General features: G+C 62.3%; 46 protein-coding genes and 1 pseudogene. 36 read left to right on the forward strand and 11 right to left on the reverse strand.

Features of this window, described 5'->3' with window-relative positions; translation table 11 throughout:
- The 4 genes from Q0K17_RS01975 to Q0K17_RS01990 all read left to right on the forward strand — a co-directional run.
- Window positions 1–2,373, forward strand: a 2,373-nt coding sequence (locus Q0K17_RS01975; protein WP_294539315.1) for an LCP family protein, incomplete at its 5' end; no start/stop codon positions are given.
- Window positions 2,374–2,855: 482 nt separating this feature from the next.
- Window positions 2,856–3,878 carry an ABC transporter substrate-binding protein gene (locus Q0K17_RS01980; protein WP_294539318.1) on the forward strand — a complete coding sequence of 341 codons (1,023 nt, stop codon included), beginning with the start codon at window positions 2,856–2,858 and terminating at the stop codon, window positions 3,876–3,878.
- Between the two features lie 92 nt (window positions 3,879–3,970).
- A complete protein-coding gene (locus tag Q0K17_RS01985; protein ID WP_294539321.1) occupies window positions 3,971–4,891 on the forward strand; it encodes an ABC transporter permease in 921 nt (306 codons plus the stop codon).
- Window positions 4,884–5,693, forward strand: coding sequence for an ATP-binding cassette domain-containing protein (locus Q0K17_RS01990; RefSeq protein WP_294539323.1), 810 nt, complete (start codon window positions 4,884–4,886; stop codon window positions 5,691–5,693). Before Q0K17_RS01985 ends, Q0K17_RS01990 begins: the two co-directional genes overlap by 8 nt.
- A gap of 89 nt (window positions 5,694–5,782) precedes the next feature.
- On the opposite strand, the gene murC is transcribed toward Q0K17_RS01990, so the two are convergent.
- Window positions 5,783–7,156 (reverse strand): UDP-N-acetylmuramate--L-alanine ligase, encoded by a 1,374-nt coding sequence (gene murC, locus Q0K17_RS01995; protein ID WP_294539326.1) that lies wholly within the window; start codon window positions 7,154–7,156, stop codon window positions 5,783–5,785.
- Between the two features lie 196 nt (window positions 7,157–7,352).
- Between murC and Q0K17_RS02000 the strand changes: the two genes are divergently transcribed.
- Together Q0K17_RS02000 and Q0K17_RS02005 are read left to right on the forward strand one after the other, a co-directional pair.
- The gene (locus tag Q0K17_RS02000) at window positions 7,353–7,586 is read left to right on the forward strand and encodes a hypothetical protein (RefSeq protein ID WP_294539329.1); all 234 of its coding nucleotides are present in this window, start codon (window positions 7,353–7,355) and stop codon (window positions 7,584–7,586) included.
- A 121-nt stretch (window positions 7,587–7,707) separates the two neighbouring features.
- A complete protein-coding gene (locus Q0K17_RS02005) occupies window positions 7,708–9,129 on the forward strand; it encodes a glycine--tRNA ligase (protein WP_294539331.1) in 1,422 nt (473 codons plus the stop codon).
- 70 nt (window positions 9,130–9,199) lie between these two features.
- On the opposite strand, the gene Q0K17_RS02010 is transcribed toward Q0K17_RS02005, so the two are convergent.
- The gene (locus Q0K17_RS02010) at window positions 9,200–9,706 is read right to left on the reverse strand and encodes a hypothetical protein (RefSeq protein ID WP_294539333.1); all 507 of its coding nucleotides are present in this window, start codon (window positions 9,704–9,706) and stop codon (window positions 9,200–9,202) included.
- A gap of 201 nt (window positions 9,707–9,907) precedes the next feature.
- On the opposite strand from Q0K17_RS02010, the gene Q0K17_RS02015 reads away from it, so the two are divergent.
- From Q0K17_RS02015 to Q0K17_RS02110, 20 genes are all read left to right on the forward strand, one after another.
- Window positions 9,908–11,143 carry an aminopeptidase gene (locus Q0K17_RS02015; RefSeq protein WP_294539335.1) on the forward strand — a complete coding sequence of 412 codons (1,236 nt, stop codon included), beginning with the start codon at window positions 9,908–9,910 and terminating at the stop codon, window positions 11,141–11,143.
- Between the two features lie 133 nt (window positions 11,144–11,276).
- Entirely contained in the window at window positions 11,277–12,683 is a 1,407-nt protein-coding gene (locus tag Q0K17_RS02020) for an MBOAT family O-acyltransferase (protein ID WP_294539336.1), read from the forward strand.
- Window positions 12,684–12,699: 16 nt separating this feature from the next.
- On the forward strand, window positions 12,700–13,761 hold the full coding sequence (locus tag Q0K17_RS02025; RefSeq protein ID WP_294539338.1) for a hypothetical protein: 1,062 nt from the start codon (window positions 12,700–12,702) through the stop codon (window positions 13,759–13,761).
- A 157-nt stretch (window positions 13,762–13,918) separates the two neighbouring features.
- Entirely contained in the window at window positions 13,919–14,413 is a 495-nt protein-coding gene (rimP, locus tag Q0K17_RS02030) for a ribosome maturation factor RimP (RefSeq protein ID WP_294539340.1), read from the forward strand.
- Between the two features lie 60 nt (window positions 14,414–14,473).
- Window positions 14,474–15,550, forward strand: a complete 1,077-nt coding sequence (gene nusA / locus Q0K17_RS02035) for a transcription termination factor NusA (protein WP_294539342.1) — start codon at window positions 14,474–14,476, stop codon at window positions 15,548–15,550.
- Window positions 15,551–15,589: 39 nt separating this feature from the next.
- Window positions 15,590–15,901 carry a YlxR family protein gene (locus Q0K17_RS02040; RefSeq protein WP_294539345.1) on the forward strand — a complete coding sequence of 104 codons (312 nt, stop codon included), beginning with the start codon at window positions 15,590–15,592 and terminating at the stop codon, window positions 15,899–15,901.
- A complete protein-coding gene (locus tag Q0K17_RS02045; protein ID WP_294539347.1) occupies window positions 15,891–16,199 on the forward strand; it encodes a ribosomal L7Ae/L30e/S12e/Gadd45 family protein in 309 nt (102 codons plus the stop codon). Before Q0K17_RS02040 ends, Q0K17_RS02045 begins: the two co-directional genes overlap by 11 nt.
- A gap of 13 nt (window positions 16,200–16,212) precedes the next feature.
- The gene (gene infB / locus Q0K17_RS02050) at window positions 16,213–18,630 is read left to right on the forward strand and encodes a translation initiation factor IF-2 (protein WP_294539349.1); all 2,418 of its coding nucleotides are present in this window, start codon (window positions 16,213–16,215) and stop codon (window positions 18,628–18,630) included.
- 20 nt (window positions 18,631–18,650) lie between these two features.
- The gene (gene rbfA / locus Q0K17_RS02055) at window positions 18,651–19,031 is read left to right on the forward strand and encodes a 30S ribosome-binding factor RbfA (RefSeq protein ID WP_294539352.1); all 381 of its coding nucleotides are present in this window, start codon (window positions 18,651–18,653) and stop codon (window positions 19,029–19,031) included.
- A 68-nt stretch (window positions 19,032–19,099) separates the two neighbouring features.
- Window positions 19,100–20,098, forward strand: a complete 999-nt coding sequence (locus tag Q0K17_RS02060; RefSeq protein WP_294539355.1) for a bifunctional oligoribonuclease/PAP phosphatase NrnA — start codon at window positions 19,100–19,102, stop codon at window positions 20,096–20,098.
- A gap of 83 nt (window positions 20,099–20,181) precedes the next feature.
- Complete coding sequence (gene truB, locus Q0K17_RS02065; RefSeq protein WP_294539357.1) at window positions 20,182–21,078, forward strand: tRNA pseudouridine(55) synthase TruB; 897 nt, start codon at window positions 20,182–20,184, stop codon at window positions 21,076–21,078.
- A gap of 4 nt (window positions 21,079–21,082) precedes the next feature.
- Window positions 21,083–22,033, forward strand: a complete 951-nt coding sequence (locus Q0K17_RS02070; protein WP_294539359.1) for a bifunctional riboflavin kinase/FMN adenylyltransferase — start codon at window positions 21,083–21,085, stop codon at window positions 22,031–22,033.
- A gap of 74 nt (window positions 22,034–22,107) precedes the next feature.
- Window positions 22,108–23,388, forward strand: coding sequence for an insulinase family protein (locus tag Q0K17_RS02075; RefSeq protein WP_294539360.1), 1,281 nt, complete (start codon window positions 22,108–22,110; stop codon window positions 23,386–23,388).
- Window positions 23,385–24,677 (forward strand): pitrilysin family protein, encoded by a 1,293-nt coding sequence (locus tag Q0K17_RS02080; RefSeq protein ID WP_294539362.1) that lies wholly within the window; start codon window positions 23,385–23,387, stop codon window positions 24,675–24,677. The genes Q0K17_RS02075 and Q0K17_RS02080 overlap by 4 nt, the downstream gene beginning before the upstream one ends.
- A 17-nt stretch (window positions 24,678–24,694) precedes the next feature.
- Complete coding sequence (lgt, locus tag Q0K17_RS02085; RefSeq protein ID WP_294539364.1) at window positions 24,695–25,789, forward strand: prolipoprotein diacylglyceryl transferase; 1,095 nt, start codon at window positions 24,695–24,697, stop codon at window positions 25,787–25,789.
- Between the two features lie 73 nt (window positions 25,790–25,862).
- A complete protein-coding gene (gene folD, locus Q0K17_RS02090; RefSeq protein ID WP_294539366.1) occupies window positions 25,863–26,723 on the forward strand; it encodes a bifunctional methylenetetrahydrofolate dehydrogenase/methenyltetrahydrofolate cyclohydrolase FolD in 861 nt (286 codons plus the stop codon).
- Window positions 26,724–26,865: 142 nt separating this feature from the next.
- A complete protein-coding gene (gene rplU / locus Q0K17_RS02095) occupies window positions 26,866–27,177 on the forward strand; it encodes a 50S ribosomal protein L21 (protein ID WP_204646141.1) in 312 nt (103 codons plus the stop codon).
- A gap of 14 nt (window positions 27,178–27,191) precedes the next feature.
- Window positions 27,192–27,443 carry a 50S ribosomal protein L27 gene (gene rpmA / locus Q0K17_RS02100; protein ID WP_204646139.1) on the forward strand — a complete coding sequence of 84 codons (252 nt, stop codon included), beginning with the start codon at window positions 27,192–27,194 and terminating at the stop codon, window positions 27,441–27,443.
- Window positions 27,444–27,501: 58 nt separating this feature from the next.
- Window positions 27,502–28,782, forward strand: a complete 1,281-nt coding sequence (gene obgE / locus Q0K17_RS02105) for a GTPase ObgE (protein ID WP_294539370.1) — start codon at window positions 27,502–27,504, stop codon at window positions 28,780–28,782.
- 8 nt (window positions 28,783–28,790) lie between these two features.
- Complete coding sequence (locus Q0K17_RS02110; RefSeq protein ID WP_294539373.1) at window positions 28,791–29,213, forward strand: ribonuclease III domain-containing protein; 423 nt, start codon at window positions 28,791–28,793, stop codon at window positions 29,211–29,213.
- A gap of 110 nt (window positions 29,214–29,323) precedes the next feature.
- Here Q0K17_RS02110 and Q0K17_RS02115 read toward each other — a convergent pair whose 3' ends face one another.
- Entirely contained in the window at window positions 29,324–29,467 is a 144-nt protein-coding gene (locus Q0K17_RS02115) for a hypothetical protein (protein ID WP_294539375.1), read from the reverse strand.
- Window positions 29,468–29,585: 118 nt separating this feature from the next.
- Between Q0K17_RS02115 and Q0K17_RS02120 the strand changes: the two genes are divergently transcribed.
- The 3 genes from Q0K17_RS02120 (at window position 29,586) to Q0K17_RS02130 (ending at window position 33,535) form a co-directional block, all read left to right on the forward strand.
- On the forward strand, window positions 29,586–30,977 hold the full coding sequence (locus Q0K17_RS02120; RefSeq protein ID WP_294539376.1) for an RsmB/NOP family class I SAM-dependent RNA methyltransferase: 1,392 nt from the start codon (window positions 29,586–29,588) through the stop codon (window positions 30,975–30,977).
- A 119-nt stretch (window positions 30,978–31,096) separates the two neighbouring features.
- On the forward strand, window positions 31,097–31,831 hold the full coding sequence (locus tag Q0K17_RS02125) for a YebC/PmpR family DNA-binding transcriptional regulator (RefSeq protein WP_294539378.1): 735 nt from the start codon (window positions 31,097–31,099) through the stop codon (window positions 31,829–31,831).
- A gap of 18 nt (window positions 31,832–31,849) precedes the next feature.
- On the forward strand, window positions 31,850–33,535 hold the full coding sequence (locus tag Q0K17_RS02130) for a protein kinase (RefSeq protein WP_294539380.1): 1,686 nt from the start codon (window positions 31,850–31,852) through the stop codon (window positions 33,533–33,535).
- 104 nt (window positions 33,536–33,639) lie between these two features.
- Here Q0K17_RS02130 and rpsR read toward each other — a convergent pair whose 3' ends face one another.
- The 6 genes from rpsR to Q0K17_RS02160 form a co-directional block, all read right to left on the reverse strand.
- Window positions 33,640–33,882, reverse strand: coding sequence for a 30S ribosomal protein S18 (gene rpsR / locus Q0K17_RS02135; RefSeq protein WP_204646103.1), 243 nt, complete (start codon window positions 33,880–33,882; stop codon window positions 33,640–33,642).
- A 37-nt stretch (window positions 33,883–33,919) separates the two neighbouring features.
- Window positions 33,920–34,396, reverse strand: a complete 477-nt coding sequence (locus Q0K17_RS02140) for a single-stranded DNA-binding protein (RefSeq protein WP_294539383.1) — start codon at window positions 34,394–34,396, stop codon at window positions 33,920–33,922.
- A gap of 22 nt (window positions 34,397–34,418) precedes the next feature.
- Window positions 34,419–34,703, reverse strand: coding sequence for a 30S ribosomal protein S6 (rpsF, locus tag Q0K17_RS02145; RefSeq protein ID WP_204646101.1), 285 nt, complete (start codon window positions 34,701–34,703; stop codon window positions 34,419–34,421).
- Between the two features lie 124 nt (window positions 34,704–34,827).
- A complete protein-coding gene (locus Q0K17_RS02150) occupies window positions 34,828–36,435 on the reverse strand; it encodes a UDP-glucose--hexose-1-phosphate uridylyltransferase (protein WP_366776634.1) in 1,608 nt (535 codons plus the stop codon).
- 139 nt (window positions 36,436–36,574) lie between these two features.
- Window positions 36,575–37,501, reverse strand: a complete 927-nt coding sequence (locus tag Q0K17_RS02155) for a nucleotidyltransferase (RefSeq protein ID WP_294539386.1) — start codon at window positions 37,499–37,501, stop codon at window positions 36,575–36,577.
- 57 nt (window positions 37,502–37,558) lie between these two features.
- A complete protein-coding gene (locus Q0K17_RS02160; RefSeq protein WP_294539388.1) occupies window positions 37,559–38,569 on the reverse strand; it encodes an RING finger protein in 1,011 nt (336 codons plus the stop codon).
- A 182-nt stretch (window positions 38,570–38,751) separates the two neighbouring features.
- Between Q0K17_RS02160 and prfB the strand changes: the two genes are divergently transcribed.
- Both prfB and Q0K17_RS02170 read left to right on the forward strand, forming a co-directional pair.
- Window positions 38,752–39,873, forward strand: a complete 1,122-nt coding sequence (gene prfB, locus Q0K17_RS02165) for a peptide chain release factor 2 (protein ID WP_294539390.1) — start codon at window positions 38,752–38,754, stop codon at window positions 39,871–39,873.
- 142 nt (window positions 39,874–40,015) lie between these two features.
- Window positions 40,016–42,445 (forward strand): HAD-IC family P-type ATPase, encoded by a 2,430-nt coding sequence (locus tag Q0K17_RS02170; protein ID WP_294539392.1) that lies wholly within the window; start codon window positions 40,016–40,018, stop codon window positions 42,443–42,445.
- A 63-nt stretch (window positions 42,446–42,508) separates the two neighbouring features.
- On the opposite strand, the gene Q0K17_RS02175 is transcribed toward Q0K17_RS02170, so the two are convergent.
- Both Q0K17_RS02175 and Q0K17_RS02180 read right to left on the reverse strand, forming a co-directional pair.
- A complete protein-coding gene (locus Q0K17_RS02175) occupies window positions 42,509–43,477 on the reverse strand; it encodes an ATP-binding protein (protein WP_294539394.1) in 969 nt (322 codons plus the stop codon).
- A gap of 3 nt (window positions 43,478–43,480) precedes the next feature.
- Window positions 43,481–44,386 (reverse strand): DnaD domain protein, encoded by a 906-nt coding sequence (locus Q0K17_RS02180; RefSeq protein WP_294539395.1) that lies wholly within the window; start codon window positions 44,384–44,386, stop codon window positions 43,481–43,483.
- Window positions 44,387–44,586: 200 nt separating this feature from the next.
- On the opposite strand from Q0K17_RS02180, the gene Q0K17_RS02185 reads away from it, so the two are divergent.
- From Q0K17_RS02185 to Q0K17_RS02205, 5 genes and pseudogenes are all read left to right on the forward strand, one after another.
- A complete protein-coding gene (locus tag Q0K17_RS02185; RefSeq protein ID WP_366776636.1) occupies window positions 44,587–45,264 on the forward strand; it encodes an orotate phosphoribosyltransferase in 678 nt (225 codons plus the stop codon).
- 186 nt (window positions 45,265–45,450) lie between these two features.
- Window positions 45,451–46,203, forward strand: a complete 753-nt coding sequence (locus Q0K17_RS02190) for a WecB/TagA/CpsF family glycosyltransferase (protein ID WP_294539396.1) — start codon at window positions 45,451–45,453, stop codon at window positions 46,201–46,203.
- 18 nt (window positions 46,204–46,221) lie between these two features.
- Window positions 46,222–47,667, forward strand: coding sequence for a sugar transferase (locus Q0K17_RS02195; protein WP_294539398.1), 1,446 nt, complete (start codon window positions 46,222–46,224; stop codon window positions 47,665–47,667).
- 101 nt (window positions 47,668–47,768) lie between these two features.
- Complete coding sequence (locus tag Q0K17_RS02200; protein WP_294539400.1) at window positions 47,769–48,479, forward strand: LytTR family DNA-binding domain-containing protein; 711 nt, start codon at window positions 47,769–47,771, stop codon at window positions 48,477–48,479.
- Window positions 48,476–48,892: pseudogene (locus Q0K17_RS02205) on the forward strand (GHKL domain-containing protein); the annotation flags it as partial. The gene Q0K17_RS02200 and the pseudogene Q0K17_RS02205, both read left to right, overlap by 4 nt.

The following is a 48,892-nucleotide window of genomic DNA, read 5'->3' on the forward strand; positions in this document are numbered from 1 at the left end:
CGTCTGCCGGTGTGGGCACGCATCCTGCTGGGCGTGCTGGCGGTGGTCGTGGTGTTTGCGGGGCTGGCCGTGGGGTACATCAACGGCAAGCTGGATCTGATCCGCTATGACGATGGTACGGTGGACAGTGTGGGTTCCATTGACGCCGGGGAAGACCAGGATCTGGACAGCAGCGGCCTGGCACACAACACCGGCGACATGATCATGCCGGAAGGCAGCCCTTTCCAGGATGACAATGTGCTCAATATGCTGCTCATCAGCACCGACGAACGCACCGACGCCGTCAATGACGCCGATGCCTTTACCCATCTGAACGACCTGGACGGCACCCGTGCCACCACCGAATTCAGCTCCGACGCCCGGGCCGACAGCCTGATCCTGGCCTCTCTGAACATCCAGGAAGACACCATCAAGCTGGTGTCCATCGAGCGTGCCACCGGTGTGCCCATCATGCTGGACGGGTATGAGGACCAGTATGACTGGATCACCCACACCTTCCGTTACGGCGGCGCGCGCCTGACCATGGACACGGTGGCGGAATGCCTGAACCTGGACGTGGATCACTATGTGCGTTTCAACTTCAATTCTTTTGTGCAGATCGTGGATGCCGTGGGCGGCATTGATATTGAACTGACCGAGATGGAGGCTGCGGCCCTGAACTGGGAAGTGCCCTCCAACTCCATGCTGATTATCGGCAAGGTGCATGCCGGCCTCAACCATCTGGACGGCTACACCGCTCTGCAGTATGCCCGCCTGCGCGCCATCGACAATGACTGGCAGCGCATCGTGCGGCAGCGCACCGTCATCCAGGCGGTGCTGGACCAGATCCAGCATGCCTCGGTCACCGAGCTGGATGACCTGCTCAATACAGTTCTGCCTCTGGTGCAGACCAACTTCACCAAATCGGAGATCGCGGCGCTGCTGGTGCAGCTGCCCGGTTTCCTGGGGGTGCAGACGGAGCAGATGTCCCTGCCGGTGGAAGGCACCTACGGCGTGCGCACCGGTATGGACAACCGCACCATGTATGACCCCGACTGGCAGACCAACAGCGATATCCTGCAGGACTTCTTCTACGGGGATATGACGGCCGATGAGGCCATCGCCGCCCATGTGACAGACGAGAGCGCCACGGCGGAGACCGCCGAAGAAGAGCCTGCGCGGGATCTGACCCCCATGGAATCCTATCTTACCGCAAACAGCAGTCCTGTGGATCTGGAAGAGGGCATCAACGGGGAGGATTTCGGCAACGGCAACTACCGGGTCTTCCTGGCCGGCGCACCTCAGGGCACCAACGTGTACTGGCAGATGAAGCAGGCCCTGGTGCAATACCTCCATGAAAGCCAGGGCGTGAATGTGCTGCTGGAGGACTGCGGTCCCGCAGCCGCCCTGAGCCTGCAGCGGTATATTGATACCGGCAGCGGCTGCACCTTCTCCAGCCAGGAAGAGGAAGATTTCTGGTCCTGGCTGTATGAGTACAACGACAGCCAGCTGGACAGCGGCAAATTCACCGTGGTGGGCCTGGGCAGCGACAGCGACCCCGACATGGTCCTCACCGGCCTGAGCACCCTTCTGGACGAGGAAGTGACCGGCGAAGACCTGTCCGGTACCGCAGCGCGCCATCTGCTGACCAATCTGCGGCAGGGCAATGGGGTGCGCACCAATTCCTCCTACCGGCTGCTGTATCAGCTGCAGCGTCTGGCCCAGGGCAGCGCGACGGATCAGAACGACCTGAACCTGCTGTTCGGAGAAAATACCGACCGTGTCCTGTCCATTCTGGACAGCGTTCTGTCCGGCAGCGGGCAGAATGGTTCTCTGGCCGACAACTTCACCACGGTCTGGCAGCAGTACAGTGACCAGAACTTCTTCGGCATGTTCGCCCCCGAGGAAGTCCTGCTGACCCCCGCCGACCTGGACGGGGACGGTCAGGCGCCCCAGACCACCCTGGCCATGGCCATCAACACCGGTTCCACCCCCGCCGCCGGCAAGGTCTGCGCCATTCTGGGCGCCTGCCTGGATGTGGACGGGGAAGGTACCCAGCCCCAGGGCATTGATGCCGGAACGCTGTACAGCACCCTGGCCGATGCCGACGCCCTGCTGGCCCGTCAGGAACCGGAAGCCACTGCCACCCCGCAACCCACCCTCCAGCCTGCCGGTGGGGAGAAAACCGGGGAAGAAGCGGCGGATGACGGAGACTGCTACTTCCTGGCCCTGGACGGAAAAGACAGCCCCTATGCCGAGGAAAACGGCATCCTGACGGGAAATGCCGACCAGCCTGCCGCCGACTATTTCCAGAAGATTCTGCTGATGCCTTCGGCACAGGGGGTCACGTCGGCGGAAGAGGAGACCGGGGCCGCAGAAGCTGCCGGCCGGTAAAATCCACAATAATTTTCCCGGAAGTGTTGACAAAACCGGAGAACTGTGCTTTAATTAGCTAAACCAATGAAGCGAAAGTAAAACTGCAGGCGCACCCACAGAGAGCCCCCGATGCTGGGAACGGGGCGGAGAGCGGAGCAGAACAATGGTTCGCGGAGGGCACGGGGAAAAGGCAGAAGCCTGAGTATCCGCTGACGGCAGCCCCCGTTACAGGGCAGGGAAGTGTTGGCTTCCCGCAGAGCGGCCGTGCAAAGCACGGCAAGCAAGGTGGCACCACAGGAATTTGTTCCTGCCCTTGCACAGGCAACAGGTCTGTGCAAGGGCAGTTTTTTTATCCCCGGTACAGACAGAATCACCGTATTCACAAGGGGGCCATGAACCATGAAACACATCCGATTGGCAGAGCGATGGCGGGGCTGAGCCGTTTGTCCGTCCCATCACCCGAAAACACTGTATGCTCACTGCAAGAAAGGATGCTTACCATGAAAAAGACCATTGCTATGCTGACCGCCGCCACCCTCGCCCTTTCCCTGGCCGCCTGCGGCGGCACCGGGGCCACTTCCGGTTCCTCTGCTTCCACCTCCGCTGCCACGGCGGACAACGCTTCCGCAGGCGGATACCGCATCGCCATTGTGCAGCAGCTGGACCACGCCAGCCTGGACGAAATCCGCACCGCCATCGAGGCGGAACTGGATGCCAAGGCCGCCGAGCTGGGCATCACCATTGAATACAAGGATTTCAACGGCCAGAACGACCCCACCACCCTGAACCAGATCGGCACCCAGGTGGTCTCCGACGGGTATGACGCCATCATCCCCATCGCCTCTCTGGCAGCCCAGTGCATGACCACCGCCGCTGCCGATACCGGGACCCCGGTGATCTACGCCGCCATCTCCGACCCCGAAGCTGCCGAGCTCACCGGCATTGACTACGTCACCGGCACTTCCGACGCCCTGGACACCAAGTTCATCATGGACATGATGTTCGCCGCCGACCCGGACATCCAGACCGTGGGCCTGCTCTACTCCAACTCCGAGCCCAACTCCGAAAAGCCCATCGCGGATGCCAAGGCATATCTGGACGAGAAGGGCATCGCCTACGTGGAAGCCACCGGCAACACCAACGATGAGGTGCTCAGCGCTGCGGCCAACCTGGCCGATCAGGCCGACGCCGTCTTCACCCCCACCGATAACGTGGTCATGGCCGCCGCCGCTGCGGTCAGCGAGACCCTGACCAAGGCGGGCGTGCCCTACTACACCGGCGCAGACAGCTTCGTCACCGCCGGCGCCCTGGCCACCTGCGGCGTCAACTACACCGACCTGGGCACCACCACCGCCGACATGGCCCTGGATGTGCTGCAGACCGGCACCGTGCCCGAGTACCATGTGATGGAAGGCGGCATCATCACCGTCAACACCGAGACCGCGGCTGCGCTGGGCATCGATCCCTCCGCCTTCGCCGACCTGGGCGGCACCCTGAAGGAAGTCGTCACCGCGGCCGAATAATTCCCCATAACCAACGGCAGGCAGCGCCCCGCAGGTGCGCTGCTTTTGCCTTTGTCAGAAACTTTTTCCCGGAAAGGAAGGTCCTGCCGACCATGTTATCCATCGCCATCATCCAAAGCGCGCTGGAGCTGGGCTGCATCTATTCTCTTGTGGCCATGGCCCTGTTCCTCAGCTTCCGTGTGCTCAACATCGCGGATATGACCACCGACGGCGCATTCACCCTGGGCTGCGCGGTCTCAGCCACCGCCGCCGTGGCCGGACACCCCTTCCTGGGGCTGGTGCTGGCCATTCTGGCCGGTGCCTGCGCGGGCTTCGTCACCGCTTTGCTCCAGACGCGCCTGGGCGTGCCCTCCATTCTGGCCGGCATCGTCACCAACACCGGGCTGTACACCGTGAACCTGGCCATCATGGGCTTCTCTTCCAACGTGCCCATGCTCAAAACCACCACCATCTTCACCCTTGCCCAGGACCTGATGGGGGAGAACGCCCCCTACAAGCTCATCGTGGCCGCGGCCATCACCGTGGTGGTCTGTGTGCTGCTCATCCTCTTCCTGGGCACCCGGCTGGGCCTGTCCATCCGGGCCACCGGCGACAACCCGGACATGGTCCGGGCCAGCTCCATCAACACGGCGTTTACCGTCACGGTGGGGCTGTGTGTGGCCAACTGCATGACCTCCCTGTCCGGGGCGGTGCTGGCCCAGTACCAGCGCTCCGCCGATATCAACCTGGGCACCGGCATGGTGGTCATCGGTCTGGCCTCCCTCATCATCGGCGAGACCCTCTTTGCCCGGGGCGGGCTGTGGGTCAAGGCGGTAGCGGCCATCGGCGGCAGCGTGATCTACCGCTTCATCATTGCCCTGGCGCTGCGCATCAATGTGCCCTCCGAGTGCATGAAACTGCTCTCCGCCGTCATTGTGGGTCTGGCCATCGCCGCACCCACCATCCGCAAGAACGTGGCCTTTGCCCAGCGCCGTCGGGCAGCCCGGAAGCAGGGGGGTGGCAGCCGTGCTTGATCTGAAAAATGTGGGCAAGACCTTCAACCCGGGCACCGTCAATGAGAAAAAGGCCCTCACCGGTGTCAATCTTCACCTGGACGCCGGTGACTTCGCCACCATCGTGGGCTCCAACGGTGCCGGCAAATCCACCCTGTTCAACGCCATTGCCGGCTCTTTTGTGCCGGACACCGGCAGCATCCTGCTGGATGGGGAGGACATCACCTTCCTGCCGGACTACCGCCGGTCCAAGACCATCGGCCGGATGTTCCAGGACCCTCTGCGGGGCACCGCGCCCAACATGACCATTGAGGAAAATCTGGCCCTGGCTTATCTGCGGGCTTCGGGGCAGACTTCCCCCTTCTCCCGCATCACCCGGGCAGACCGGGAACTCTTTGCCCAGCGGCTGTCCCAGCTGGGTCTGGGGCTGGAAAAACGGATGAAACAACCGGTGGGCCTGCTTTCCGGCGGACAGCGTCAGGCCCTGACCCTGCTCATGGCCACCCTGGTCACCCCCAAGCTGCTGCTGCTGGATGAACACACCGCCGCCCTGGACCCTGCCACCGCCGACAAGGTACTGGAACTGACCAAGAGCATCGTGGCCGAAAACCACATCACCTGCCTGATGATCACCCACAACATGCACGATGCCCTGACCCTGGGCAACCGTACCCTGATGATGGACAGCGGCCGCATCGTGCTGGATATTGCCGGACCGGAACGCAAAGGCCTGACCGTGGACGACCTGCTCCAGCGGTTTGCCAAAAATGCCGGACACGCCCTGTCCGACGACCGGGTCCTGCTCAGTCAGGCGGAAGAATAAAGGGCAAAAGCTGCCAACAAAAATCCCCCGCGCCGGCAATCAACCGGTACGGGGGATTTTGCACTGTTTACAGGAATTTGGTGGAAAACTCAGCGGACCATCAGATCAGCTGCTTTGTACAGGTCGCCGCAGCTCATGCAGACCACCAGGTCGCCCTTTCTGGCGTTTTCCCGCACCCAGGCGGCGGCGCTTTCCAGCCCGTCAACCACCACGCTGCCGGGAATCTTGGCGGCCAGGTCTTCGGTGTGTACGCTGCCGTCATCCACCTCGCGGCTGCCCATGATGGGCAGGAGTACGCAGACGTCGGCGGTGTTCAGGACCTTGGCAAAGTCGTCCATGAGGGCCTTGGTGCGGCTGTAGGTGAAGGGCTGGTGCACCGCGATGATGCGGTCATAGCCCATCTTGTGGGCGGTGGCCAGGGTGGCGGCCAGCTCGGCGGGATGGTGGGCGTAATCATCCACCACCACGGCGCCGGAAGGCGTCTCGCCCTTGACCTCGAAGCGGCGGCCGGTGCCCTTGAAGCTTTCGGCAGCGCGCTCGGCGTCGGCGGGGGTCAGGCCCAGGGGACGCACGCAGCAGCACATGGCCAGGGCGTTGTAGATGTTGTGGTAGCCCGGAACGCCCAGACGCAGGTGGGCAAAATGATCGTCCAGCTCATTGACATCGAACTCGTAGAATCCGGGCCGGTATTCCTGGATATTCACGGCGCGGAACCGGGCCTCCTCCTCAATGCCGAAGGACAGCACCGGCCGGTCGATGGAATTGACCACGTCCACGGTGTTGTGGTCATCCATGTTGAAGACCACCGTGCGGGACAGCAGAGCGAACTTCTGGAAAGCCAGCTTCAGCTTGCCCATGGTGTGGTAGTATTCCAGGTGGTCGTTGTCGATGTTCAGGATCACGCCGATGTAGGGAGTCAGGTGCAGGAAAGTCTCATGGTACTCACAGGACTCAATGACGGCGGTCTGGCCGCTGCCTGCCTTGCCGTACCCCTGGATCAGGGGCAGCTTGCCGCCGATGACCGCGGCCGGGTCCCGTCCGGCCAGTTCCAGCATGGTGGTGATCATGCCGGAGGTGGTGGTCTTGCCGTGGGTGCCGGACACGCCCACCGTCATGGGGTACATCCGGCTCACATAGCCCAGCAGTACGCTGCGCTCCACCGCCGGAATGCCGTGGGCGCGGGCGGCAGCCAGCTCAGGGTTGTCGTCATGGATGGCGGCGCTGTACACCACCAGGTCGGCCCCCTTCACGTTTTCCGCGTTGTGGCCCAGGGTCACGGTCATGCCCATGGCGCGCTCGGATTCGGTGATCTTGGTCTCCTCCACATCGGAACCGGACAGGGTCAGTCCGCGGGTGTGCAGGATCTGGATCAGGGGATACATTCCCGACCCGCCGCAGCCGATCAGATGTACGTGCTTGACATTGTCCAGCAGTTTGGGATCATAGGTGTTGAAAAAAGGCATCGGTCCTCACCTCAAAAAAATGCCTGCCCGCCCGCGGCGGGAACAGGTTGATTCTGCTTTTATGCATGATATAATGATTATAGTATTTTTTGGCCGCAAAATAAACACTTTTTTTGAAAAAAGGGCGAATATGGCTGAAAAAAAACTCCATGAACCGTCGCCGCGGGTGCCGGAATCACCGAAAGAGGAGTCCACCATGAAACGCAGCAGCCTGATCTACGGCTTCAATCCCCACGCCCTGTGCAGTGCGGGCAAGGATTTTGTGCCCGTGGCCATCACCCCCAGGGAGCTGGGGCGCATTGGCATTCCGGCCCGCAAGGTGGAGCGGGTCATGCAGGAACTGTCCCGGCTGGTGCAGGCGGACCCCGCCCTGGACGATCCGGCCGTCCTGGCAGGGCTGGCGCGGCAGATCGCGGCGCAGCTTCTGTAGGAGGCCCGTTTTATATTATTGCCCGCAGCGGGGCAATGTGCTATAATAGCCCTATTGTGCCGGAAAGGCATGGGAATACATCGCTTGTGTGGCAGCCAGCCACGCGGGAGGGAGAGTAACAGTGAAAAACAGTGAAAAGACTCTGGACATGATCGTCAACCTTTGCAAGAACCGCGGCTTCATCTACCCGGGCAGCGAGATCTACGGCGGCCTGGCCAACAGCTGGGACTACGGCCCGCTGGGCGTTGAGTTCAAGAACAACGTCAAGAAAGCCTGGATGAAGAAGTTCGTGCAGGAAAGCCAGTACAACGTGGGCCTGGACGCCGCCATCCTCATGAACCCCCAGACCTGGGTCACCACCGGCCATGTGGCCAGCTTCTCCGACCCTCTGCTGGACTGCCGTTCCTGCAAGAGCCGTCACCGCGCCGACAAGCTCATTGCCGACTGCGAGCAGGGCAAGGGCGTGGACGTGGATGCCATGACCTTTGACGAGATGGATGCCTTCATCGCCTCCCACGACGAGGTGGTCTGCCCGGTATGCGGCAAGCATGACTTCACCCCCATCCGCAAGTTCAACCTGATGTTCAAGACCGCCATCGGCGTCACCGAGGACTCCAGCAGCACCTGCTACCTGCGTCCCGAAACCGCCCAGGGCATCTTTGTCAACTTTGCCAACATCCAGCGCACCACCCGCCGCAAGCTGCCTTTCGGCGTCTGCCAGGTGGGCAAGGCCTTCCGGAATGAGATCACCCCCGGCAACTTCACCTTCCGTACCCGCGAGTTCGAGCAGATGGAGTGCGAGTTCTTCTGCAAACCCGGCACCGACCTGGAATGGTTCGCCTACTGGAAGAAATTCTGCCATGACTGGCTGCTGAGCCTGGGCATCAAGGACGAAAACCTGCGCCTGCGTGACCATGAAGCCGCCGAACTGGCCTTCTACTCCCGCGCCACCACCGATATCGAGTACGCCTTCCCCTTCACCGACTGGGGCGAACTGTGGGGCATCGCCGACCGTACCGACTACGACCTGCGCCGCCACCAGGAAGCTTCCGGCAAGAGCCTGGAATACTTCGATTCCGAGACCAACGAGCACTACATCCCCTACGTCATCGAGCCCTCCCTGGGCTGCGACCGTGTGGCGCTGGCTTTCCTGTGCGAAGCCTACGACGAGGAGCATCTGACCGATTCCAAGGGCAAGGAAGATGTGCGCACCGTGCTGCGTCTGCATCCCTTCCTGGCACCCTTCAAGTGCGCCGTGCTGCCCCTGTCCAAGAAGCTGTCCGACAAGGCCATGGAGATCCGCAACGAGCTGGCCAAGGACTTCATGGTGGACTTCGACGACGCCGGTTCCATCGGAAAGCGGTACCGTCGTCAGGACGAGATCGGTACCCCGCTGTGCATCACCGTGGACTTCCAGACCGTGGGCGATGACAAGACCGAGGCCGACAACTGCGTTACCGTCCGTGACCGCGACACCATGGAGCAGGTCCGCATGCCCATCAGCGAACTGAAGAACTACATCGCCGCCAAGGTGGCGTTCTGATCCGGTCCGCACCTTCTTTGCAATGAAAAAGGCTCCCGCCTCATGGCAGGAGCCTTTTTTCATGCCGGTCTCAGTGATAGATCTGGCGTGAATAGGTATTGCGACAGGCCTTTACCGCGATGATAAAGACGACCACCATATACACCAGCCAGAGGGGCAGGAAGGAGCCGCCGGCCAGTGCTGTCACAAAGGTACGCAGAATATCCGGAACAGGGGAGAGCAGTACCACCACGCTCACACCCATGAGGATGCGGTAGGCCAGGATGCGTCCCGGCGTCTGGCCGTACACCAGCCGGGTCACCCCGCTCAGGATCAGCAGGGCTGCGGTGTACAGGATGGCCATCATGCCGAACAGCTGTACGGCAAACCCGGCCAGACCGCCCAGTCCGGCGCCCAGCATGCCGCCGATCATGGCGTAGCCTTCCACGTCGCCCACTTCCCCCTGCGGGGCTTCCGGCACCATCTCTTTGGCGGCCCCCAGAATGGCATCTCCCTGGGTCAGCATCACGATGCCCAGGATCAGTCCCAACGCGGCCGGGATCACAAAGAGCAGCAGATTGCGGTTGGCGGTTTTCATGGCGGCATCAACTCCCTTTTTTCTTACAGTATAGCGGAAAATCCGCAAACCTGCAAGTAAGAATCATCTGCACGGCGGTCCCGCCGGCCAGCTTTTGGCAGGGATGTCTTTTCTTTTTGCGGGGCATCGTGTATACTGAAAGACAGTGAGTTCAACCACCGTGCCCCATCCGGCGGCGCGGAGAAAAGGAGATACAACAAGATGGATAAGAAATATCTGCAGCTTTACGCTGATTTCGTCGTCAAGGTGGGTGTGAATGTACGCCCGCGCCAGAACTTCATCATCCGCTGCCCGGTGACCATGCCGGAGTTTGCCCACGCCTGCGCCAAGGCCGGCTATGAGGCGGGTGCCAAGAACGTGGTGGTCCGCTGGGAGGACGAGCGCCTGTCCCGCATCCAGATGGAATACGGCGCCGAGGCCGACCTGTGCGACCTCAAGCCTTTTGAGCTGCGCAGCTACCTGGACTATGCCGAGGACCCGGACGGCTGCTGCACCCTGGCCATCCATGCCTCCGACCCCGAGGCCTTCGCCGGTCTGGATGCCGGCAAGCTGAACCGGGTCAATCTGGCCCGCCGCACCTTCATGAAATCCTGGCAGGAATACACCATGAATGACCGGGTCCAGTGGTGCGTGGTGGCCATTCCCGCCCCCGCCTGGGCGGCCAAGGTCTTCCCGGAACTGCCGGTGGACGAAGCCATGGAAAAACTGTGGCAGGTGATTTTTGAGGTCTGCCGCGTCACCACCGGCGACCCCGTCTCCGCCTGGAAGGAACATGTGGCCAGGACCAAGGTCCATCGGGACCAGCTCAACGCCTGGAACCTGGACCATGTGCGGCTGCAGAGCGCCAACGGCACCGACCTGACCATCGGTCTGGCCGACGACTGCACCTGGGAGGGCGCTTCCAGCGTGGCCGAAAACGGGGTGGAGTTCATCGCCAACGTTCCCACCGAGGAAGTTTTCTGCGCGCCGCACCGTGACCGGGTGAACGGCATTGTCTACGGCACCAAGCCTTATGTGTACAACGGTCAGCTCATCGAAGGCTGGCATGTGACCTTCCAGGACGGCCAGGTCATCGAGCACGGTGCCGAGAAGAACGCCGAGCTGCTGGGTAAGCTGCTCACCACCGACGAGAACGCCAACCGCATCGGCGAGATCGCCTTCGTCCCGGTGTCCAGCCCCATCAACCAGAGCGGCGTGCTCTTCTACAACACCCTGTTTGATGAGAACGCCGCCTGCCACATTGCCTTCGGCGCCGGCTATCCCACCAACATCAAGGGCGGCGCCAGGCTGACCCGTGCCCAGCTCATGGAAAAGGGACTGAACGATTCCGCCATCCATGAGGATGTCATGATCGGCGCCCCCGACACCCGCATCACCGGCGTGTGCAAGGACGGCACCGAAGTGGTCATCTTTGAAAACGGCGAGTGGGCCTTCTGAGAAACCTTTTTATAAGCAAGCACCCGGCGGGGCGCGGCATGTGGCCGTGCCCCGCCTTTGCCTTGCCCGGGTGCCAAACTTCTGGTATAATCAACACAAATTCCCATAATAATCAGCGGAAAGCGGTGTGCGGATGGGCTTCTCTTCGGTTCAGTTCTTGTTTGTGTTTCTGCCTCTGGCGCTGGCGGTCTACTTTGTACTGCCGGCCCGGACCCGGAACCTGGTCATGGGGGTATTCAGCCTGGGGTTCTGCGCCTGGGCGGGCATCCGGTACAGCCTGCTGCTGGCGGCCTTTGCCCTGGTGCACTGGGGCTTCGGCCTGCTGCTGGGGCGGCATCCCCGCCGCAGTCTGCTGGGCGCCATGGTCACGGCAGACCTGCTGCTGTTGGGCTTTTTCAAGTATGCGGGCTTCCTGGCCGAAACTGCCAACGCCCTGTCCGGGGTACACCTGCCGGTGCTGACCATGGCGCTGCCCCTGGGCATCAGCTTTTACACCTTCCAGGGCATCAGCTACTGCGTGGACGTTCTCCGGGGCACCGTGAAACCGGAGCGCAATCCTCTGCGGCTGTACCTCTATTTTGCCTGCTTTGCCCATGTGAGCTCCGGGCCCATTGTGCGGTACGGTTTCCAGTCTGCCGCCCTGGACCCCCGGGCCCCCGAGCGCCGGGTAACGCCGGACCAGATGTATAAAGGCATCCGCCGGTTTGTGCTGGGCCTGGGCAAAAAGACCCTGCTGGCCGACCAGCTGGCCCTTGTCTATGCGGCGGTGAGCGGAACCGACGCCGCCCGACTGCCCGGACCGGTGCTGCTTTTGGGTTACGCTGCCTTTGCGGTGGAACTGTACTACGATTTCTCCGGCTACAGCGATATGGCCATCGGCCTGGGGGAGATGTTCGGTCTGTCCCTGCCCGAAAACTTTGATTACCCCTACCTCTCCCGCACGGTGGGGGAGTTCTGGCGCCGCTGGCACATGACCCTGGGCGCCTGGTTCCGGGATTACCTGTACATTCCTTTGGGGGGCAGCCGCCGGGGCACCGCCCGCACCTGCCTGAATCTGCTCGTCGTCTTTGCCTGCACCGGCTTCTGGCACGGGGCCGCCTGGCAGTATCTGGCTTTCGGGCTGTGGCACGGGCTCCTCAGCTGTGCCGAGCGTCTGGGCCTGCGCAAAGCCCTGGACCGTGCCCCTGCCTGGGTGTCCCACCTGTATATGGCGGTGGCGGTATTCGTGGGATTTACCTTCTTCGGCGCCCCCAGCCTGGGGCAGGCGCTGGCCGCCCTGGGCGGCATCCTCACCTGGCAGGCGGGCGCCCCCGGCATGACCCTGGCTGCCTTTGCCGACCCCAAGACCCTGCTGCTTCTGGCGGCAGGTCTGCTGCTCTGCGGTCCGGTACAGGCGGCTTTCCCCGGACTGAGATCCTGGCTGCGGGGGCAGGGCAGACCCGGTGCCGCCGATGTGGCGCTGGTGGCCCTGCTGCTCTTCGCCTCCATCATGCGCACCACGGCGGGCAACTACACCGCCTTCATCTACGCCCAGTTCTGACAAGGAGGAAAGGACCATGGCCAAAAAACTCGTCATCGGGCTGTTCTGCCTGGTTCTGGGCGGCAGCTTTCTGGTGTTCAACATCTTCAGCCGGCAGCTCTCGGGGGATAATCATGAAAACCGCCTGCTGACCACCCTGCCTGAAGTGTTCCAGGGCTCCCTGTCTGGCCTGCCCGGGCGGCTGGATCAGTTCATCGCGGACAACTCTCCCTTCCGGTATCAGCTCACCGCCCTGGATGCCGCCATCGACTACACCCTCTTCGGCACCAGCCAGAGCGACCAGGTCCTTCCCGGCAAGGATGGCTGGCTCTTTTATAAGGATGGCCCCGACGCTGCCCGCCCGGTGGCCAACTACCAGGGCCTGCCCGAAACTTTCGACAGCGAGGACACCCTGGCCGCCGCGGCGGCCTCTTTGCAGCGCCTGTCGGATACCCTGGCCGAAAACGGCTGTACCCTGGTGCTGGACCTGGCACCCTCCAAGGACCGGGTCTACCGGGAATACATGTCCGACGCCTATCCCATCGTCAACGAGGAAAACCGCACCGACCGTTTCGCCGCTTATATGACCGGACACACCTCGGTGGCCGTCAGCTGGCCTTATGAGGAACTGCGCGCCGAGGTGCTGCGCCGGATGGAAGCGGGGGAGAGCCCCCTGTATTTCAAGACAGACACCCACTGGAATCATGCGGGGGCCCTCTTCGGTCTGGACGGCACCCTGTCCGCGGCAGGTCTGGCGGCGGTACCCTTTGATGAATATCAACTTTCGGACAACGGCATCCAGACCGGGGACCTGGCCAATGTGGCGGCTCTGTACACCGTCCTGCCCGAAGAGCACGACCTGGCCGCCGTGAACTATATGGATTTGTACGCGGCCGACCCCCGCACCGTGGGGGTGGTGGGGGACAGCTTCAGCGGATACTATGTGCAGTATCTGGAACAGCGGTTTGCCGGCTGCTGGTACCAGGCCCCCGAGACCATGACCCCCGACCTGGCCGCCGCACCGGGATGCGATATCCTGATCTTTTCGGTGACCGAACGCAATCTGGACAAGCTTTTGGGGCTTCTTGGGCAGTTCTGAGCCGTTCCTGCACCGCAAAAGATAACAAAATGGCGGCAAAAGGGCGCAAAAGGCTTGCATTTTGCCAACGGGTGTGGTATATTCTTACTGTTCGATGATGATTTTTTACTGAAAGTGGGCCGTTCGGTCCGCTTTCTTTTTGTGATAGGGGGTAACCATGGCAAAAGCCAAGCATCAGCAGCCCGGCGGCGCAGCCGCTGCGGTGGAGACCATCGTCCGCCCTGTGGTGGAGAACATGGGCCTGCGCCTGTGGGATGTCCGGTTCGAAAAGGAAGGTCCGGACTGGTTCCTGCGCGTGCTCATCGACCGGGACGAACCGCTGGACACCGATACCTGCGAGGCCGTGTCCCGCGCCATCGACCCGCTGCTGGATCAGGCTGACCCCATCGACCAGAGCTACTACCTGGAAGTGGGCAGCCCCGGCCTGGGCCGCCGTCTGACCCGCCCCGAACATTATGAGGCCCTGGTGGGGCAGAAATGTGCCGCCCGCCTCATCCGCCCCGATGAGGAAGGCCGCCGCGAACTGGAAGGCACCCTGGTGGGCCTGGAGGACGGCATCGTCACCCTGCACACCGAGCAGGGGGAGGCGTCCTTCCCCCTCAAGAGCGCCGGCTTCGTCAAGCTGTGCGACGACGAAAACCTCTTCGGCTGAGAAAACCAACATCCGCCAGTATGGCTGACATATATATCACTTTGGGAGGAAACCGGAAAAATGGCTACTGCATCCAACAACGAATTCTTTGAAGCCCTCGCCGCACTGGAAAAGGAGCGCGGCCTGCCCGCCGATTACCTGATCGACAAGATCAAGGCCGCCATCGTCATTGCGGTCAAGAAGGATTATGAGGTGGAGGACGACAACGTCATCGTGGACATCGATCCCGAACTGGGCACCTTCCGTGCCAGCCTGATGCGGGACATTGTGGAAGAGGTGGAAAACCCCCACACCCAGATCAGCCTGGAAGACGCCCAGCGGGTGCGCAAGTCCTACAAGATCGGCCAGCGGTTCGTCACCCAGCTGAAGACCAAGGAATTCGGCCGCATCGCCGCCCAGACCGCCAAGCATGTGATCCGGCAGGGCCTGCGGGAAGGCGAGCGCAGCCTGCAGTGCAGCGAGATGCAGTCCCGCGCCCATGAGATCATCGCCGCCACCGTGGTTTCTGTGGATCACGAGCGCGGCAATGTGGTGGTGGACCTGGGCAAGGGCGGCAGCGCCGTTCTGCCCCGCAACGAGCAGGTCCCCGGTGAGACCTTCACCGAAAACCAGGTGGTCCAGGTCTATGTGGTGGATGTCATTGCCACCGAGCGCGGCCCCCGCGTCACCATCAGCCGCACCCATCCGGGCCTGGTCAAGAGGATGTTCGAGCTGGAAGTGCCCGAAATCTATGAGGGCGTGGTGGAAGTCAAGGCCATCGCCCGCGAAGCCGGTGCCCGCACCAAGATGGCCGTGTACAGCAAGGACCCCAACGTGGATCCCGTCGGCGCCTGCATCGGTGCCCACGGCGCCCGTGTGGAGAAGATCGTCTCCGAGCTGAACGGCGAAAAGATCGACATCATCCGCTGGAGCGAGGATATCTCCGCCTTCATCTCGGCGGCCCTGTCCCCGGGCAAGGTGGTCAAGGTGGAACTGCTCCCCGGTGAGAACAAGAGCTGCCGGGTCACCGTGCCCGATCACCAGCTCAGTCTGGCCATCGGCAATAAGGGCCAGAATGTGCGCCTGTGCGCTCACCTGACCGGCTATAATATCGATATCCGTCCGGAATCCGGCTATTACGGCGAGGACGAAGAGTAATTCCCATCCCGCCCACTTTATCCGAAAAGAGGTTTCACCTTGCAGCAGCAACGTCAAAAGAAAATCCCGGTGCGCCGGTGTGTGGGCTGCAACGCCCAAAAACCCAAGCGTGAACTTGTGCGCATCGTCCGCAGCCCGGAAGGGGAGGTGGGCGTGGACCTGACCGGCAAAAAATCCGGCCGGGGCGCCTACCTGTGTCCGTCGGCTGCCTGTCTGGCCAAGGCCCGCAAGGCCAAACGGCTGGAACATGCTTTCGGTGTTCCGGTGCCGGACAGCGTATACGACCGCCTGACCGAGGAGATCGCCTGCGCCGAACAAATGGCAAAGGAGGGGACCGAGCGTGCCACATGATGCAAACGGATTGCTGGGTGCGCTGGGTCTGTGCCGCAAGGCGGGCAAACTGCTGCACGGGTACGACCGTGTTGAGGAAGCCGTGATCCGCGGCAAGGTCAGCCTGGTGCTGCTGGCCTGCGACGCCAGCCCCCGCACCAAACAACATATGCAAGACACTTGCGAAGGCCTTGTTGCCTGCGAAGTCATGCCGCTGGAAACCGCCAGTCTGGCTGCGCTCACCCCGCGGCCCGCAGCGGTGTTTGCGGTAACGGATGATAACCTTGCGCGGCTGTGCGCAAACCAACTGACCCGATAAGGAGGACCTGCCCATGGATTTTAAGTATAAGATCGCCGACGTGGCCAAGGATTTCGGCATCACCCCCAAGAAGGCCATCGATACGGTGGCCGCCCTGACGGGGCAGAGCCGCAAACCCGGCGGCACGTTTGAGGAAAGCGAGGTCAACGGCCTGCTGGAATCCCTGACCCGGGAGACCGCCGTGAACAGCCTGGATGAATACCTGGCTTCCGGCAAGAAGCCCGAACCCAAGAAGGCGGAACCCGCCAAGGTGCCCGCCCCCAAGGCTGAGGCCAAGGCCCAGCCCGCCGCCAAGGAGGCTGCCAAGGCGCCCCAGCGGCCCGCTGCCCCCAAGAAGAATGAGAACAAGCCTGCCGAGCGCCGCAAGGAAAAGAGCGTGACCATGCAGGAACTGGCCGCCGACAGCGGCATCAAGAAGCCGGTGGCCACCGAGCAGGTGCAGGTCAACCGTGCCCAGGTGCAGGTGGATACCCGCACCGTGGACGTGAACGTGGATAAGTTCAGCGCCCGCTATGACGATTTGGCCGACAGCCGCAACATGCCCGCCAAGCGCAAGAAGCAGCCTGTGGCCACCAAGCAGAAGTTCCAGAACCGGAACAAGGGCCGCAACCAGTACCAGCGCCGCCGGGAAACCGAGGCCGAGCGCCTGCAGCGCATCCAGCTGGAAAAGGCCCGCAACGCCCAGCTGAAGATCCAGATCCCCGACGAGATCACCGTGGGCGAACTGGCCACCCGCCTGAAGCAGAATGTGGCCAAGGTCGTGGCCAAGTTCATGCAGATGGGCGAGATGCACTCCGCTTCCGATGTGGTGGATTTTGACTCCGCCGCCCTGGTGGCCGAGGAATTCCACGCCAAGGTGGAGCGGGAAGTCCATGTCTCCATCGAGGAACGCCTGTTTGAGCAGGAGGAAGACGCCGCCGAAGATCTGGTCACCCGTCCGCCGGTCGTGGTGGTCATGGGCCACGTCGACCACGGCAAGACCTCCATCCTGGACGCCATCCGCAAGACCAATGTCACCGCCGGTGAGGCCGGCGGCATCACCCAGGCCATCGGCGCCTACCAGGTCAAGAGCGGTGACGATGTCATCACCTTCCTGGATACCCCGGGCCACGAAGCCTTCACCGCCATGCGTGCCCGCGGCGCCAACATGACCGATATCGCCGTCCTGGTGGTCGCCGCCGACGACGGCATCATGCCCCAGACCATCGAATCCATCAACCATGCCAAGGCGGCCAAGGTCAAGCTGATCGTGGCCATCAACAAGATGGATAAGCCCACCGCCAACCCCGAGCGGGTCAAGGAACAGCTGACCAAGTACGAGATTGTCCCCGAAGACTGGGGCGGCGACGTGGCCTGCATCCCGGTGTCCGCCGTGACCGGCATGGGCATCCAGGACCTGCTGGAGCGCATCGTGCTGGAAGCCGAGGTCATGGAACTGAAGGCCAACCCCAACCGCCGTGCCAAGGGCGCCGTGGTGGAAGCCCGCCTGGACAAGGGCCAGGGCCCCATCGCCACCCTGCTGGTGCAGAACGGTACCCTGCACAAGGGCGACTGCCTCATCGCCGGTACCTCCGTGGGCCGTGTGCGTACCATGCGCAACGACAAGGGCCAGGAGATCACCGAGGCAGGCCCCTCCATGCCTGTGGAGATCACCGGCCTGACCGAAGTGCCCACCGCCGGCGAGCTGTTTGAGGCCGTGGAAGACGAGCGTCTGGCCCGTGAGCTGGCCGACCGCCGCCTGACCGAAGCCAAGGAAAAGCAGTTTGCGGCCTACACCAAGGTCACCCTGGATAACCTGTTCGACCAGATGGCTGCCAACGACATGAAGGAACTGCCCATCATCGTCAAGGCCGATGTCCAGGGCTCCGCCGAAGCTGTGAAGCAGAGTCTGGAAAAGATCTCCAACGACGAAGTGCGCGTGCGGGTCATCCATGCCGCCGTCGGTGCCATCAACAAGTCCGACGTCAGTCTGGCCGACGCTTCCAACGCCATTATCATCGGCTTCAACGTCCGTCCTGACCCCATCGCCAAGGCGGAGGCCGAGCAGACCGGCGTGGAAATGCGGATGTACCGCGTGATCTACGACGCCATCAACGATGTCTCCGACGCTATGAAGGGCATGCTGGCCCCCAAGATCCGCGAAGTGGCTCTGGGCGAAGCCCAGGTCCGTCAGGTTTACAAGATCTCTTCTGTGGGCACTGTGGCTGGCTGCCGTGTCACCAGCGGCAAGATCACCCGGGATGCCAAGCTGCGCCTGGTGCGTGACGGCATCGTCATCACCGAGGATGCCATCGCCTCTCTGAAGCGCTTCAAGGACGACGCCAAGGAAGTGGCCGAAGGCTTTGAATGCGGCATCACCCTGGAGAAGTTCTCCGACATCAAGGAAGGCGACGTCTTCGAGTGCTTCAAGCTGGAAGAATACCGCGATTGATTGAACGAGGTTTATAACAAATGCCTACCAAGAACCAGGGCCGCATGGCCCAGGATATGAAGCGGGAACTCATCGCCATCATCGGCGAGATGAAGGATCCCCGCGTTGCGGGCGGCCTTTTGACCGTCACCCGCCTGGACGTGACCCCCGACCTGGATGTGGCCAAGGTGTACATCAGTGTCATGGGGCGCGAAGGGGGCAGCAAACCGGTGGTCGCCGCGCTGAACAAGGCGTCCGGCCATGTCCGCACCGAGGTCAGCCGCCGCATGCACATCCGCAAAGCTCCCCGCTTTGTGTTTGTGGCGGATGACGGTGCTGCCTATGCGGCGCACATCAATGAAATGCTGCGCGGGCTGGAAAATGACCATCCCGCTGCACAAGCCGAACCGCAGGAAGACTGAGTCCTGCTTTCGGCCACTTTTGGAGCGAAGCCGAGGTTGTTTCGGGGTCGCTGGAAAAGAGGTAAGTTATGACGGAATCTGTGGACAGGCAAACCGCTGTACTGCGGCTGCGCGCCGCACAGGATATCCTGATCCTATGCCATAAGAACCCCGACGGCGACACCATCGGCTGTGCCGGGGCGTTGTACCTGGCCCTGAAGGCGCTGGGCAAGAACGTGGCCGTGCTCTGCAGCGATCCCATCCCTTCCATGTACGATTTCATGGGCATCGGCTGGTTTGACGCCAGCTTCACCCCGGCTTTCGTGGTGGCGGTGGATGTGGCCGGTATCCAGCTTTTCGGTGACCGCAACAATGTGCAGAAATATGCCGAGCATGTGGATCTGTGCATCGATCACCATCCCAGCAACAGCGGCTATGCCTACGAGACCCTGCTGGACCCCGGTGCCGCCGCGGCCAGCGAGATCATGATCGACGTGGTCACTGATATGGGGGTGGAGCTCACCCCCGAGATCGCAGCCTGCCTGTATACCGGCATTGCCACCGACACCGGCTGCTTCCGTTTCTCCAACACCACGGCCAAGACCCACATGGCGGCGGCCAAGGTCATTGAGGCGGGCGCCGACATCGAAAACCTCAACGCCCGCCTGTTCGAGTCCCGCTCCCGGGCCCGCCTGGAGATCGAGAAGATGGCCCTGGAAAGTCTGGAGTATTTCTTCGACGGTCTGTGCGCCATGATCTACCTGACCTGGGACCAGATCGTCACCTCCGGTGTGCCGGGAGCCGAGCTGGAGGACCTGACCAGCCTGCCCCGTTCCATCGAAGGGGTGGAAGTGGGCCTGACCCTGCGCCAGCAGAAGGACGGCAGCTTCAAGATCAGCGTGCGCACCGCCGGCAGGGTGGACGCCTGTGCCATCGCGCGGCATCTGGGCGGCGGGGGACATTCCCGCGCTGCCGGGTGCGAGATCAGCGGCAACCTGGACAACGCCCGCTATGCCATTCTGGATGAAGTGCGCAAGGAACTGGAACGCTGGGGCATGATCGACCACGCGGACCGCAATCAAGGATAAAGACAGTCAAGGAACCGGTGACAGGCAGCGGCGCCGCAGGGCCCGCTGTCTGGGACCGGTTCTTGCTGTATGGAGGCAAATCTATGACCAACCTGACCAACGGCATCCTGCCGGTGGACAAACCCGCCGGCTGGACCAGCTTCGATGTGCTGGCCAAACTGCGGGGCGCGCTGGGCACCCGGCGCCTGGGACATTCCGGCACTCTGGACCCCATGGCCACCGGTGTGCTGGTGGTGTTTGCGGGCGGGGCCACCGCGGCTGCCGACCGCCAGCCCGACCATGACAAAACCTACGAAGCCACCCTGCGCCTGGGGGTCCGCACCGATACGGGGGATATCACCGGCACCGTGCTGGAGACCGCTCCGGTCACGGCAGGGGAGGCGGAACTGCGGGCGGTGCTGCCCCGGTTCCTGGGGGCACAGCAGCAGCTGCCGCCCATGTACTCTGCCGTCAAGGTGAACGGTCAGCCCCTTTATAAAGCGGCGCGCAAGGGCCATACAGTGGAGCGCACCCCCCGGCCCATCACCATCTATTCCATCGACTACCTGGGCAGCCCCGCCCCGGGGGAGCACATCCTGCGGGTCGCCTGTTCCAAGGGGACCTACATCCGGGTCCTGGCCGAGGATATCGGCGCGGCCCTGGGCCTGCCTGCCACCCTGTCGGCGCTGCGCCGCACCCGGGCGGGGGCTTTCTCCCTGGACCAGTGCCACACCCTGCCGGAGATCCTGGCTGCCGCGGACAGCGGCACCCTGGCCCAGTCCGGCTGGATGCTGGGGGTGGAGACCGCCTTTGTCTCTCTGCCCGCCCTCACGGTGGAGGAACCGGCCCGCACCCACCTGTTCAACGGCTGTCCCACCAGCCGCTACCCCGCGGCGGACGGCCGCTACCGCGTGTATGATACCGCCGGCCTCTTCCTGGGTCTGGCGGTGATCGAAGGCGGCGTCCTGCGGGTGGAAAAACTGTTCTGCGAAAGGACCTGACACGATGCAGCAATTGGATATGCAGATCATCCCGGCCATCGCTCCGGTGGATGCCCCCCAGGGCAGCGCCGTGGCCCTGGGCTTTTTTGACGGGGTCCATCTGGGCCACCGTGCCGTCATCTCCGCCGCCGTGACCGAAGCACGGCGCAGCGGCCTGATGCCCGCCGTCTTTACCTTTGAACTGGCGGAGGGCAGTACCCTCAAGGGCGGCCGCATTCTCTCCACCGCCCAGAAACACGCCCGCATTGCCTCCCTGGGGGTGCGGCGGCTCATGGAACCGCCCTTTGCGGATTTCTGCTCCCTGACCCCCGAAGCCTTTGTGCAGGATATCCTGGTGGGGTGCTTCCACGCCAAAGCCGTTTTCTGCGGGGATAACTTCACCTTCGGCGCCCGGGCGGCGGGCAATGTGCCCCGCCTCAAGGAACTCTGCGCTGCCGCCGGGATCCGGGTCACGGTGGTGGAGATGGCCCGCTACCGGGGCGAGGTGGTCTCCTCCACCCGCATCCGGGCCGCCCTGGAAGAGGGCCGCCTGCCCGACGCCAACGCCATGTTGGGGGCCCCTTACGCCATCGACTGGACCGTCACCCACGGCAAGGGGGTGGGTACCAGCAAACTGGGCACCCCCACCATCAACCAGAACTATCCTGCCGGAACTTTGCAGCCCTGCTGCGGCGTCTATCTGACCCGCATCTGCATCGGCGGCACCTGGTACCCTTCGGCCACCGGCATCGGCCCCCGGCCCACGGTGGCGGAGAAGGGCGCCGCCGTCAGCTGCGAGACCTATGTGCCCGGTTTTTCCGGGGACGTGTACGGCCAGCGGCCGGTGCTGGAATTCCACCGGTACCTGTGCCCGGTACGTAAGTTTGATTCCCTGCAGGCCCTGTCCGACCTGATCACCACCGCCGCCGCCCGCAGTCGGGCCTATTTCCAGGGTCTGGACGGCCACATGGATTGATTTACAACCTGCCCCAAAGGGCGTATAATGAAGCAGGATTTTGCAAAATATACCCAAATCCGGAGGAAACGCCTTTGTTTGAACGCAAGCAGCTGGCACCCGGCGTATATCTGACCACGCTGGATGCCGAAAAATTCAACCGCTGCCGCATCACCATCCATCTGCGCTATCCGGCGCTGCGCCGTTCGGCCACCGATGCCGCGGTGCTGCCCCTGGTGCTGGAACGCGGCTATGCCCGGTGCCCGGACATGACTGCCCTTTCCCGCAAGCTGGCCCGCCTGTACGGCGCCGACCTGGGGGTGGATCTGGGCACCGCCGGCACCGACCGGGTGCTGACGGTGGATATCTGCGGCATCAAGGACAAGTTTGCCCTGACCGGGGAGAACCTGAGCGCCGAATACGCCGATATCGCCTTTGGCATCGTGTTTGAACCCTATCTCGTGGACGGTGTCTTTGACCCCGAAGCCGTCCGTATTGAAAAAGAGACCCTGGACCGCCGCCTGCAGGCCGAGTTCAACAACAAGCGCCTGTACTGTGTGCGTCAGGCCCGCCGCCGTTTTTACGGGGATTCCCCCGCCGGCATTGAGCTGGGCGGGTATCGGGCCGACCTGCCCGATGTCACCCCCGCCACCCTCAAGGCGGAATATGACCGCATCCTGTCCACCGCCTCCATCGACGTGATGGTCCAGGGGGCGGACAGTGCCCGGGTGGCCGATCTGCTTCTCCAGAAGCTGGAAAAGGTCCGGCGCACCCCCCAGCGGTTTGCCTCGGCCATGGCCATGCCTGTCACCGAGACCCGCCATTTCACCGAGGAGATCCCCGGTGTGACCCAGGCCAAACTGTGCATGCTCTTTACCACCGGCACGCCGGAAGACCTGCCCAGCATTTCCCAGCTGCGCATGGCCATGAGTGTGTTCGGCGGTTCCGCCACCAGCCGCCTGTTCCGCAACGTGCGGGAAAAGCAGAGCCTTTGCTATTACTGCGGGGCCAGCGCCCTGCGCTCTACCGGCGTCATGATGGTGGATTCCGGGGTGGAACCCGGCGGGGAGGCCAAGGCCGAAGCCGCTATCCTGAAAGAGCTGGAGGACCTGTGCCGCGGTCCCATCACCGAGGAGGAGATGGACGACTGCCGCCGCAGCCTCATGTCCGGCATGGACGCCCTGGGCGACAGCCTGGGCGGGCTGGAAAACTGGTATTACGGCCAGATCGCCCGGGGTGAAGCCCTGGCTCCGCCGGAATACGGCAAGGTACTCATCCAGGCCGTTACCGCCGAGGAAGTGCGGGAACTGCTCAACGGCTATCATTATTCGGTGTGTTACGCGGTGACCGCCGGCAACGAGGAGGTGGCACCATGAGCCAGGACCAGACCATGCAGGGCATCCGGGCCAAGGCCGCCGATGCCATCCGCTGCCAGAGCACCGTCCTGCCCAGCGGGCTCACCGTGCTCTGCCGCACCATGCCGGGGTACAGCACGGTGCATGCCATGTATGCCACCGCTTTCGGGTCCACCACCCGCAGATTCACCCTGGACGGCAAGGCGGTGGAACTGCCCGCCGGTACCGCCCATTTTCTGGAACACAAGATGTTCGAGTCGGAGCAGGGGGACGCCTTTGAGCTGTACGCCAAGACCGGCGCCTCGGCCAACGCCTTCACCGGCTACGACCGCACCTGCTATATCTTCACCGCCAGCGGTCAGATCGACGAAAACCTGGACATTCTTTTGAACATGGTGGGCCATCCCTGGTTCACCGAGGCCACCATCGCCAAGGAACAGGGCATCATCGGTCAGGAGATCAAGATGTATGATGACAGCCCCGACTGGCGGCTGATGACCGGCCTGTTCCGCTGCCTGTACAAGGACCATCCCATCCGGGACGATATCGCCGGTACGGTGGACAGCATCGCCCAGCTCACCCCTGACCTGCTGTATGCCTGTACCGACGCCTTCTACCGTCCCGGCAACATGGTGCTGTCGGTGGCGGGCAACATCACCCTGGACCAGGCGGTGGCCGCCTGCCGGCGGGCCGGACTGGACAAGCCCGCCCCCGACCACACGGTCACGGTGGCCGCCAACCGCCCCGAAAACGATGTGCCCCGGCCGGAGATGCGATTTTCCATGCCGGTGAACAAGCCCTGCTTTGCTCTGGCTTTCCGGGAAGCCTCCATCCCCCGGGGGGATGTGCGCACCGAGATGCTGGCCGATATGCTGCCGGATCTGGTCTGCGGCGGGCTGACCGCCCTGTATCGCCAACTCTATGACCAGGCCCTGGTCAATCCGGAGTTCAGCGGTGACACGGTGAGCACAGCCGGCTGCTGCGTCATTGCCTTCACCGGGGAGAGCGAGACTCCCCGGGTTGTGGCCGATATGGTGCGGCAGGAGATCCGGCGCCTGCGCCGGGAGGGCGTGGACCCGGAACTCTTCACCCTGGTGAAAAACCAGATGTACGGCGAGATGCTTGCCGACCTGGAAGGGGTGGAGGATGCCGCCGAGGCTCTGGCCAGTGCCCACCTGCGGGGCAACACCCTGGCCGACGAGATCGAAGCCCTGGCCACCCTCACGGTGGCCGACGCCAACGCGGCTCTGCAGTCCATGCTCAGTGAGGACCGCATGACCCATGTGGAGATCGAGCCGCAAAACCAATAACATAAGAGGATATATCCATGGATACAGTGTTTCATGTAGAGTTCCCCGGCCTGGGGCTGGCGTTCACCCTTGATCGTGTGGCATTTTCCATCGGCGGCTTCAATGTGTACTGGTACGGCGTCCTCATCGCCGCCGGTCTTTTGCTGGCCATGGCGTTTGCCTTCCATTATTCTGCCGACTTCGGCATCAACAGCGACCGTCTGGTGGACGTGGTGTTCATTGGTACGGTCATGGCCATCATCTGTGCCCGGGCCTGCTATGTGGCCATGGCGCCCTTCGAGTACGAATCCATCTGGGAGATGCTGGATATCCGGGAAGGCGGCATTGCCATCTACGGCGGCATCATCGGCGCCTTCATCTTTGGCGGGCTGGCCGCCCGCTGGCGCAAGGTCCCGATCCTGCCCCTCTTTGACGTGGTGGGCATGGGATTCTTCATCGGCCAGGGCATCGGCCGGTGGGGCAACTTCATGAACCAGGAAGCCTTCGGCTGCAACACCACCCTGCCCTGGGGCATGTACAGCGAGGGTACCTACCGCTACCTGACCAGCATGCAGCAGACCCTGGCCGCCCAGGGAGTCACCGTGGACCCCAGCCAGCCGGTGCATCCCACCTTTTTGTATGAAAGCCTGTGGTGCCTGTTCGGTTTCCTGGTGCTGTTTCTGTATATGCGGCACCGCCGCTTCCATGGGCAGCTGTTTCTGATGTACCTGACCTGGTACGGCCTGGGCCGTTACTGGATCGAGGGTCTGCGCACCGACTCGCTGCTCATCGGCAACACCAGCCTGCGCTTCAGCCAGGTGGTAGCGCTGGTCACCGTAGCCGTGGCCATTGTGCTGCAGGTTTACGGTCTGCAGAAATCCCGGGGCCGCACCGCGCCCCTGGTCATCCTGGCCGTGGATGACCTGAAAAAGCAGAAGGCGGCGGGGGACCGATTCACCCCGGATACCCTGCCCGCCAGCGCCGGCCACAAGGAATTTGTGGCTGCCACCGCGGCCATGAACCGGCGGCTGAAGGAGCTGGACCTGAACGCCGCGCCTGAAGAGGAGGCTCCCTCTTCGGAGCGGGAGCCTGCCGCCGAACCGGAACAGCCGGCGGAATCCAAACCCGAATAAATCCGTTCATACCGTCCCCGCACCGCATCTGTCGGCCGGGGACTTTTCAAAACACAAGAGGGGAGTGCTGAACATGAGTGCAGCCATCATCGACGGAAAGAAACTGGCGGCCGCCGTCAAGGCAGAAGCCGCCGCCGAAGTGCAGCAGCTGAAAGAGCAGGGCGTGGTGCCCTGTCTGGCCGTGCTGCTGGTGGGGGAGGACCCGGCCAGTCAGGTGTATGTGCGGGGCAAGGCCAACGACTGCGCCGAGTGCGGCATCGAGAGCCGGGTCATCCGGCTGGACGCCGCCACCACCCAGGAGGAACTGCTGGCCCGCATCGATGCCCTGGCGGCGGATGACGCGGTGCACGGCATTCTGGTGCAGCTGCCTCTGCCCGCCCACATCGACGAGTCGGCGGTGATCGCGGCCATCCCCCCGGAAAAGGACGTGGACGGCTTCACCCCCGTCAATGCGGGCCGCCTGCTCACCGGGGAACCCTGCTTCGCTCCCTGCACCCCGGCGGGCTGCCTGCGGATGATCCAGTCCACCGGCATCGACATCGCCGGCAAGCGCGCTGTGGTGGTGGGCCGGTCCAACATCGTGGGCAAGCCGGCAGCCCTGCTGCTGCTGGCGGCCAACGCCACCGTCACCATCTGCCATTCCCGCACCCGGAACCTGGCCGACATCTGCCGGGAAGCGGACATCCTGGTGGCCGCGGTGGGCCGTCAGGGCTTCATCACCGGGGATATGGTCAAACCCGGCGCGGTGGTCATCGACGTGGGCATCAACCGGGGGGCGGACGGCAAACTGCACGGGGACGTGGACTTTGCCGCCGCCAGCGAGAAGGCCGCTTTCATCACCCCCGTACCCGGCGGGGTGGGGCTCATGACCCGGGCCATGCTCATGAAGAACACCGTGGCCGCCGCACGGGCGGCCCTGGAAAGGCAGCAGTAAAAAATCTGCCTTTGGACGAATAAAACCGCTTGACTTGTCCCACATTCTATGGTAAGCTATATAAGCCGCATGGTATGGGCTCTGCAAGTGCGCCCCGGCGCCGCCCCACATCCAGCGAGACTTATTGAAAGAGGTTACCATCATGTACGCAGTTATCAAAACCGGTGGCAAGCAGTACAGCGTCAAGGTCGGCGATGTTGTTTACGTCGAGAAGCTGAATGCCGAGGCCGATACCGAAGTCACCTTCGACCAGGTTCTGGCCGTGGGCGAGGAAGGTTCCGTCAAGGTTGGCGCTCCCGTCGTGGACGGCGCTTCCGTTGTTGCCAAGGTCGTCAAGAACGGCAAGGGCAAGAAGCTGAACATCCTGACTTATCGTCCCAAGAAGGGCAGCATGGTCCGCAAGGGTCATCGTCAGCCCTACACCAAGGTGGAAATCACCGCGATCAACGGCTAAGGAGGTAAAACACAATGGCACATAAAAAAGGCGTAGGTTCTACCAAGAACGGCCGTGATTCCGAGTCCAAGCGCCTCGGCGTCAAGCGCGGCGACGGTCAGTACGTTCTGGCCGGCAACATCCTGGTCCGTCAGCGCGGCACCCACATCCATCCGGGTGAGGGCGTCGGCATCGGCAGCGACGACACCCTGTTCGCTCTCGTTGACGGCCGCGTCCACTTCGAGCGTATGGGCCGCGACCGCAAGCGTTGCACCGTTAAGCAGTAACCTTTCAAACGGCGGGCCGTACGGCCCGCCGTTTTCCATGTTATAAAGGAGTCAATTCATGCCCAGCAACTTTATCGACACCGCTACCATCTGGCTGCACGCAGGCAAGGGCGGCGACGGCGCGGTGAGCTTCCACCGTGAAAAATTCGTCGCAGCCGGCGGCCCGGACGGCGGCGACGGCGGCCGCGGCGGCGACATCGTCTTTGTGGCCGACGATAACCTTTCCACCCTGATGGATTTCCGCTACAAGCGCAAATACAACGCCGCCGACGGCGAAAACGGCCGCGGTGCCCGCCAGAAAGGCCGGGACGCCGAGGACCTGGTCATCCGGGTCCCCCGGGGCACCGTGCTCAAGGAGGCCGAAAGCGGCCTGGTAGTGGCCGACCTTTCCGGCTCCGAGCCGGTGGTGGTGGCCAAGGGCGGCCGCGGCGGCTGGGGCAATGCCCGGTTTGCCACCCCCACCCGTCAGATTCCCCGCTTCGCCAAACCCGGCCTGCCCGGGGAGGACCTGCACCTGCGCCTGGAGCTCAAGGTCATTGCCGACGTGGGCCTGATCGGCTTCCCCAATGTGGGCAAGTCCACCCTGATCAGCGTCATCAGCGCGGCCAAACCCAAGATCGCCAACTACCATTTCACCACCCTGACCCCGGTGCTGGGTGTGGTGCGGGTGGCCGACGAGCAGAGCTTCGTCTGTGCCGACATCCCCGGCCTCATCGAAGGTGCTGCCGAGGGTGTGGGCCTGGGCCACGACTTCCTGCGCCATGTGGAGCGCTGCCGCCTGCTGCTGCATGTGGTGGACGTGTCCGGCTGCGAGGGCCGGGACCCCAAGGCGGACTTTGAGCAGATCAACCATGAACTGGCCAACTTCAGCGCCGAGCTGGCCCAGCGCCCCCAGATCGTCCTGGGCAACAAGTGCGATGTGGCCACCCCCGAGCAGATCGAGGAGTTCCGCCAGTTCATCGAGGCCAAGGGCCTGACCTTCCTGCCCATCTCCGCCGCCACCCGCCAGGGCATCGACAACCTGCCCAAGCTGGTATATGCCCGCCTGCAGGAACTGCCCCCGGTGAAGGTCTTTGAGCCGGAGTACGTCCGTCCCGACAAGAGCGCCGAGCCCAAGCGGCCCTTCACGGTGGAAAAGACCGGCGAACACGAGTTCACGGTGGATGCCCCCTGGCTGGAGCGCATCCTGGCCGGCACCAACGTGGAGGATTACGAAAGCCTGCAGTATTTCCAGACCCAGCTGGGGGATTCCGGCATTCTGGATGAACTGGTCCGCCAGAACGTGCAGGAGGACGACACCATCAAGATCGGCGAATATGAATTCGACTATGTATTCTGAGGTGTGGTATGCTGCCTGAATCTGTACCGGAAATCGATATCAAGGAAATGTCCCCCCTGGCTCTGGCCTTTGTGGGGGATGCGGTGCTGGAACTGCTGGTCCGCAGCCGCCTGGTGGGCACCACCCGGCTGCAGCCGGGACGCCTGCACAGCGTAGCCACCCAGTATGTGTCCGCCCGGGCCCAGTTCCGGGAACTGGCCGCCCTGGAACCTCTGCTCACCGAGCAGGAAGCCGCTGTGCTGCGCCGGGGCAAGAACGCCAGCAAAGCCACCGTGGCCAAGCATGCCACCGCCCAGGAATACCGGGCCTCCACCGGCCTGGAATGCCTGTTGGGCTGGCTGTACCTGCAGGGGCAGAACGACCGTGTCGCCCAGCTGTTTGAGGTGCTGTGGCAGGCGGGCGGCCCCGAAACATCGTCTCAGCAGGGGTAACCGCAAAACGCAGCGCTGCGAGCCATTCCAAATCAAAAAGAGCTGCCCCGGCAGCTCTCTTATGTAACCGGGCGGGGCCTGCCCCCGCCCTCGGAACGCGCCGCCGGAACTTACTTCTTGTTCTGGCTGCCGGTCTTGTTCTGACCGTTGGTGGTCTTCTGCATGCCGGTCATCTTCTGGGTGCTCTTCTTGTTGGTGGTGTTCTGGGTATTCTGGGTGGTCTGGTTGGTGCAGTCTTTCATGTTGCGTGCCATAGTGGTTTGCTCCTTTCGTTTTTGACGGGGGCCGCGTTCCGGTCCCTTGCCATAAGTCTGCCCTGCTGCATGCCGTTTATGCAGCCGGGCCTTTCCTTTTTCAGGAGGTGAAACACGGTTGTTTTCTTTTCCCGCCGCCTTTGAGGCCCGCGAACGGGCGCTGCTGGGCAGCCGGTTTACGGAACTGCTGACCTATGCGACCCCCACCCCGGCCCGGGGCATCACGGTCAATGGACTGCGGTGTGCTCCCGATGTGGTGGCGGCCGGCGCCGGACTGCCCCTGGCGCCCTCCGCTTTCTGCACGGCGGCCTTTACCCTGACCGACCCTGACCTGCGCCCCGGCCGCCATCCCTGGCACCATGCGGGGGTCTTGTATGTGCAGGAACCCAGCGCCGCCGCTCCGGCCGCCCTGCTGGAAGTGCACCCCGGCCATAAGGTACTGGATATGTGTGCCGCCCCGGGCGGCAAAAGCAGCCAGCTGGCCGCCGCCCTGCAGGGCCAGGGGCTGCTGGTGGCCAACGAGTACGATTCCGCCCGGGCGGAGATTCTGCGCCAGAATCTGGAGCGGATGGGGGTGTCCAACGCGGTGGTCCTCAACGAGGATACCTCCCGTCTGGCCGCCGCCTTTCCGGCCTTCTTCGACCGGGTTCTGGTGGATGCGCCCTGTTCCGGAGAAGGCATGTTCCGCAAGGAAGCCGCTGCAGCCGGACAGAACAGTCAGGCCCTCATCGAGCACTGCGCCGCCCTGGGCGGGGAGATCCTGGACAACGCGGCCGCCCTGCTGGCGCCGGGAGGAATTCTGGTGTTCTCCACCTGCACCTTTGCCCCGGAGGAGGACGAAGGCCAGGTGGCCCACTTCCTGCAGCGCCACCCTGAATTTACCCTGTGTGATCTCAGCGGCTGCGGTTTCGGCCGCCCCGGGGAACCCAACCGGGCGGGGTACGATTTCGGCGCCGAAAAGTGCCGCCGGATCTGGCCAGCCGACGGGGGCGAAGGGCACTTCATGGCCAAGCTGCAGAAGTCGGCGGATGCCGAACAGGCCCCGTCCACAGAACCTGCCTGCAAAAAGGGCAGGGGAGACCGCAGGTGCGGTCCCGCCAAAGTTCCGGCGGAGTGGGCTGACTTTGCCCGTGCCCTTTTCCCGGAACTGGCCGATCGGCCGGTGCAGACGGTGGGGGACTGGCTTGTTCTCCCGCCGGGAACATCCCTGCCGCCCCACAAACTGCGCACCCTGCGCGCGGGGGTCCCGGCCGGCAAGGTGCTGAAAAAGCGGTTTGAGCCCTCCCACGCCCTGTTCATGGCCTGGGGAACATCCTGCCGCAACCGGGAAGAGCTGACCCTGGACGACCCGCGCACCGCCGCATGGCTGCGGGGAGAGGAGATCGAGGCCCGGACCGCTGCCAACGGCTGGTGTGCCGTGCTGGTGGACGGCTTCCCCCTGGGCGGGGGCAAGGTCAGCGGCGGCCGCATCAAGAATCACTACCCCAAAGGGCTGCGAAACCTGGGCTGAACAGCCGGAACTTGAAAAATTCGCCAAAACGTGGTATAATTTACTGTCCATGTACAACAGGCCCTGCGCCGGTTTAACCGCCGCCGCCCGGCCCACACTATATATTAGGGGGATCATCCATGTCCGGACATAGCAAATGGAACAACATCAAACGCAAGAAGGAAAAGACCGACGGCGCCCGCGCCAAGGTGTTCACCAAGATCGGCCGCGAAATCAGCGTTGCCGTTAAGGAAGGCGGCGCCGATCCGGCTTCCAACGGCAAGCTGGCCGCCCTGATCTCCAAGGCCAAGGCCAACAACGTGCCCAACGACAACATCCAGCGCATCATCAAGCGCGCCGAGGGCGGCGACAAGACCGAGTATGAAGCCATGACCTATGAGGGCTACGGCCCCGGCGGCATCGCCGTTATGGTGGATACCCTCACCGACAACCGCAACCGCACCGCGGCCAACATGCGCCATTACTTCGACAAGTTCGGCGGCAACCTGGGCCAGATGGGCTGTGTGGGCTTCCTGTTCAGCCAGAAGGGCGTCATCGTCGTGGACCTGGAAGACAAAGACCCCGACACCCTGATGATGGATGCTCTGGACGCCGGTGCCGATGACTTCGATGCCGGCGAAGATGCCGCCGAAGTCACCACCACCCCCGAAGCCTTCACCGCCGTCTGCGACGCTCTGAAAGCCAAGGGTTACGAATTCATCTCCGCCGATGTGGCGCAGGTGCCTTCCACCTCCACCGCTCTGTCCGATGCCGACCAGCTGACCAACATGGGCAAGCTGCTGGACGCTCTGGAAGAGGACGACGACGTGCAGAACGTCTGGCACAACCTGGAGAACGAGGACGACCTGCCCTGACCTTGCAAGGGGGACGTTATGACCAAGATTCTTTGCCCTTTCTGCCTGGAACCGCTGGAAGACGGATTTCACGGGGACTGTCCCCACTGCGGGCGCAGCCTGGAAAACCATAATCCGGAAGGTGCGCTGCCTCTGGGCACGCAGCTGGGCGAACGGTACACGGTAGGGGAGTACCTCAGCGCCGATGGCGACGGTCTGGCCTACCGCGGTGTGGAAAATGAGACCCGCCGTTTTGTGCTGATCAAAGAATACTTTCCCGTCACCCTCTGCAACGGGCGCAGCCCGGAAGGGGCCCTGATGCCCAAGGAAGGGCGCGAGGTCCTGTTCAAGACCAGCCGGATGGATTTTCAGGATCTGTATGTGGACCTGAAAAACCTGACCCCGGCCACCGGCCTGTCCCAGATCCTGGACGTGCTGGAAGAAAACAACACCGTTTACGCGGTGGAAGAAAATGAGAAAGGGATGACCCTGACCCATTATCTTTCCCTGCGCTCCCGGAACCTGACTCCCTCCGAGGCCCGCACCCTTCTGCAGCCGGTGATGGAAGGGGTCATCCAGCTGCACAAGGCGGGGCTCATCCATCGGGGCATCTGCCCGGACAACATCCTGCTGCCCATTGACGGTTCCGCCCGCCTCACCGGCTACGGCACCCTGGCCCTGCGCACCGGCGGCAGTGAGCTGAAAAGTCAGCTTTACGCCGGGTATGCAGCGCCGGAGCAGTACAGCGCGGCGGAGTTTTCCGGCCGCTACACCGATGTGTATGCCCTGGCGGCGGTGACCTACCGCCTGGTCACGGGGCAGACGCCGGTGGCGGCCCCCCAGCGCAAGGTGCGGGACAGCCTGGAAAGCGCCCACAGCCTGGAAAACGGGGTGCCCACCTACTTTGCCCAGGTGCTGGCCTGTGCCATGCGCCTGGATCCCGCCAAGCGGATGCAGACGGTGCCCGAACTCATGAGTGCCCTCACCGACCCCAGCGTGGCCAATGCCATGTTTGAGCGGGGAGACAACCAGATCTCCACCAAGAAGATTCTGGGTGCCTCCATGGTGGTCATCTTTGTGCTGGCGGGGCTGCTTTTGTGGAGCCTGCTGGCCCCCAGGGGCTCGGAGGAGCAGACAGCCAAACCCACCCCCACACCGGCCTCTGCCGCAGGAGCGGGGGAGGCAAGCAGCAGTGACAGCAGCGACAACAGTGATCTGCTGATCGTGCCCGACCTGGTGGGCAAGAACTATGCCACCGAGATCAAGAACAGTGATCTGTATCAGAAATACCGCGTTGTGATGACGGAGGACTACTCCTCCGAGGTGGAGGAAGGCTGTGTCATCAGCCAGGATCCTCTGGCCGGAACCCTGCAGACCGAGGAAACACCCATCATCCAGATCGTGGTCAGCAAGGGCCCCAACCTGGTGGAGATGCCCAACATTGTGGGCTTCACCCAGGACAACGCCATCAAACTGCTGGACGCCAAGGGAATCCAGTACCGCATGGAGATCATGGCCAATGACGGCCAGTACGCCGCCGGCTGTGTGGCCAAATGTGAGCTGGACGGCCAGAACCTGGAGCCGGGACGCAAGCTGGATACCGGAAACGTCATCGTCACGGTGTATATCGCCGGGGAACGGGATGACAGTCCCACCGTGTCGGTGCAGCCGGCAGGGGACCCGGATGCGGCTTCCGCCGCACCGTCGCCCACACCCGCTGCCTGACAGACCATCGGATATAACAAAAACCCGCCGCGAAGCAGCTGCTTCGCGGCGGGTTTTTCACTTGATTGTGCGCTTCGGTGGAAAACCGGAGCAACCGTTGTCAATTAGTCGCTGACGTAGGGCATCAGAGCCATATGACGGGCGCGCTTGATAGCAACGGTCAGTTCGCGCTGATGGAAAGCGCAGGTGCCGGTGACACGGCGGGGAATGATCTTGGCGCGCTCAGTGACGTACTTGCGCAGGCGCGGCAGATCCTTGTAATCGATGTGATCGATGCGATCGACGCAGAAGCTGCACACCTTGCGGCGGCCGCGATGCATCGGGCGGGAAGAACGATCCATAGCCATGGTCTTAACCTCCTTATAGAATGATACGATTCAATGATCAGAAGGGCAGGTCTCCCTCATCCTCGATCAGCGAAAAATCATCGTTGCTGCCGGCCGAATAGGCAGGTGCAGCGGGCTGAGCGGCGGGACGGGAATACTCTGCCGGGGCGGGCGCGGACATTGCAGGCGCGCCCATGCCGGGGCCGGGGTTCTGGGATTTCGGGCCAGTGAAATTCACATTGTTGGCCACGATCTCAACAGCCTGCCGGTTGTTGCCGTTCTTGTCCTGATAGCTGCGGGTCTGCAGACGGCCGTCCACGGCGATCAGGGAACCCTTCTGGAAGTAACGGCAGACAAATTCCGCCGTACGGTCCCAGGCGACCACATCCAGGAAATCCGCCTGGCTCTGGCCATTGGGGTCACGACGACCGCGGTCACAGGCAATGCGGAACGAGGCCACATTCTTGCCGGTGGTCGTCTGGCGCAGCTGCGGGTCAGCCACAAGGCGGCCCATGATTGCAACAACATTCAGCATGGTGTTAACTCCTTAAAACCTCTCAGGCTTCCTCCGCAATGATGATGGTGCGGAGCACGCCTTCCGTGATCTTGTAGACACGGTCCAGCTCGGCGGGGAAGGACGGGTCGCTGGTGAACTTGATCACCGTGTACACGCCTTCGGTCTCGTCTTCGATGGGATACGCCAGACGGCGCTTGCCCCATTCGTCGACAGAATCGATCGTACCATTCGCCTCGATCAGGGACTTGAACTTGCCCACCAGGGCAGCGCTCGCTTCCTCATCCAGGTTGGAACTGGTAACCAGCATGGTTTCGTACTTAGCCATTATTCTGTACACCTCCTTTTGGACATAGGGCCCCTGCCTTGCGCAGGGGCAAGGATATGTGCCTCTCGGCACAGCAATTTATTTTACCAAATCCGTGCCGAAAAGTCAAGAGGATTTTCACCGTTTATTCGACGGTTTTGAACCCCACGCTCTTCACAAAGCGCAGGAAAGCGGCCTTGCCTTCCTCATCCTGTTTGAACACACCGGCATTTTCCAGCACATGGCTGAACACCACGCCGATCTCGTTGCGCACAGCGGTGTTGGCGGCCACCGGGGTCATGCTGGTGCCATACTTGGCAATCAGGCTGTCGATCCAGTCGGCATGCACGGCCAGGGGGCTGCCTTCTTCCCGGCTGGTGTTGGGGGCGGCCCCGCACAGGATATCGGCAATCATGGTGCTCTGGTCCTTCAGGCGGGCCGGCAGGATGGCCAGACCCATGACCTCGATCAGGCCGATATTTTCCTTTTTGATGTTGTGATATTCCTTGTGGGGATGGAAGATGCCGTCGGGATACTCCTCGGTAGTACGGTTGTTGCGCAGGGCCAGATCCAGGATGTAGCCGTCCTGGTCGTCATAGTGCAGGATGGGGGTGACGGTGTTGTGGGGGGTATCGCCGCTGTGGGACAGGATATCCACGCTGGCATCGCTGTATTCCCTCCAGGCGGTCAGGATGTTGTTGGCAGCGGTCTGCACTTCCTGGGAGCTGCGGCCGATGAGGCGGACGGTGGAAACCGGCCAGTTCAGGATGCCGGCGCGCACGCCGGGATAGCGGGGATCCTGCAGCGGGGTGGCGATGCCGGCCTTCTGCATGGGGAAGACATACCGTCCGCCCTGGAAGTGGGAGTGGCTCAGGATGCTGCCGCCCACGATGGGAAGGTCGGCGTTGGAGCCGCAGGTGTAGTGGGGAAACTGGCTCACAAAGTCAAAGATCTGGGCCAGGGTACGGCGGTCCATTTCCATGGGCTTGTGCTCATCATGCAGGATGATGCAGTGCTCGTGGAAGTAAGCGTAGGGGCTGTACTGCAGGTAGAATTCCTCTCCGGCCAGATGCACCGGCACGATGCGGTGGGTCTGCCGTGCGGGGAAGTTGATGCGGCCGGCATAGCCGATGTTCTCCTTGCACAGCATGCACTTGGGGTAGCTGGCAGCGGGCTGCAGCCGCTCCATGGCAATGACCTTGGGGTCTTTTTCCGGCTTGGTCAGGTTGATGGTGATCTCCAGCTCGCCATACGGCGTCTTGGTGTTCCACTGGATGTTCTTGGCAATCTGGGCGGTGCGGATGTAGTTGGACACCACACACAGATCATAGAACCAATCGGTGGCGGCTTCGGGGCCCCGCTTGGCATACAGCTTGCGGAACTTGCGCAGGATCTCGCTTTCCCGGGGCATCATGGCGCCCATCAGGCGGGTCTCGAAGTTGATGCGGTATTGGGGCACGTCGTTGTCAAACAGCTGTTTGGCGGCGGCCAGGTCCAGCATATGCTCCAGGATCTCGGTGGGCGTGTCGAAGTTCTCCTTCGGGGGCTTTTCCTCGCAGGGCGCACTCAGCCCCAGCAGGTCCAGCAGGGTGTTGCGGGCCACCAGCATGTCCAGGTCCTTGATCATCTTGTGCTTGCGCCCGAAACGCAGCAGGCGCTCCACATCCAGGGCCAGGGCGGAATCCAGCTCGGCGGCAGTCATTTCGGAAACGGGCTTTTCGGCGATGATGGGTTCATTGTTCGGATTGCTCATACAGACATCCCTCCTGTTTTTACGATACCGCATTTTGCCCTCTCTTTCCATGCCCAGTAATGTCATTGTTTTGTGATTTTCGTTCCTGCGTACCAAAATGCCCCGGCGCAGAAAAAGGCCGGGGCAAAAACAGATGATTTTATTTGTGCAGGTCGCTGAACAGGTCCTTGCGGTAGACACCGGCCTCGATCAGTTTGGCAAAGGACTCCACCACCACGGGCTTGTCCTCCTGATAGGTCACGCCGAACCAACGGTCCTGCGTGGGCAGCACCTTGACGCTGACCTTGCCCTGCTTGAGCAGGCTGTCAATAAAGATGGGCAGCAGGTACTCGGCCTTCATCTCGTTGCCGGCAATGCCGCCGAAGAACTCAACAAACCCCTGGTCCAGCATGGTGACGAACTCGGGGGTCAGGCCCCACATGTTCATGGACACTAGACTGTCCGCATCCACGGCCTTGCCGCCGGCCTGTGCGCCGTCAGCGGTCTTTTCAATGCCGGAAGTCTCATCCACGCCGGTCAGGTAGCCTTCGGCGTTCATGCGGCAGATGCCCCGGGTCACGGCGCCGTTGTCGCTCAGGGTGTTCTTCAGCACAAAACCGGCCATGCACAGGTCACCGGGCTTTTCGGGAGTGTAATTTTCCAGGAAGTCGTGCAGCAGCACAAAAGCCTGCTTGCCGTAGTAGTCATCCGCATTGATGACCGCAAAGGGACCATCCAGCTGGTCTTTGCAGGCCAGCACCGCCTGACCGGTGCCCCAGGGCTTGGTGCGTCCTTCCGGCAGGGTTACCCCTTCGGGCAGGGCGTCCAGTTCCTGGAAGGCATACCCCAGCTCCACGCCCAGACCGGCGCAGATGCCCTGGATGCGGTCGCCGATGGCTTCCCGGAAGGCTTCCTCGATGTCGCGGCGGATGATGAAGATGATCTTGTCAAAACCGGCTTCGATGGCATCATGAATGGAATAATCCATGATGATCTCGCCGTTGGGACCCACGGCCGCCAGCTGCTTGATGCCGCCGCCGTAACGGGAGCCGATGCCGGCCGCCATAATGACCAGGGTGGTTTTCATAACAAATTCCTCCATTGTATTTCGGTGCCGCAGCCCGGTACAGGGCCGGCGGCTGTATTACATGCTGAACATGGACATGACCGCGGTGGGGGTGACACCCAGGAACACCAGCAGCCAGGTCAGCGCCAGACACACGATCAGGTACAGGGCCATGGCGGGAATGCTCACGCCGCCGCGCAGCGCCAGCATATCCTGGCGGTCCTGCCCTTCGGGCACACGCTCATAGATGCTGTGGATGCGCTGCATGCAGGTCTTCTTGTACCAGTATCCGGCCCAGGCCCCCCGCACGATCATGACGATCCAGCTCAGGACGGCACATACATTCATAGCGGGGATGATCCAGTCGGAACTCATGCCGCTGACGATGGGGGCATCCGAGATGACCAGCAACGCCATATAGCTGGGAATGGTCACGGCGATGTCCAGCAGGGCGAACAGCACGCCTTCCTTCCACATCTTGCGGTAGAAGAAATAGATGGGACCCAGGAAAAAGGCCGCAAAGGAGAGGCCGAACTTGTGACCGCTCTGTTCCTGGCGGGCAAACTGGATCAGATAATACAGACTGGACGGCCCCACAAAGGTGGCCCAATCCCGGGCCTTGATGCCCTCGACGGGATCATCGGGACCGATCTCCCGCCGGTAAATGCCTTCCGGCCCGGTGGAGTAGGTGTTGATGTGGGGCGGCGCCCCGGCTCCGGAGGAGGGGGCCTCATAGTTGGGATCGTCGTAGATGGGCCGATGGGGTTCCTGACCGGAATTCCCGGCGCTGCGGGGATTTTCCGCACTCTGGGGATGGTCCGGCAGAGGAACGCCGCAATGGCTGCAGAAATGGGTGCCGGCGGGATTGCGGGCACCGCAGTTGGGGCAGGCGGGCTGGCTGTCATCGCCGCCGCCGTCCGGCGCCCATTCAAAACCGGTGCCGTGGCGGGCTGCATTCACGCACACGCCGTCCGCCGGCCAGCAGGCGCGGTGGTAGGGCGTACCGCAGTCCGGACAGACGACAACGTCATCCGTAGGCGCAAAAGGTTTATGGCACACAGGACATGTGCTGCCTGTATAATTGCTCATGGTAGCCTCCGTGATTCATAGGCCGCCTCTGGCGGCTGTTAACAGAAATCATTATACACCATGCCGGTGGGGAAAGCAAAGAATTTTCCGTGAACAATGCGCAAAGGCCGGCCCTTTACAAGGCCGGTTTTTTCGTTTATACTTATCCTGTATAACTATCATAAACTTAGGGGTATTGATATATGATCACCATTGACGAACTGAAATCCAAACTGGGCAGTTTCCAGACCGCCGTGAACGACCTGCGGGATGCCCTGTCCATTGAAGCCAGTGAAAAGCGTCTGGCCGAGCTGGAACACCAGATGACCATGCCCGGTTTCTTTGACGATCAGGCCCGCAGCCAGAAGGTCTATTCCGAGATGGGCGAGCTGAAGAACAAGCTGGAACGCTTCCGCAAACTGTCCACCCAGTATGAGGAGGCGGGCACCCTGCTGGAAATGATCGAGGAGGAGAACGATCCTTCCCTCATTGCGGAAGGGGAGGAAGCCGTCAACGGGGTGGAAAAGGCCATCGATGAGCTGCAGCTCATGACCATGCTCAACGGCGAATACGACCACAACAACGCCATTCTCACCTTCCATGCCGGCACCGGCGGTACCGAAGCCCAGGACTGGGCGGAGATGCTCTACCGCATGTATACCCGCTGGGCCGAAGCCCACGGGTACTCGGTGGAGGTACTGGACGTGCTGGACGGGGACGAAGCCGGCATCAAGAGTGCTTCCATGATGGTCAAGGGCGCCAACGCCTACGGCATGCTCAAGAGCGAGAACGGCGTCCATCGTCTGGTGCGCATCAGCCCCTTTGACGCCAACGCCCGCCGGCAGACCAGCTTTGCCAGCCTGGAAGTCATGCCCGAACTGGACGAAAAGATCCAGATCGAGATCAACCCCAACGATATCGAGATGCAGGTGTTCCGTTCCTCCGGCGCCGGCGGCCAGCACATCAACAAGACCTCTTCCGCCGTCCGTCTGATCCACAAGCCCACCGGCATCGTCACCTCCTGCCAGACCCAGCGCAGCCAGCTGCAGAACCGTGAGTACGCCATGGAGATGATGAAGGCCAAGCTGTATCAGATCGCCCTGCAGCAGCACAAGGACAAGATCGACGACATCAAGGGTGTGCAGAACGAGATCGCCTGGGGTCACCAGATCCGCAGCTATGTCTTCATGCCCTACACCCTGGTCAAGGACCACCGCACCAACTACGAAAGCGGCAACGTGCAGGCCGTCATGGACGGCGACCTGGACGGCTTCATCTATGCCTACCTGAAGGCGGCTTCCCGCGGCGAACTGGAAGAAGTCTGAATCTGAACCACCATGCTCCCGTATGAACGGGAGCATTTTTTGTTTTTGCCGCGTCTTAACCGTCCGGACTTTATTTGTTCACAAAGGCGGTCGTATACTACTGAACACACTTTTTGTATTCCGGTAAAGGAGGTCGTTTCCCTTGGCCAGCTGTCACCCGTCACCCTCTCCGCGCCGTCCGGCAGGGGAGAAGCCCGGACCGGCCCCGGCGGGCCTTTCCCCCAAACCGGACAGAGGCCTGACCGCATCGCAGGCGGCCGAGCGTGCCGCTGCGGGGCTGACCAATCAGGCGCCCCGGAGCAACAGCAAAACCGAAGGGCAGATCCTGCGGGAAAACATCTTTACCTTTTTCAATCTGGTGTTTGTGGTGCTGGCGGTCTGCCTGTTTTCGGTGGGGTCCTACCTGAACGCAGGGTTCCTCGGGGTGGTGGTCTGCAATGCGGTCATCGGCATTGTGCAGCAGCTGCGGGCCAAGCGCACCATTGACCGGCTCACCCTTCTTTCTGCCCACAAGGTCCGCTGCGTGCGGGATGGAGAGATATGTCTGCTGCCCTCGGAGCAACTGGTGCGGGATGACATCGTGGAGTTCGTGGCCGGGGAACAGATCTGTGCCGACGCCGTGGTGCGCACCGGTACCGCCCAGGCCAACGAAGCTCTCATCACCGGGGAGGCGGATGCAGTGGACAAGGGCCCCGGGGATGTGCTGCGGTCGGGGTCCTTTCTGCTTTCGGGCCGGTGTCGGGCCCAGCTCACCCATGTGGGGCCGGATAGTTATGCCAACCGTCTGGCAGCGGAAGCCCGTCGGGATCACGCGGTGCCCAAGGGGGAGATGATGCGCTCCCTGGACAAGCTCATCCGGTTCATCGGCATTGCCCTGGTGCCGCTGGGCATCCTGATGTTCCTCAACCAGTTTGCGGCGCTGGACATGACCCTGCGGGATGCGGTGGAGGGGACGGTTGCCTCTTTGGTGGGCATGATCCCCGAAGGACTGTATCTGCTGACCAGTGTGGCCCTGGCGGTGAGCATGATCCGGCTGGCCCGACGCCAGGTGCTGGCGCAGGACATGAATTGTATCGAGACCCTGGCCCGGGTGGATGTGCTCTGCGTGGACAAGACCGGGACCATCACCGAGACGGAGATGGAAGCCGGGGAACCCCAGCTTCTGGAAGAAAGCTGGACCCTGGACCGGGTGGAGACGGTGCTGCGCAGCCTGTATGCCGACACCGAACCGGACAACGACACCGCCCGGGCCCTCAGCCGCCGGTTTGCCGGGGGCGGGGGAGAACGCTGGCCCCGCACCGCCGCGGTGCCTTTCAGCTCGGCTTGGAAATGGAGTGCCGCTGTTTTCCGGGACCACGGAGCCTTTGTGGTGGGGGCGCCTGAGGTGGTGGCCGGCGCCCGGGCCGCAGAATTGCGGCAGGAGATCCTGCCTTATCTGGAACGGGGCAGCCGGGTCCTGCTGCTGGCCGCTTATGATGGCCGCCCCGACCCAAAGACCGGCCTGGACCCGAAAAAACTGCAGTTTCTGGCTCTGCTGCCGGTGTCCAACCGGGTACGGGCGGAAGCGCCCCGGACCTTCCGCTATTTTGCGGAGCAGGGGGTGGCCGTCAAGGTCATCTCGGGGGACAACCCTCTCACGGTCAGCCGGGTGGCCCGACAGGCGGGCATTGCCGGGGCCGATAACTTTGTGGACGCCACCACCCTGCACACCCCGGCGGAACTGGCGGAAGCCGCCGAGCGCTGTACCGTCTTCGGCCGGGTGACCCCTGACCAGAAACGGCAGCTGGTACGGGCCCTGCAGGCGGCAGGACACACCGTGGCCATGACCGGTGACGGCGTCAATGATGTGCTGGCTCTGAAGGATGCGGACTGCGGCATTGCCATGGCCTCCGGCGCCCAGGCAGCCAGCCAGGTGGCGCAGCTGGTGCTGCTGGAATCGGATTTTTCCGGCCTGCCCGCCGTGGTGGCGGAAGGCCGTCGTGTGATCAACAATATCCAGCGCTCCGCGGCGCTGTATCTGGTCAAGAATCTGTTTTCCTTCACTTTTACCCTGGCGGCGCTATGTATCACCCTGCCTTATCCCCTGCAGCCGGTCCAGCTGACCCTCATCGCGGCGGTGACCATCGGCATCCCGTCTTTCGTGCTGGCGCTGGAGCCCAACCATGAACTGGTGCAAGGGCGGTTCCTGCCCAATGTGCTGCGGGCGGCGCTGCCGGGGGGGCTCACGGATCTGATCCTGATTCTGGCATTGGAGGCGGTGGCGGCAGCGGTGGATATGCCTTATGCCATGCTTTCCACCCTGACCACCCTGGTCATGCTGGGCGTGGGATTGGGGGTCCTGTGGCGGGTCTGCCGCCCCTTCACGCCCACCCACGCTGCCCTGTGGGCCGGCATGCTGCTGCTGGCCGCTGCCGGGGTGGCGGTGTTCGGGCCGGCCCTGGAACTGGTCCTGCCCGGTCGGCAGGAGTGGCTGCTCCTGCTCCTCTTCTGGGCGGTCACGCCTTACCTGCTGCGGCTGCTGACCCGGGCGGTCACCGGTACGTATACCTGGTGGCAGAAACACCGCAGCTGAATCTGGTGCAAAAAATCCCCCACCGTCCGGAAAGGTCGGCAGGGGATTTTTGCATGTGTTGATTTATTTGGTTCGGTTCAGCCGCTGGTCCACGCCGAAGAACTTGAACATCCGGCAGTTGCCCAGCATCCGGCTGGATACCTTCTCGGTGTAGCGGGCTTCAAAGATGCCCTGGTCGGTAATGTTGGTGGTGTACACGGTGGGACGGTGACAGAGCATCCGGGTGTTGACCAGCTCGTACAGCACGCTGATGGTCAGGGCGGTGATGTGCTCGGTGCCCAGATCGTCCAGAATCAGCAGGTCAGCCTCCTTGCAGGCTTCCAGCCAGCTGTCCTCGCTGTCCCGGTCAAAGTGTTCCCGGCTCAGCTGAGCCGCCAGGGCGGCGCTGCTGGTGTACAGGACATCGAATCCCCGCTCCAGAACGGCATCGGCCACGGCCAATGCCAGATGGGTCTTGCCCAGTCCGGCTCCGCCCATGAACAGCAGATTCTGGCTGTGCGGTCCGAAATTCTCCGCCCAGCGGCGGCAGTATTGCAGGACCTTGGCCATGTATTCCCGGGGCGGGCCGCCCAGTTCCGGTTCCACCTCCGCCGGATAGCGGTTTACATCAAAAGTATCAAAGTCACACAGGGCCAGGGGACTGGCGGCGTTGATCTCCTCCCGGCGCAGGGTGCGGGCCACCTGGGCCACGCACCGGCAGGGAGCTCCTTTATACAGGCCGGTGTCATGACACAGCGGGCAGGAAAATTGGGGCTCCAGGTCGGCGGAGGTCCGCCCCGACTTGCGCAGGACGTTCTCCAGTGCCTGTCCCGCGTCCGCCAGCTTTTTGGCGGCGGATGCGGTATCGGCGCCCCGGGCAGCGGCCATGGCCAGGGCCAGTCCCGCCTGGACACGGGCCTCCTCGGCGGCGGCCAGTTCGGGGCTGGCGGCAAAAGCCGCGCTCCGCATACGTTCGGCGCGGGTCACGGCCTGCTGGCGCCGTCCGGCAATGTGGCGCTGTGCTTCTCGAAACAGTTCGTCCTTGGTGCGCATGGCTTAGTCCTCCGTTTCATCCTCAAACACGGCATTCCAGTTGGCATGGAACAAATCCTTTTTGCCCGGGGCGGGGGCAGCGGGCTTCTGGGTGGTGGCCAGAATGTTGGCACCGGAAAGCTGTCCCTTGCCCCGCACCGCCTGCAGGGTGGTCAGTCCCTGGGACCGCCAGGACCGCAGGATGCCGTCCACATACCGCACGGTCCGGTGTGCCTCGGCGTGCAGGATGGCCTCGGCGATCATCTCTGTGCCAAAGCCCCATTCCTCATACCAGCGGATGATGGCGGTGCGCTCCCAGCGGGTCAGGCGGGAGGCTTCGGTGCCGAACTGCAGGGCAACTTCGCTCCAGCGGGCGGCGCGTACCGCCTCCTGCTTCAGGAACCGTTCGGCGTCGGCGCCGGTCTCTACCCCCGCCTCCCGCCAGCGGGCCAGTTCCCGGCTCACCGCGGCCACGGTGCACCGGCCCTGCCGTGCCACTTCGGCACAGCAGGTCAGGATCACGTCGGGCAGCCAGCCGTCCTGCAGGTACAGTCCCACCAGACGCTGCATTTCGCTGCGGCTCAGTGCCCGTCCCAGAGCAGCCTGGGCTTCCTGACACAGCACCGCCACATAAGGGTCGTTCAGGGTGGTCAGATCAATGTGGGGCGGTTTGGGGGCTTCCGGCTGGGGCAGGGCGCTGCGGTCACTTTCCAGCAGGCCGGCACCGGCCCAGTACTGCAGGGCCCGTTTGGCGGATTCAATGCTTTTCAGGCCCAGGTCGTGGGCGATGGTGCGCGGGTCCGGTGCGCCGCCGCCGACGAGGTACAGGGCCACCCGCACCGCATCACCGTCTGCCCGGGGCAGATGCTGCCACACCAGGCGAGGCACGGCCACCGTGTCCCCGTTATGTGCCGCCAGCCGATATCCCATGCTTTTTTCCTCCGTCCTTGTTTTTTGCATCTTACCATTATAGCATCACCCCTGCAGGGTGTAAAGCAAGGCCGGAGGGGACTTGGCAAAACCGACAAAAACAAATGTGAAATCTTGGCGGGTATTTCCGGCGCCCGCCGCTTGCGCATGCAGCCAAAAGAATCTACAATAAAAGTAATAACTCCCGCGCGTTGCGGCACATGAGCGCATACCAAAAAGTGGAAAAAGGAGTGATTCCCATGGCCATCAGTCTGGTCAAGCTGCCCACCAAAAAGAAGGACCTTCTGCTGCGCGTGGCAAAGGGCCATTTTGCCACCAGCCACAGCCACATCAACTATTATATCGACGTCACCATGCAGAAGACCCGTCTGTCTGAGGCCCGTGCGGTGGCCCAGGAACTGGTGCGCCATTACACCGCCACCACCATCGTGGACACGGTACTGTGTCTGGACGGTACCGAGGTCATCGGCGCCTGTCTGGCATCCGAACTGACCCGGGGCGGCTATGTGAACATGAATGCCCACCAGACCATCTATGTGGTCAGCCCCGAACATACCAGCGGCAGCCAGCTGCTTTTCCGGGAAAACACTTCCCCCATGATCACCGGCAAACATGTGCTGATCCTGGCGGCTTCGGTCACCACCGGTTACACCGCCCAGGCAGCTGTGGAAGCGGTGGATTATTACGGCGGCATGGTGGCAGGCATCACCTCCATCTTCGCCACGGTCACCGAGTGCTCCGGGTATCCCGTCACCAGCATTTTCGATCCTTCCACCCTGGGTGATTACGAGAGCTACGACTCCCGCAACTGCCCCTGGTGCAAGCAGGGCATCAAGATCGACGCCCTGGTCAACAGCTACGGCTATTCCAGCCTGTAAAAAGCCCATGAGCGGGGCATTTTTGCCCTGATGTCCTTTTCTCTTTTCGCAAAACCCCTGCCGTTGCACCGGCAGGGGTTTTGTGGTATGCTAAGGACAGTGTGCCCGCCTGTTCCGGCAATGGATACGGCGGGCCGGCAAACAGCTGGTTCCGGCCGGACCGGAACAGAAAAGGAGGGCTGCCTGATGCCGGAACAACAGTTCCCGACCTGTGAAATCATGGGGGTGCGGGTGGCTGTCACCGATATGGACGCCACCCTGCGCCTGCTGCGGGACAATCTGGAACGCTGGCGCGGGGAGTACATCTGCGTGGCCAATGTCCACACAACCGTCACCGCCCACCGGGATGAGGAATACCGCAGGGTGCAGAACGGTTCTGCCATGGTATTGCCGGACGGTGGACCTTTGTCCAAGTACAGCCGGACGCACGGGTACCCGCAGGCAAAGCGGGTCACCGGCCCCGATCTGATGCGCCGGGTTCTGGCCGAAAGCGCCGAACACGGCTGGACCCATTACTTCTACGGTTCTACCCCGGAAACGCTGGAAAAACTCGGGGAAGTGCTGGCACAGCGCTATCCCGGCGCCAAAGTGGCGGGCATGTACAGCCCGCCCTTCCGTGCCCTGACCCCCGAAGAAGATGAGGCGGATGTGGCCCGCATCAATGCGGCTGCTCCGGATTTTGTCTGGGTGGGTCTTGGTGCGCCCAAGCAGGAGCGCTGGATGGCAGCCCACCACGGTCGGGTTCATGCCTTGATGCTGGGGGTGGGAGCTGCCTTTGATTATGAGGCAGGCAACATCCAAAGGGCTCCCGGCTGGATGCAGCGGCACAATCTGGAATGGTTCTACCGGCTTATGCAGGACCCCCGGCGGCTGTTCGGGCGGTATTTTTCCACCAACCTGCGCTTTCTGGCCTGGGCTGCGCGGCAGAAAAAATCATGACGACCAGGGGGAACTCCTGTGGCGAAAAAGGATAAAATTCAATATGTGCTGAACCTGCTGGCCGATGCTGTCAGCCTGCTGGTCAGTGTGGTGGCGGCCTGGCTGATCACTGACAGGGGGCTGCATGTACTTCTGGACTATACCCGTCAGGACTGGGGACAGTTCATTCTGATCCTGATTCTGGCATTTCTGGTGGTGTATGCGGGATTCAACGGTGCGGCGGGCCTTACCCGCCGTGGCTGGAAATCGGAACTGCTGCATTGCCTGCGCAATACGGTGGTAATGGGAGCGGTGCTGGCGGTCTGCCTGTTGCTGACAAAGGCGACCCTTCTGGAATCCCGGTATCTGTATGTGGGGATCCTGTCCGCCAACGCGGTCTGCCTGTATTTCTTTCACACGGCGCTGAAAACCTACCTGAACAAGTATTTTTACAAAGGCTCCCTGGCCACCCTGGTGGGCATCATCACCACCACCGACCGTGCACCCCTGCTGATTCATGACCTCAAACATGACTGGGCCAAAAAACTGCAGGGGGTGGTCCTGCTGGATGCGGAGGAGCCGACAGGCCGTGTGGACGGTGTGCCGGTGGCTGCCGTATATGAAGGCGCCCTGGAATGGATCCGCCATGAACCGTTGGATGAGGTGTACGTCAACGTCCCTTACCAGAGCGGTGACTCGCTGCGTCCGCTTCTCAACGAGATGGAAAGCATGGGCCTGTGCGTGCACCTGAACGTGACGGTGCTGGAACCGTATACCGCTGCGGCCCGCCAGGAAAGCGGATGGCTTCCCAAGCTGCAGACTACGGTGGAAACGGCGGGCGGAGTGCCTTTCGTCACCATTACAGCGGCGGAACACGATTTTGGCGCCATGATCCTCAAACGGGTCATGGACATTGCCGGAGCGCTGGTGGGTCTGGTCATTTCGGTTCCCATCATTGCGGTCACGGCCATTCCCCTCAAGCTGGAAAGTCCCGGCCCTCTCTTTTTCCGCCAAAAGCGGGTCGGCCTCAACGGACGGGTATTTTATATCTATAAACTGCGCAGCATGTACGCAGATGCGGAAAAACGCAAGCAGGAACTGATGAAGCAGAACAAGATGCAGGGCCTGATGTTCAAGATGGATGACGACCCCCGCATCACCAGGGTGGGCAAATTCATCCGCCGCACCTCCATTGATGAGCTGCCCCAGTTCTGGAATATCCTGAAAGGGGATATGAGCCTGGTGGGGACCCGTCCGCCCACGCTGGATGAATATGAGCAGTACGACTCCCATCACAAGCGCCGCCTTTCCATGAAACCGGGCCTGACAGGGCTCTGGCAGGTCAGCGGCCGCAGTGATATCCACAACTTTGAAGAGGTGGTCAAACTGGATGTGACCTATATCGATAACTGGTCTCTGGGTCTGGATATGCGTATCCTGGTCAAGACCATCGGTGTGGTGATCAAGCGCACCGGCGCGGAATAAGAACAAGGCCCTTCGCTCACGGCGGAGGGCTTTTTTTCATCTTGTGTGCCGCGCGGCGGTCCGATATAATAAAACCAGGTGACAGAAAGGGGGGCAATCCTGTGATTCGCGTTGCAATTGTGGAGGACGACAAGGCGGTGCAGACCCAACTGGCGGATTATATCCGCCGGTATGAGCGGCAATTCGGCCGCATGTTCGAACTCAGCCTCTTTGATGACGGGGATGAGATCGTATCCGATTACCGTGCGGTGTACGATATCATCCTGCTGGATGTGCAGATGCGCCGCATGGACGGCATGGCCGCTGCTGAGCGCATCCGTCAGATGGACAAGGACGTTCTGCTGATCTTTATTACCAATATGGCACAGTTTGCCATCCGGGGATATGCGGTGGATGCGCTGGATTATGTGCTCAAACCGGTGCCGTATTTCGCCTTTTCCCAACAGCTGCAGAAAGCGGTGGCCCGTCTGCAGGCACGGCAGAAGACGTTTCTCACCGTACCGGTGGAGGGCGGCCTGCGCCGTGTGGATGTGGCCACCCTCTATTACCTGGAAAGCGACGGGCATAAAGTCCGGCTGTACGCAGAGGCCGGGGAGCTGACCGCCCCGGGCACCCTGAAAAGTTTTGAGGAAAAGCTGGCGGGCAAACCCTTTGCCCGGTGCAACAGCGGATACCTGGTCAATCTGGCCCAGGTCATGGGTGTGCAGCAGAACCTGGTGCAGGTGGGGCCCTATGAGCTGCAGATCAGCCGTCCCAAGAAGAAGGCGTTCATGGAAGCTCTGACCGACTATATCGGGGGAGGTGTCCGATGATGACATTGCCGGATATCCCCCGGCTGTACACGGCTCTGGCCGAATGGCTGGCCTGTATGGTGTATGTGCTGGCCCTGCGCCCGCGTTTCGGGCGGGGGGCCACCATCCTCATTGGTGCGGGATGGCTGCTGGGAATGGGCGTGTTTCTGCAGCTGACCGGTCATGTTCCCATCGTGTGGTGGATTCCCTGTATGACTGCAGCTGTGGCGGCCATGTATCTTCTTCTGCTTCTGGCCTGTGAGATCCCGGCTCTGGATGCAGGTTATTGCTGTGCCCGGGCCTTTATTCTGGCGGAGTTTGCCGCCAGTCTGGAATGGCAGATCCTCAATCGCCTGTTGGAACACAGGAATTTTCCCAAGCTGATAGATTTGATACGGATTTATTTTCAGGACACGGCGGCAAAGGGCATAACA

The sequence above is a fragment of the uncultured Gemmiger sp. genome, from assembly GCA_944388105.1.
GTDB lineage: Bacteria > Bacillota > Clostridia > Oscillospirales > Ruminococcaceae > Gemmiger.

Excerpts from the sequence above, each read along its gene's own strand:
- Q0K17_RS01980 (WP_294539318.1), top strand. The coding sequence starts at position 2,856 with ATGAAAAAGACCATTGCTATGCTGACCGCCGCCACCCTCGCCCTTTCC.
- Q0K17_RS01985 (WP_294539321.1), top strand. The coding sequence starts at position 3,971 with ATGTTATCCATCGCCATCATCCAAAGCGCGCTGGAGCTGGGCTGCATC.
- murC (WP_294539326.1), bottom strand. The coding sequence starts at position 7,156 with ATGCCTTTTTTCAACACCTATGATCCCAAACTGCTGGACAATGTCAAG.
- Q0K17_RS02000 (WP_294539329.1), top strand. The coding sequence starts at position 7,353 with ATGAAACGCAGCAGCCTGATCTACGGCTTCAATCCCCACGCCCTGTGC.
- Q0K17_RS02010 (WP_294539333.1), bottom strand. The coding sequence starts at position 9,706 with ATGAAAACCGCCAACCGCAATCTGCTGCTCTTTGTGATCCCGGCCGCG.
- Q0K17_RS02015 (WP_294539335.1), top strand. The coding sequence starts at position 9,908 with ATGGATAAGAAATATCTGCAGCTTTACGCTGATTTCGTCGTCAAGGTG.
- Q0K17_RS02020 (WP_294539336.1), top strand. The coding sequence starts at position 11,277 with ATGGGCTTCTCTTCGGTTCAGTTCTTGTTTGTGTTTCTGCCTCTGGCG.
- Q0K17_RS02025 (WP_294539338.1), top strand. The coding sequence starts at position 12,700 with ATGGCCAAAAAACTCGTCATCGGGCTGTTCTGCCTGGTTCTGGGCGGC.
- rimP (WP_294539340.1), top strand. The coding sequence starts at position 13,919 with ATGGCAAAAGCCAAGCATCAGCAGCCCGGCGGCGCAGCCGCTGCGGTG.
- nusA (WP_294539342.1), top strand. The coding sequence starts at position 14,474 with ATGGCTACTGCATCCAACAACGAATTCTTTGAAGCCCTCGCCGCACTG.
- infB (WP_294539349.1), top strand. The coding sequence starts at position 16,213 with ATGGATTTTAAGTATAAGATCGCCGACGTGGCCAAGGATTTCGGCATC.
- rbfA (WP_294539352.1), top strand. The coding sequence starts at position 18,651 with ATGCCTACCAAGAACCAGGGCCGCATGGCCCAGGATATGAAGCGGGAA.
- Q0K17_RS02060 (WP_294539355.1), top strand. The coding sequence starts at position 19,100 with ATGACGGAATCTGTGGACAGGCAAACCGCTGTACTGCGGCTGCGCGCC.
- truB (WP_294539357.1), top strand. The coding sequence starts at position 20,182 with ATGACCAACCTGACCAACGGCATCCTGCCGGTGGACAAACCCGCCGGC.
- Q0K17_RS02070 (WP_294539359.1), top strand. The coding sequence starts at position 21,083 with ATGCAGCAATTGGATATGCAGATCATCCCGGCCATCGCTCCGGTGGAT.
- Q0K17_RS02080 (WP_294539362.1), top strand. The coding sequence starts at position 23,385 with ATGAGCCAGGACCAGACCATGCAGGGCATCCGGGCCAAGGCCGCCGAT.
- lgt (WP_294539364.1), top strand. The coding sequence starts at position 24,695 with ATGGATACAGTGTTTCATGTAGAGTTCCCCGGCCTGGGGCTGGCGTTC.
- folD (WP_294539366.1), top strand. The coding sequence starts at position 25,863 with ATGAGTGCAGCCATCATCGACGGAAAGAAACTGGCGGCCGCCGTCAAG.
- rplU (WP_204646141.1), top strand. The coding sequence starts at position 26,866 with ATGTACGCAGTTATCAAAACCGGTGGCAAGCAGTACAGCGTCAAGGTC.
- rpmA (WP_204646139.1), top strand. The coding sequence starts at position 27,192 with ATGGCACATAAAAAAGGCGTAGGTTCTACCAAGAACGGCCGTGATTCC.
- obgE (WP_294539370.1), top strand. The coding sequence starts at position 27,502 with ATGCCCAGCAACTTTATCGACACCGCTACCATCTGGCTGCACGCAGGC.
- Q0K17_RS02110 (WP_294539373.1), top strand. The coding sequence starts at position 28,791 with ATGCTGCCTGAATCTGTACCGGAAATCGATATCAAGGAAATGTCCCCC.
- Q0K17_RS02115 (WP_294539375.1), bottom strand. The coding sequence starts at position 29,467 with ATGGCACGCAACATGAAAGACTGCACCAACCAGACCACCCAGAATACC.
- Q0K17_RS02125 (WP_294539378.1), top strand. The coding sequence starts at position 31,097 with ATGTCCGGACATAGCAAATGGAACAACATCAAACGCAAGAAGGAAAAG.
- Q0K17_RS02130 (WP_294539380.1), top strand. The coding sequence starts at position 31,850 with ATGACCAAGATTCTTTGCCCTTTCTGCCTGGAACCGCTGGAAGACGGA.
- rpsR (WP_204646103.1), bottom strand. The coding sequence starts at position 33,882 with ATGGCTATGGATCGTTCTTCCCGCCCGATGCATCGCGGCCGCCGCAAG.
- Q0K17_RS02140 (WP_294539383.1), bottom strand. The coding sequence starts at position 34,396 with ATGCTGAATGTTGTTGCAATCATGGGCCGCCTTGTGGCTGACCCGCAG.
- rpsF (WP_204646101.1), bottom strand. The coding sequence starts at position 34,703 with ATGGCTAAGTACGAAACCATGCTGGTTACCAGTTCCAACCTGGATGAG.
- Q0K17_RS02150 (WP_366776634.1), bottom strand. The coding sequence starts at position 36,435 with ATGAGCAATCCGAACAATGAACCCATCATCGCCGAAAAGCCCGTTTCC.
- Q0K17_RS02155 (WP_294539386.1), bottom strand. The coding sequence starts at position 37,501 with ATGAAAACCACCCTGGTCATTATGGCGGCCGGCATCGGCTCCCGTTAC.
- Q0K17_RS02160 (WP_294539388.1), bottom strand. The coding sequence starts at position 38,569 with ATGAGCAATTATACAGGCAGCACATGTCCTGTGTGCCATAAACCTTTT.
- prfB (WP_294539390.1), top strand. The coding sequence starts at position 38,752 with ATGATCACCATTGACGAACTGAAATCCAAACTGGGCAGTTTCCAGACC.
- Q0K17_RS02175 (WP_294539394.1), bottom strand. The coding sequence starts at position 43,477 with ATGCGCACCAAGGACGAACTGTTTCGAGAAGCACAGCGCCACATTGCC.
- Q0K17_RS02180 (WP_294539395.1), bottom strand. The coding sequence starts at position 44,386 with ATGGGATATCGGCTGGCGGCACATAACGGGGACACGGTGGCCGTGCCT.
- Q0K17_RS02185 (WP_366776636.1), top strand. The coding sequence starts at position 44,587 with ATGAGCGCATACCAAAAAGTGGAAAAAGGAGTGATTCCCATGGCCATC.
- Q0K17_RS02190 (WP_294539396.1), top strand. The coding sequence starts at position 45,451 with ATGCCGGAACAACAGTTCCCGACCTGTGAAATCATGGGGGTGCGGGTG.